Annotated in this window: 52 protein-coding genes (1 of these 52 running past the window's edge); 31 read left to right on the plus strand and 21 right to left on the minus strand. The window is 48.6% G+C overall.

Features of this window, described 5'->3' with window-relative positions; translation table 11 throughout:
• Positions 1 to 5: 5 nt before the first annotated feature.
• The 5 genes from BTJ40_RS09625 to BTJ40_RS09645 form a co-directional block, all read right to left on the minus strand.
• Positions 6 to 2,030: an acetyl-CoA carboxylase biotin carboxylase subunit gene (locus BTJ40_RS09625; protein ID WP_108732884.1), complete on the minus strand. Its 2,025-nt coding sequence runs from the start codon at positions 2,028 to 2,030 to the stop codon at positions 6 to 8.
• Positions 2,030 to 2,833, minus strand: a complete 804-nt coding sequence (locus BTJ40_RS09630) for an enoyl-CoA hydratase/isomerase family protein (RefSeq protein WP_108732885.1) — start codon at positions 2,831 to 2,833, stop codon at positions 2,030 to 2,032. Before BTJ40_RS09630 ends, BTJ40_RS09625 begins: the two co-directional genes overlap by 1 nt.
• A gap of 9 nt (positions 2,834 to 2,842) precedes the next feature.
• Positions 2,843 to 4,009: an acyl-CoA dehydrogenase family protein gene (locus BTJ40_RS09635; protein WP_108732886.1), complete on the minus strand. Its 1,167-nt coding sequence runs from the start codon at positions 4,007 to 4,009 to the stop codon at positions 2,843 to 2,845.
• Positions 4,010 to 4,090: 81 nt separating this feature from the next.
• Complete coding sequence (locus BTJ40_RS09640) at positions 4,091 to 5,698, minus strand: acyl-CoA carboxylase subunit beta (protein WP_108732887.1); 1,608 nt, start codon at positions 5,696 to 5,698, stop codon at positions 4,091 to 4,093.
• Positions 5,698 to 6,591 (minus strand): SDR family oxidoreductase, encoded by an 894-nt coding sequence (locus BTJ40_RS09645; protein ID WP_108732888.1) that lies wholly within the window; start codon positions 6,589 to 6,591, stop codon positions 5,698 to 5,700. Before BTJ40_RS09645 ends, BTJ40_RS09640 begins: the two co-directional genes overlap by 1 nt.
• 202 nt (positions 6,592 to 6,793) lie before the next feature.
• Between BTJ40_RS09645 and BTJ40_RS09650 the strand changes: the two genes are divergently transcribed.
• Both BTJ40_RS09650 and BTJ40_RS09655 read left to right on the plus strand, forming a co-directional pair.
• Positions 6,794 to 7,438 carry a TetR/AcrR family transcriptional regulator gene (locus BTJ40_RS09650; protein ID WP_108732889.1) on the plus strand — a complete coding sequence of 215 codons (645 nt, stop codon included), beginning with the start codon at positions 6,794 to 6,796 and terminating at the stop codon, positions 7,436 to 7,438.
• A gap of 183 nt (positions 7,439 to 7,621) precedes the next feature.
• A complete protein-coding gene (locus BTJ40_RS09655) occupies positions 7,622 to 10,159 on the plus strand; it encodes a hypothetical protein (RefSeq protein WP_108732890.1) in 2,538 nt (845 codons plus the stop codon).
• Here BTJ40_RS09655 and yciH read toward each other — a convergent pair.
• Positions 10,156 to 10,479, minus strand: a complete 324-nt coding sequence (gene yciH, locus BTJ40_RS09660) for a stress response translation initiation inhibitor YciH (protein ID WP_108732891.1) — start codon at positions 10,477 to 10,479, stop codon at positions 10,156 to 10,158. The genes BTJ40_RS09655 and yciH overlap by 4 nt on opposite strands.
• Positions 10,480 to 10,645: 166 nt before the next feature.
• Between yciH and BTJ40_RS09665 the strand changes: the two genes are divergently transcribed.
• The gene (locus BTJ40_RS09665; RefSeq protein WP_108732892.1) at positions 10,646 to 11,479 is read left to right on the plus strand and encodes an ion transporter; all 834 of its coding nucleotides are present in this window, start codon (positions 10,646 to 10,648) and stop codon (positions 11,477 to 11,479) included.
• A 63-nt stretch (positions 11,480 to 11,542) separates the two neighbouring features.
• Here the strand turns inward: BTJ40_RS09665 and BTJ40_RS09670 are convergent, their stop codons facing one another.
• On the minus strand, positions 11,543 to 12,007 hold the full coding sequence (locus tag BTJ40_RS09670) for a PaaI family thioesterase (protein ID WP_108732893.1): 465 nt from the start codon (positions 12,005 to 12,007) through the stop codon (positions 11,543 to 11,545).
• Between the two features lie 110 nt (positions 12,008 to 12,117).
• Here BTJ40_RS09670 and BTJ40_RS09675 point away from each other — a divergent pair, with 110 nt between their 5' ends.
• From BTJ40_RS09675 to BTJ40_RS09730, 11 genes are all read left to right on the plus strand, one after another.
• On the plus strand, positions 12,118 to 13,260 hold the full coding sequence (locus tag BTJ40_RS09675) for a serine hydrolase domain-containing protein (protein ID WP_108732894.1): 1,143 nt from the start codon (positions 12,118 to 12,120) through the stop codon (positions 13,258 to 13,260).
• Complete coding sequence (locus BTJ40_RS09680; protein ID WP_108732895.1) at positions 13,260 to 13,487, plus strand: SlyX family protein; 228 nt, start codon at positions 13,260 to 13,262, stop codon at positions 13,485 to 13,487. The genes BTJ40_RS09675 and BTJ40_RS09680 overlap by 1 nt, the downstream gene beginning before the upstream one ends.
• Positions 13,488 to 14,116: 629 nt before the next feature.
• Positions 14,117 to 14,764, plus strand: a complete 648-nt coding sequence (locus BTJ40_RS09685; protein WP_108732896.1) for an OmpA family protein — start codon at positions 14,117 to 14,119, stop codon at positions 14,762 to 14,764.
• A 2,150-nt stretch (positions 14,765 to 16,914) separates the two neighbouring features.
• Positions 16,915 to 17,928, plus strand: a complete 1,014-nt coding sequence (locus BTJ40_RS09690) for a GlxA family transcriptional regulator (RefSeq protein WP_192879398.1) — start codon at positions 16,915 to 16,917, stop codon at positions 17,926 to 17,928.
• A 150-nt stretch (positions 17,929 to 18,078) separates the two neighbouring features.
• A complete protein-coding gene (locus tag BTJ40_RS09695; RefSeq protein WP_108732898.1) occupies positions 18,079 to 19,164 on the plus strand; it encodes a sorbosone dehydrogenase family protein in 1,086 nt (361 codons plus the stop codon).
• Between the two features lie 245 nt (positions 19,165 to 19,409).
• A complete protein-coding gene (locus BTJ40_RS09700; protein WP_108732899.1) occupies positions 19,410 to 19,874 on the plus strand; it encodes a hypothetical protein in 465 nt (154 codons plus the stop codon).
• A gap of 307 nt (positions 19,875 to 20,181) precedes the next feature.
• Positions 20,182 to 20,727, plus strand: coding sequence for a hypothetical protein (locus BTJ40_RS09705; protein ID WP_108732900.1), 546 nt, complete (start codon positions 20,182 to 20,184; stop codon positions 20,725 to 20,727).
• 71 nt (positions 20,728 to 20,798) lie between these two features.
• On the plus strand, positions 20,799 to 21,167 hold the full coding sequence (locus BTJ40_RS09710; RefSeq protein WP_108735231.1) for an STAS/SEC14 domain-containing protein: 369 nt from the start codon (positions 20,799 to 20,801) through the stop codon (positions 21,165 to 21,167).
• Between the two features lie 36 nt (positions 21,168 to 21,203).
• Complete coding sequence (locus BTJ40_RS09715; protein ID WP_108732901.1) at positions 21,204 to 22,007, plus strand: class I SAM-dependent methyltransferase; 804 nt, start codon at positions 21,204 to 21,206, stop codon at positions 22,005 to 22,007.
• Between the two features lie 231 nt (positions 22,008 to 22,238).
• On the plus strand, positions 22,239 to 23,759 hold the full coding sequence (locus tag BTJ40_RS09725; RefSeq protein WP_238152181.1) for an amino acid permease: 1,521 nt from the start codon (positions 22,239 to 22,241) through the stop codon (positions 23,757 to 23,759).
• A 14-nt stretch (positions 23,760 to 23,773) separates the two neighbouring features.
• Positions 23,774 to 25,147, plus strand: coding sequence for a glutamate decarboxylase (locus BTJ40_RS09730; RefSeq protein ID WP_108732904.1), 1,374 nt, complete (start codon positions 23,774 to 23,776; stop codon positions 25,145 to 25,147).
• Between the two features lie 55 nt (positions 25,148 to 25,202).
• On the opposite strand, the gene BTJ40_RS09735 is transcribed toward BTJ40_RS09730, so the two are convergent.
• The 3 genes from BTJ40_RS09735 to BTJ40_RS09745 all read right to left on the minus strand — a co-directional run bounded on the left by BTJ40_RS09735 (position 25,203) and on the right by BTJ40_RS09745 (position 28,852).
• A complete protein-coding gene (locus BTJ40_RS09735) occupies positions 25,203 to 26,771 on the minus strand; it encodes a multicopper oxidase family protein (protein ID WP_108732905.1) in 1,569 nt (522 codons plus the stop codon).
• Between the two features lie 126 nt (positions 26,772 to 26,897).
• A complete protein-coding gene (locus BTJ40_RS09740) occupies positions 26,898 to 27,368 on the minus strand; it encodes a hypothetical protein (RefSeq protein WP_157953986.1) in 471 nt (156 codons plus the stop codon).
• A gap of 473 nt (positions 27,369 to 27,841) precedes the next feature.
• On the minus strand, positions 27,842 to 28,852 hold the full coding sequence (locus BTJ40_RS09745) for an ELM1/GtrOC1 family putative glycosyltransferase (RefSeq protein ID WP_108732907.1): 1,011 nt from the start codon (positions 28,850 to 28,852) through the stop codon (positions 27,842 to 27,844).
• A 724-nt stretch (positions 28,853 to 29,576) separates the two neighbouring features.
• On the opposite strand from BTJ40_RS09745, the gene BTJ40_RS09750 reads away from it, so the two are divergent.
• On the plus strand, positions 29,577 to 30,326 hold the full coding sequence (locus BTJ40_RS09750) for a sporulation protein (protein ID WP_238152182.1): 750 nt from the start codon (positions 29,577 to 29,579) through the stop codon (positions 30,324 to 30,326).
• 181 nt (positions 30,327 to 30,507) lie between these two features.
• Here the strand turns inward: BTJ40_RS09750 and BTJ40_RS09755 are convergent, their stop codons facing one another.
• Complete coding sequence (locus tag BTJ40_RS09755) at positions 30,508 to 31,242, minus strand: SDR family oxidoreductase (protein ID WP_108735233.1); 735 nt, start codon at positions 31,240 to 31,242, stop codon at positions 30,508 to 30,510.
• 107 nt (positions 31,243 to 31,349) lie between these two features.
• Between BTJ40_RS09755 and BTJ40_RS09760 the strand changes: the two genes are divergently transcribed.
• Complete coding sequence (locus BTJ40_RS09760; RefSeq protein ID WP_108732908.1) at positions 31,350 to 31,952, plus strand: TetR/AcrR family transcriptional regulator; 603 nt, start codon at positions 31,350 to 31,352, stop codon at positions 31,950 to 31,952.
• A 52-nt stretch (positions 31,953 to 32,004) separates the two neighbouring features.
• Here the strand turns inward: BTJ40_RS09760 and BTJ40_RS09765 are convergent, their stop codons facing one another.
• Together BTJ40_RS09765 and BTJ40_RS09770 are read right to left on the minus strand one after the other, a co-directional pair.
• Positions 32,005 to 32,553 (minus strand): DUF934 domain-containing protein, encoded by a 549-nt coding sequence (locus BTJ40_RS09765; protein ID WP_108732909.1) that lies wholly within the window; start codon positions 32,551 to 32,553, stop codon positions 32,005 to 32,007.
• Positions 32,537 to 34,198, minus strand: coding sequence for a nitrite/sulfite reductase (locus BTJ40_RS09770; RefSeq protein WP_108732910.1), 1,662 nt, complete (start codon positions 34,196 to 34,198; stop codon positions 32,537 to 32,539). The genes BTJ40_RS09765 and BTJ40_RS09770 overlap by 17 nt, the downstream gene beginning before the upstream one ends.
• A 431-nt stretch (positions 34,199 to 34,629) precedes the next feature.
• Between BTJ40_RS09770 and BTJ40_RS09775 the strand changes: the two genes are divergently transcribed.
• Positions 34,630 to 35,442, plus strand: a complete 813-nt coding sequence (locus BTJ40_RS09775; protein ID WP_108732911.1) for a hypothetical protein — start codon at positions 34,630 to 34,632, stop codon at positions 35,440 to 35,442.
• 389 nt (positions 35,443 to 35,831) lie between these two features.
• Here BTJ40_RS09775 and BTJ40_RS09780 read toward each other — a convergent pair whose 3' ends face one another.
• Together BTJ40_RS09780 and metH are read right to left on the minus strand one after the other, a co-directional pair.
• Positions 35,832 to 36,050 (minus strand): DUF2970 domain-containing protein, encoded by a 219-nt coding sequence (locus BTJ40_RS09780; RefSeq protein WP_238152183.1) that lies wholly within the window; start codon positions 36,048 to 36,050, stop codon positions 35,832 to 35,834.
• Positions 36,051 to 36,054: 4 nt separating this feature from the next.
• The gene (gene metH, locus BTJ40_RS09785) at positions 36,055 to 39,750 is read right to left on the minus strand and encodes a methionine synthase (protein WP_108732913.1); all 3,696 of its coding nucleotides are present in this window, start codon (positions 39,748 to 39,750) and stop codon (positions 36,055 to 36,057) included.
• A 220-nt stretch (positions 39,751 to 39,970) separates the two neighbouring features.
• Between metH and BTJ40_RS09790 the strand changes: the two genes are divergently transcribed.
• From BTJ40_RS09790 to BTJ40_RS09825, 8 genes are all read left to right on the plus strand, one after another.
• Positions 39,971 to 40,561 carry a TetR/AcrR family transcriptional regulator gene (locus BTJ40_RS09790; protein ID WP_108732914.1) on the plus strand — a complete coding sequence of 197 codons (591 nt, stop codon included), beginning with the start codon at positions 39,971 to 39,973 and terminating at the stop codon, positions 40,559 to 40,561.
• Between the two features lie 119 nt (positions 40,562 to 40,680).
• The gene (locus BTJ40_RS09795; RefSeq protein WP_108732915.1) at positions 40,681 to 41,712 is read left to right on the plus strand and encodes an NADP-dependent oxidoreductase; all 1,032 of its coding nucleotides are present in this window, start codon (positions 40,681 to 40,683) and stop codon (positions 41,710 to 41,712) included.
• Positions 41,713 to 41,745: 33 nt separating this feature from the next.
• The gene (locus tag BTJ40_RS09800) at positions 41,746 to 42,426 is read left to right on the plus strand and encodes a type 1 glutamine amidotransferase domain-containing protein (protein ID WP_108732916.1); all 681 of its coding nucleotides are present in this window, start codon (positions 41,746 to 41,748) and stop codon (positions 42,424 to 42,426) included.
• A gap of 108 nt (positions 42,427 to 42,534) precedes the next feature.
• Positions 42,535 to 43,125, plus strand: a complete 591-nt coding sequence (nfuA, locus tag BTJ40_RS09805) for a Fe-S biogenesis protein NfuA (RefSeq protein ID WP_108732917.1) — start codon at positions 42,535 to 42,537, stop codon at positions 43,123 to 43,125.
• A gap of 257 nt (positions 43,126 to 43,382) precedes the next feature.
• Entirely contained in the window at positions 43,383 to 44,255 is an 873-nt protein-coding gene (locus BTJ40_RS09810; protein ID WP_108732918.1) for a patatin-like phospholipase family protein, read from the plus strand.
• 292 nt (positions 44,256 to 44,547) lie between these two features.
• Positions 44,548 to 45,417 carry a patatin-like phospholipase family protein gene (locus tag BTJ40_RS09815; RefSeq protein WP_108732919.1) on the plus strand — a complete coding sequence of 290 codons (870 nt, stop codon included), beginning with the start codon at positions 44,548 to 44,550 and terminating at the stop codon, positions 45,415 to 45,417.
• Positions 45,418 to 45,913: 496 nt separating this feature from the next.
• Positions 45,914 to 46,789 (plus strand): patatin-like phospholipase family protein, encoded by an 876-nt coding sequence (locus BTJ40_RS09820; RefSeq protein ID WP_108732920.1) that lies wholly within the window; start codon positions 45,914 to 45,916, stop codon positions 46,787 to 46,789.
• Positions 46,773 to 47,207 carry a nuclear transport factor 2 family protein gene (locus BTJ40_RS09825; protein ID WP_108732921.1) on the plus strand — a complete coding sequence of 145 codons (435 nt, stop codon included), beginning with the start codon at positions 46,773 to 46,775 and terminating at the stop codon, positions 47,205 to 47,207. The genes BTJ40_RS09820 and BTJ40_RS09825 overlap by 17 nt, the downstream gene beginning before the upstream one ends.
• A gap of 118 nt (positions 47,208 to 47,325) precedes the next feature.
• On the opposite strand, the gene BTJ40_RS09830 is transcribed toward BTJ40_RS09825, so the two are convergent.
• From BTJ40_RS09830 to hrpB, 4 genes are all read right to left on the minus strand, one after another.
• Entirely contained in the window at positions 47,326 to 47,625 is a 300-nt protein-coding gene (locus BTJ40_RS09830; RefSeq protein ID WP_108732922.1) for a hypothetical protein, read from the minus strand.
• 152 nt (positions 47,626 to 47,777) lie between these two features.
• Positions 47,778 to 48,128 carry a hypothetical protein gene (locus tag BTJ40_RS09835; RefSeq protein WP_108732923.1) on the minus strand — a complete coding sequence of 117 codons (351 nt, stop codon included), beginning with the start codon at positions 48,126 to 48,128 and terminating at the stop codon, positions 47,778 to 47,780.
• 270 nt (positions 48,129 to 48,398) lie between these two features.
• Positions 48,399 to 49,394 carry an endo alpha-1,4 polygalactosaminidase gene (locus BTJ40_RS09840; RefSeq protein ID WP_108732924.1) on the minus strand — a complete coding sequence of 332 codons (996 nt, stop codon included), beginning with the start codon at positions 49,392 to 49,394 and terminating at the stop codon, positions 48,399 to 48,401.
• A gap of 204 nt (positions 49,395 to 49,598) precedes the next feature.
• Complete coding sequence (gene hrpB, locus BTJ40_RS09845) at positions 49,599 to 52,163, minus strand: ATP-dependent helicase HrpB (protein WP_108732925.1); 2,565 nt, start codon at positions 52,161 to 52,163, stop codon at positions 49,599 to 49,601.
• Between the two features lie 255 nt (positions 52,164 to 52,418).
• Between hrpB and BTJ40_RS09850 the strand changes: the two genes are divergently transcribed.
• From BTJ40_RS09850 to BTJ40_RS09870, 5 genes are all read left to right on the plus strand, one after another.
• Positions 52,419 to 52,883: a cupin domain-containing protein gene (locus BTJ40_RS09850; RefSeq protein WP_108732926.1), complete on the plus strand. Its 465-nt coding sequence runs from the start codon at positions 52,419 to 52,421 to the stop codon at positions 52,881 to 52,883.
• A gap of 151 nt (positions 52,884 to 53,034) precedes the next feature.
• Positions 53,035 to 53,364, plus strand: a complete 330-nt coding sequence (locus tag BTJ40_RS09855) for a multidrug efflux SMR transporter (protein ID WP_108732927.1) — start codon at positions 53,035 to 53,037, stop codon at positions 53,362 to 53,364.
• 365 nt (positions 53,365 to 53,729) lie between these two features.
• Positions 53,730 to 54,170, plus strand: a complete 441-nt coding sequence (locus BTJ40_RS09860) for a cupin domain-containing protein (RefSeq protein WP_108732928.1) — start codon at positions 53,730 to 53,732, stop codon at positions 54,168 to 54,170.
• Positions 54,171 to 54,510: 340 nt separating this feature from the next.
• The gene (locus BTJ40_RS23150) at positions 54,511 to 54,939 is read left to right on the plus strand and encodes a putative adhesin (protein ID WP_108732929.1); all 429 of its coding nucleotides are present in this window, start codon (positions 54,511 to 54,513) and stop codon (positions 54,937 to 54,939) included.
• 373 nt (positions 54,940 to 55,312) lie between these two features.
• Entirely contained in the window at positions 55,313 to 55,825 is a 513-nt protein-coding gene (locus BTJ40_RS09870; protein WP_108732930.1) for a DUF2059 domain-containing protein, read from the plus strand.
• Positions 55,826 to 55,947: 122 nt separating this feature from the next.
• Here the strand turns inward: BTJ40_RS09870 and pcp are convergent, their stop codons facing one another.
• Complete coding sequence (pcp, locus tag BTJ40_RS09875) at positions 55,948 to 56,616, minus strand: pyroglutamyl-peptidase I (RefSeq protein ID WP_108732931.1); 669 nt, start codon at positions 56,614 to 56,616, stop codon at positions 55,948 to 55,950.
• An 87-nt stretch (positions 56,617 to 56,703) separates the two neighbouring features.
• Positions 56,704 to 57,123: an ester cyclase gene (locus BTJ40_RS09880; protein ID WP_157953987.1), complete on the minus strand. Its 420-nt coding sequence runs from the start codon at positions 57,121 to 57,123 to the stop codon at positions 56,704 to 56,706.
• 294 nt (positions 57,124 to 57,417) lie between these two features.
• On the opposite strand from BTJ40_RS09880, the gene BTJ40_RS09885 reads away from it, so the two are divergent.
• A protein-coding gene (locus BTJ40_RS09885; protein WP_157953988.1) for an efflux RND transporter periplasmic adaptor subunit crosses the window boundary here: on the plus strand, positions 57,418 to 57,671 show its 5' portion. The gene runs 1,114 nt beyond the window's last position; only the first 254 of its 1,368 coding nucleotides appear in the window; it begins with the start codon at positions 57,418 to 57,420; the stop codon falls past the right edge of the window.

Here is a 57,671-nt window from a genome sequence, read left to right on the forward strand (position 1 = left end):
CTCCTTTAGGAAGTAGCGTCGCTGGGGATTTTGGCGGTTTCCGTGGGAGCGGCTTCGATCTGAACTAACAGCTGGCCACCGCGTACCTGGTCTCCTTCACAGGCGCCCAGTTTAATTACGGTACCGTCGCGGTCTGCGCGCAGGGCGTGCTCCATTTTCATGGCTTCCATTAAGGCGATAGTGTCTCCCCGCTGAACTCTTTGATTGGGCTCAACCAATACCTGCACCAGGCAACCGTCCATAGGAGCCGTGATGCGGCCACTGCCTTCGTTAAGGCTCGATTTGGCGGGGGCGTGGGTGATATCGACAAAATGAAATTGCCTGCCGTCTAACAGGAGGTGCAGATTGCTTTGGTTGGCTAGAAACAGTCTCTTTTGGCTAACGCCATCCAGCAGAAGTTCAGCGCTATAAACTCCAGTTTCTTTTTGTGATTTCTCAAAATGGACCCACTGAATCAGGAACTGCTGGTCGCCTACTGAGATTTGATAAGAATTATCTACTAACGCCAGCAGCTCACAGTTTAGGGTTTGTCCTGCAATTTCCAGTCGGTAGTTGATCGGCACGCTGTTGTCACCACTGCGCCAATCACTGCGGCCGCTACGCCGATCCTGAGGGTTGGCTTGGTGCAAGTGATTAAGTAATGTGGCTTGGGCTGCGATTACTGCTGGAACTGGTTCTGCGGATGTCAGCGTGCTGTTTTGGTCGAGAAAGCTGGTATCGGCATCGCCAGCGATAAACTGTGATTCGGCCAGGATCTTCTGCAGGAAATGGATATTGTTTTTGGGGCCGATAAATTCCAGCCGGGTCAGGGCCTGAGTTAGCTTGCGCCGAGCTTTTTCTCGATCCTGCCCCCAAGCAATTAATTTGCCGAGCATGGGGTCGTAAAATGGCGTAATTTCGCAACCATTTTTCAAAGCGTGGTCGATACGGATTCCTTGCCCCTTTGGCGCTACCCAGTGGAGTACTTTTCCGGCCTGGGGCAGGAATTGTTGTTCCGGGTCTTCGGCATACAGGCGGACTTCAATGGCGTGCCCCTGCTGGGAGACTTGCTGCTGGGAAACGCATAGGGCTTCGCCGCGTGCTACTGCCAGTTGCCAAGCTACCAGGTCAAAACCGGTTACCATTTCTGTTACCGGGTGCTCTACTTGCAACCGGGTGTTCATTTCCAGGAAATAGAATTCGCCGTTGGGGCAGAGTAGAAACTCTACGGTGCCCGCGCCTAGATAACCGCAGGCTCGCGCGGCGTCGACTGCGGCTTGCCCCATTCTTTCCCGCAGCTGGGTGTCGACCGCTGGGGAAGGGCACTCTTCGACCACTTTTTGATGGCGTCGCTGTACGGAGCAATCCCGCTCCCCCAGGTGAATACAGTTGCCATGACGATCCGCAAATACCTGGATTTCGATATGGCGAGCGTTGACCAGTGCCTTTTCCAGAATTAACTCGTCGCTGCCGAATGCACTCATGGATTCACTGCGGGCGGCGCGCAACTGGGAGGCCAGCTCGTTGTCTCCGTGAGCCAGGCGCATGCCGCGCCCACCACCGCCTGCGGCAGCTTTGATCATTAACGGGAAGCCAATGCGCCGCGCCTCGGCGACCAGGGTGTCGTCGTCCTGGGCACCCTGGAAGCCGGGAATACAGGGTACGCCGGCAGCGGCAACAAACTCCTTGGCTTTGCGTTTGTTGCCCATCAATTCTATGACTTCGGCACTCGGGCCAACAAAACTCAGTCCATTCTCTTCGCAAGCGCTGGCAAATTCCGCATTCTCAGCGAGAAAGCCGTAGCCAGGGTGGACGGCAGTGGCTCCGGATTTTTTAGCTGCGGCGAGAATTTTTTGGATATCCAGATAGGACCCCGCCGAAGTCTGCCCGCCAATGGCTACGGCGATATCGGCAGTCTGTGCGTGAAGTGCATCGCAGTCCGCTTCGCTGTAGACGGCGACTGTGCGATAGCCTTCCGCCCGAGCAGTTCGCATAATTCGCAGTGCGATCTCGCCTCGATTGGCGATTAACAGGGTCTCTGTTGTCGACATCAGTACTGCCACTCCGGTGATCGTTTTTCCAGAAATGCACGGGCGCCTTCGCGCCCTTCATGGCCTTGAATTGCACGGGAAAACTGTTGCGCAGCGCCGTCGAGCAGTTGGCCGAGGGCAGTCTCATCGCTCACCCGTGCAGCATCCAGCAAGATCTGCTTGGTCGTTGCCAGGGCGCCGGGAGCGCAGGCATTGATAGCGCCCAGGTGTTCCAGCAGCGCGCCTTCGAGGGCTTCGGAATTATCGAGCAACTGGTGGATTAACCCAATTTCCAAGGCCTGCTGTGCATTGACTTTTGCTCCGCTGAGGGCCAGGCGCCGGGCCTGGGAGAGGCCGACCCGTGCCACGACAAAGGGAGCAATTTGTGCAGGCGGTAAACCCAGGCGGGTTTCCGGAAGGGCAAAGCGGCAACTGCGATCGGCAATGGCAATATCGGCACTGCAAGCGAGCCCAAAACCACCGCCCATTACGGCACCTTCCAATACGGCAATGACTATTAAAGGAGTGCGATTAAATCGTTCCATCAATTCACCGAAACGACGGTTTAGGTGAAAAAATACATCACTATTTCCATCGCTCGCGCCCTGTTGCGCATTGAGCATATCGGCAATATCGCCACCGGCGCAGAAGTTGTGTTCTGCACCCCGCAGTACCAACGCTCGCACCTGCGGATCTTCTTCTGCTTCTGCGAGCTTTTGCAGAAGCTCATCCACCATTTGCAAACTGATGGCGTTGCGCTGTTGTGGCCGGTTTAGGGTGAGATGGCAGGCGATGCCGATGGTCTCATTAATAATTGTCTGCATAGCCTGACCTTATGCGTTGGGTTTACGCTTGCCGGGCAGTATGCCCATCAACTTACAGATAATGCCGAGCATTACTTCATCTGCGCCGCCGCCGATAGCGGTGAGACGGCTATCCCGGTAAGCGCGGTTGATTACAGTTTCCTCGATATAGCCCATGCCACCCCAGAACTGCAGGCACTGATCGGGAATAGAGCGGGACAGGCGACCAGCCTTGAGCTTGGCCATAGAGGCGAGGGTAGTGACATCTTCACCGGCTACATAGGCTTCCACCGCGCGCCAGGTTAGAGAGCGCAGGCATTCCACTTCGGTCTGCATTTCTGCGAGGGCAAAGTGGATAGTTTGATTGTCGATCAATGGTGCTTTAAAGGCATGGCGTTCGCGCACATAGTCGATGGTGCTGGTTACACAGTGCTCCAGGCCTTTTAAGTTCAGCGCGGCGCCGGCGAGGCGTTCTTCCTGGAACTGAAGCATCTGCAATAGGAATCCGGCACCTTCATCGCCGATACGGAAATGTTTGGGCACCCGTACATTGTCAAAAAAGATGGGAGCGGTTTCCGATGAGCGCATACCTAATTTGTCGAGTTTTTCGCCGATGCGTACACCAGGCGTTTTCGCCGGAATAATGACCAGGGATTTGTTGTTGTGAGCTTTGCCCTCACTGGTATTGACCAGGGTGCAGAAAAAATCGGCGCAGGGGGCGTTGGTGATCCACATCTTGCTGCCGTTAATCACATAGTCGTCGCCATCGCTCTTGGCAGTGGTTTTAATCGAAGCAACATCGGAACCGGCGCCGGGTTCGGAAACGGCAATTGCACCGATCATCTCGCCACTCACAGCGGGAATCAGGAACTGCTCTTTCAAATCCTGGCTGCCAAAATTAGCCAGAGCCGGGGTGCACATGGAGGTTTGCACTGAAATTGACAGGGGTACGCCGCCACAGTGGGCGCTGCCCAGCTCTTCCAGGAAAACGGTTTCGTAACTGAAGTCGAGGCCCAGACCACCGAAGTCCGTGGACTTGCTGATGCCCAGCAGGCCCAGGTTGGCCAGTTGTTGGAAAATTTCGTGGATAGGAAAGCGGCCGGCCTTTTCCCATTCCGCCACATTGGGATTGATTTCCTGCTGTACAAAGTTTTGTACAGTGCGCTGCAGTTCCCGGTGTTGATCGCTAAATATCATTATTGTTTTCCCTGCCTTGAAGTGTGAACCCGGTGATTGTGTTAATGAGCAACCGCACTTCCTTGTTGCCCCGGTTTTTCATTAGAACCTAGCTACGCCAAAGGTATTTTTATTGAGTTTTCTCTGCTCGGCCTCATTGCAAATTTCTAGCAACATGCCTAAAAGTTTGCGTGTATCGCGGGGATCGATAATGCCGTCATCCCAGAGGCGTGCACTGCAGGCGAGAGCATCGGAATTGCCATGCATAAATGCGCTGGTGTCATTTTCCAATTTGTCCAATACCGTCTCATCCACATTGCCACTGCGTTGCATTTTTTGTTGTGTGACGATGCGCATTACCTTGCCGGCCTGGGCTGCTCCCATAACTGCGGTGCGGGAATTGGGCCAGGCAAAAATAAAGCGGGGATCGAATCCGCGACCGCACATGGCGTAGTTGCCGGCCCCATAGGAACCGCCCACGACAATACTGAGTTTTGGTACGCTGGCATTGGCCACGGCCTGAATCATTTTGGCCCCGTGCTTGATGATGCCGTTGCGCTCCACTTCGGTACCCACCATAAAGCCGGTGGTGTTATGTAAAAACAGCAGTGGAGTGCCACTCTGTTCGCACAACTGAATAAACTGCGCGGCCTTGTTGGCCCCCTTGGGGGTGATCGGGCCGTTATTCCCAATAATTCCTACAGGAAAGCCTTCAATACGAATATGGCCACATACGGTTTGTCGATCGAATTCCGGCTTGAAATCCAACATGGCAGAGCCGTCGGCTACACGAGCGAGAATTTCGCGTACGTCGTAGGGCTTTTTACTGTCTGCTGGAATCAGGCCGAGCAGGTCGTCGATAGGATGCAATGGGTCTCGGTAGTCTTTTTGTACTGAGCTTTTAATGGGTGAGGGTAGGGTGGCAATAATTTCCCTTGCTATGCGGATACCATCGGCGTCGTTCTCAGCTAAGTAATCGCCACTGCCGGATTCGGTACAGTGCATTTCCGCTCCACCGAGGCTTTCCGCATCGGCAATTTCACCGGTGGCTGCTTTCAGTAGCGGCGGCCCAGCCAGATACATACCGGTTTGCCCGCGTACCATGACCACATAATCTGACAGGCCTGGCTGGTAAGCACCGCCAGCAGTAGCGCCGCCATGTACCACGGTTACTTGCGGAATACCGGCAGCGGACATTCGAGCCTGGTTAGCAAATCCGCGTCCACCGGGAGCGAAAGTGTCGCTGGCATACATCAGGTTGGCACCACCACTTTGTGCCAGGGCGACAATCGGCAAATGATTCTCCAGAGCGATCCTCTGCATTCGCAGGGCTTTATCCATCCCGGCTGGTGAGATGGTGCCACCTTTTACGGCATAGTTATCTACCCGAACCATGCAACGTTGTCCGCTGACCTGGCCAATGCCACAAATGGCTCCGCCACCCGCACCGGTACCATCCTGGTCGTCAAAAAGTTTATAGCCGGCAAGGGAGCACAGCTCAACAAAAGGTGCGCCGGGGTCGAGCAATAAATTAAGGCGCTCCCTTGGCAGCAGCCAGCCCCGATCACGATAACGGGACGCCTTACTTTTTTCAGCTTGAACCGGGCGTTGCTCAGCTTCACGAAACTGGTTGATCTGTTCCAGCATGGCAGCTTGGTTGTCATTGAACTCTGCCGAGCGGTTGTCGAGCTGGGAATCAATCGGCTGCATTAGAGCTTGCCCTCCGCTTCCAATTCTTCCACTACCTGCGGCCGGCGTTTTCGATGGAATCCGTTGAAGCGTTTAGAGTTACTGGCCGCCTGTGGCTGCCAAAGGGGAGAGTGATGTTTGAGGCTCGAGCCACCATCGATACGCAGCGTTTGTCCGGTGATATAGCTGGCGGCATCGGAAAGTAGGAAGCACACGGCCCCACTAACTTCCGCTTCTTCTCCCAATCGGTAGAGGGGAATACTGTCTCGGAAGCCCGGTAGTAGCTCGCGCAGGAATTTGGGATCGTAAGTATCAAAGCCGCTGGAGAGAATATAGCCTGGCGCCACGGCGTTAACTCGAACCCCAAAAGGCGCCCACTCTAAGGCGGAGGTTTCGGTAATATTTTCCATGCCTGCTCGAGCGGCACCGGAATGTCCCATCATTGGCATGCCGCCGGCGTTATCTGCGGTGATATTTACGATACTGCCGCCGTGCTGTTTCATAGATTGAACAAAAACTTCTCGGGACATTAAAAAGCCACCGAGCAGGTTACTGCGTACAACAGCATCGAACCCTTTTGTGTTGATCTGCTCAAGGGGTGAGGGGAACTGGCCACCGGCATTGTTCACTAATCCGTGAATTTGGCCCCGGGCCTGGACTATTTGCCCCACTGTCTCCTGCACTCCTTCTTCATCGCGAATGTCCAGGCTGAATAAGCTGCACTCGCCAGCATCGTTGTTGATCTCGCCGGCAACCCTTTCCAGCTTGTCCAGTTTGCGCCCGATCAATACTACATGGGCGCCAAGGCTGGCCAGTTCGTGGGCGATGCAGCGTCCAATACCGCTGCCGCCGCCGGTGACGATATAGGTTTGCTCGCTAAAGCTGCCGGAGCGCAGCTGGCTTTGATAGCGCATGAAAGTTTCCTTTTTTACGGCCTTACGGCTTATTCAGTTTTTATTGTTCTTGTCGGCGCTTGCGCCTGCGTGTGGGAAAACGCAGAATGGCTTAACGCTACCAAGCAAGCGCTTGGTGTTCAATACTTGGCGCCTATTTGATTAAAAATTCTCAAGGCCGTTAAGATGTTTGACTCAAATTGATCAATACGGGGAGTGGTTCGTGATTGAAAGTGGGCAGGATTTCGTGGAGGTTCCCGAAGAGTTATCGCCACAGCAGCTGGTAGGTGCTTTGGTGGCAGAGGGAGTGCTAACAGATCCTGAATCTGCCCGTGGACGTTTGCTGAATGCTGCAGCGCGGTTGTTTGAGCAAAAAGGGTTTGCCCGCACGACAGTGCGGGATCTCGCTGCGGAAGTGGGTATTTTATCTGGAAGTATTTTTCATCATTTCTCCAGTAAGGAGCAGATTCTCTGTGAAGTAATGCGGGAGGTGACGATATTTGCCGGTGCGCGAATGCGAACCGCAGCGGAACAGAGTCGAACACCACAAGAGAGGCTTCAGGCCTGTATTCAGTGCGAATTAGAGGCTATTCATGGATTGGCAGTACCGGGTTTTTCTATCCTGGTGGTGGAATGGAGGAGCCTATCCGAAGAGAGCCAGCAGGAGGTTTTACGCTTGCGGGAAGAATATGAGCAGATATGGCTGGACGCTATTGAGGCCGCCGAGTGTCCTGGTGGTGATCCCGCTCTGGTAAGGCGTTTACTGGTCGGTGCATTGAGCCACACATACAGTTGGTTCAGGCCGAGAGATAAGGGGCTGTCCATTCCTGATCTGGCGGCGCGTGTTTTAACAATATTCACTCCCTGAATTCTTCCTAAATTGGCAAAGCGTGCCAGAAAAACTGTGAACTTTGCCTTCTTTCCTGCCATTTTTGTTTTTGAACTGGCTTGGTGAGAACTGGTGCGCAACTGATTTTCTCTGAATCTTTTACTCTCCGCGCAAGACGTAATGAATGTGACATTTTGCGTCACTTGGTGACAGGAGAGGGAGATGGCGGGCCAGGATTTATACCAGGTGGTATCCACTGGAAGGACACTTCACGCCAAAGAACCGGGTCCGGTTATCCGGGATGTGGCTAAATTGTTCTCCATCTCGGAGCCCCAGGCGCGCAGGCTGCTACTAAAAGGCTGGGTGATTAAGGATCAGCTGGTTTCTGACCAGGCGTTGGAGTTTCGCACCAGTTTGCAGAAAATTGGTCTGCGGGTAGAGGTTTGCCCGGCGGGACGCTTTGATAACCGCGAGTTGATTGCAAAAATAAAAGTTGCTCAGCGGCGTAAGGCGCAAGTGAGTGCTGCCTCGGCTTCAGAAAAACCGCGAGCCGGCACAGACCCTTTTGTGGCTGCAGGCCAGGAATCCCCTGGAGTGGGTCAAGCTCGGGTTTCAACTTCACCCACTACAGTCACTGACCAACCAGCTGTGCAGCCGCAAGGCTCACCCAGTTCAGTTGAACAGATTTTATCTGAAGCCAGCCGTTTACAAACCGATACTGTCACCAGTCAGGGAAAGGCCCTGTGGGGAGTGGTTAAGGCCACAATTGTTCCGTCAGTATTCTTGTCGATCCTATCCGCCTGTGTATTTTTTAGTGGTTATGCCCTATGGCAAATTCCCCTGGCTGCCTGGCAGGGGGAGTTGACCGGAGTAGTGGTGACGTTGAGCCTGATATCGGTGCTTCTCGCTTTGTTTATTGGCTTGTTATTGGCCTGGCCATTTTTCTGCTTTTCCCCTCGCTTGCGAGATCAATCGGGACCACGCCAGCTATTGCCTGCTGATGGCAAACAGGCCCTTCAATTAATCGAGTTAATGGCCGATAAATTAGGCTTGCCGAAGATCAGCCAGGTCTTTGTCAGTGCGGACTCCCAAATTGTGTCACAACCGAGTTTTTTTCAGGTTCTTCAGCAACGTCTACCACTTACACTGGGACTTGCAAGTGTTGCCTCCATGGAAGGTAGAGAGGTTCTGGCGCTCGTGGGCAGGGGGCTCGCCGTTTATCGCGGTCGTTTGCTGGGTACTCTAGGTTGGTTAACTTACGGTGCAATGCAACGATTGGAGTTGATGCAGTGGGCCTTTGAAAATGAGCGCAGCGCGGTCAGCCCGAATAACACTCCTGGAATTTTGGTAAAACCTTTTCACCGTATGCTTGTGACCGGGGGCTATATTTTTCTTCCTCTCCTGCAGCGCCTGGAGGCGCTGCATTGCCGCCTGACAGCTGGCAGTGCCGTGTTTCTTCAGCAGGGGGCTGATAGTGTCGCAGCGCAGATAATAGGTAGCAATGCTTTGGCTGACTTTGCCAGGAAGTGGCACAAACTGGTACATGCAGACCTCCTGGTAACAGAGATTAACCGCGAGGCCCAAGCTATGGGCCGTAGCTGTGTGAATACTCCCGAAGCGGTGCGCTGGGTGCAGGAGAATCTGGATGCTGATACTTGCGATGCGGTTGATGCCGCTATGGCACAAGCGAGAGATCCCTGGGATATTCAGCAAGCTATCGATAGTGAATGCGTGGTTGAGTTAATTGAACGGGGCTTTCCCGGCCAGATCAGGTCTGCGGTGCCCCTGCAATCAATGTTTGTAGACTTTGCCGGCCTTGCGATCGCTGTGACAGCAGAGGTTGCTGGCCAGGACTGCGAGATGGTTGAAAATCGGCTTTTACTCAGTTCGAGTAAGGAGTCAGAGGAATCTGCGGAGGTGCTTGAAGAGTATTTCAATCGTTTGGTCCCCCTGACTATGATGCCATTGCGTAGGCCCGCCTCTACGGAAATGCAGGCGATGGACCTGCAGGGCACCATTGACTGGCTGCGCAGTAAACTGGTGGAACTGCGTGATTTACGCGGGCGCCGGGAGGACCTGCAGATCAGGGTTTTTGCTATGCAGCTGGGTGCGGCCCTGATACGCGGTAAAGTCCGTATAACTGCGGATGACTTTTGTTTACAGGGCTCCAGTCTTGCCGCTGCACAAGAGCGGATCGCGGTTAAGCGCACTGAACTGGAGGAGTCTCACAAGCAGCTGCAACAGATTTATGGTGTTTTCTACCAGCGGCTGTGCCTGGCACTTGTGACTATGCCGGCCGATCAACGCCAGGTGGCCAGGAATCAGCTTCGTCATTTGGCAGCTTACGATAACTTGGCACCCCATTTGGATCGGCTCGCCGGTTACAGCCATTCATTTGCAATGTTTTCTCGGCATTTATCCCCCGAGTTGAATGAAAGAGAGCTGGTGCAGAAATATATGGCGCTATCGGTGCGGGAGATAGATGCCATAGTGGCTGCAGTGCAGGGTTCAGAGCTGTTGAAAGAGCAGGGGCTGGCTGCAGCTCTGGACTTGAAGGCTCAACGGGAGTCACCTAAGAAACTGCCTCAAGGGCATCAGGAGGCCCTGGATGTACTGCAGGTATTGGAGTCGCGTTGCAAACAGATCCGTGCTGCGATACTGGAACACTATCAGATCCAGCTTGCTACGCTGGTAAGGCAGTGTCTGGAGAGGGAAAAGCAGTTGCAGTTAAACCCACTGCGACTGCTCAAGGTCGGTTAACCGCCAGCCAATTTTACCGTGTGATTGCGTGACTCCAGGAATGCTTTGATCTCTGTGCGTTTGTCGCCCTGGATTTCAATCACCCCCTCTTTGAGGGCGCCACCGCAACCGCAGCGCTTCTTGAGTTCTGCCAGCAGAAGCTTGAGTTCGCTGTCGGTGCCTGGCAATCCTCGTACGCAAGTTACTCCTTTCCCTTTGCGACCCTTGGTCTCTCTCTGGATTCTAACTATGCCGTCTCCATCGCGGCGCTTCTCAGCCTTGGGCTCTTCTTTAATGCGACCGCGATCAGTTGAATAAACGAGACGATTCTCCTTGGCCATGGTTGGGGTTACTCCGTTGGTATTTGCTGGAAATTCCTGGCGATTGTGCCCGAGGTGGGCAGGATGTCAAAGTCACTGCAGGCGATGTTGAAAATGGGCGACCTCCGGTGCTTGAGAGGTTAGAATTTTGCCGCAATATAAAACAGCAGCGTAGTTGAGGTGATAGATGGCGTTGGCAGGACGTCGAAAACTGCTTAATGAGGTAATTTTCGGAACCGAGACCCGGGCAGGGCGAAATTTTGATGTTTTTTTGATCTGGGCGATCCTGATCAGCGTGGGTTTGGTGCTCCTGACCTCCATAGGTACGGTGCGCGACCGCTATGAGCACTTACTCATCGGCCTGGAATGGGTATTTACTGGTCTCTTTACCATTGAATACATCGCTCGGATATATTGCACGGTGAATCGGCGCAAATATATCTTCAGTTTCTATGGGATTGTGGACCTTCTCGCAATTCTCCCCAGCTACCTGGCCCTTCTCTATACCGGAGCCACTTACCTGTTGGTGATTCGCCTGTTGCGGGTATTGCGGATTTTCCGAATCCTGAAATTGGTGCGCTACTTGCGTGATGCCAATGTATTGCTGCGGGCCCTAGGGCTGGCCCGGCGTAAAATTCTGGTGTTTTACTCCAGTGTTTTGGTTATGTGCATTATTTTTGGCTCCTTGATGTTTGTTGTGGAGGGGCCGGGCCATGGGTTCACCAGTATTCCCACCAGTGTGTATTGGGCCATTGTGACTATTACAACTGTTGGTTATGGCGATATCTCTCCGCAAACTCCTTTGGGGCAGGGCATTGCTGCAATGACCATGCTGATTGGTTACTCAATTATTGCAGTGCCTACCGGTATTCTAACGGCGGAGTTGGCTGGAGAAATGCATCGGGAGCGAGTACAACAGCGCTGTGATAACTGCAGCCGTAGTGCCCATGACCCAGATGCGGAATACTGCAAATTCTGCGGCCATCGCCTGGAGGATATGGAAGAGAGCGAAACGCTGTAAGATATTCACATTTTGTCACTGTCGGCCAAAACAGGGCCGGCAGCCACTTATCAGCTTATGGTTTTACCACTCATCCGGGACGCGGACTGCTATGACTTCTGCCTTGGCGCAGAGGCGTCTATTGCTGGTGAGATTGCAGTGCAGAACGGTTTTCTTGGCGGAGCGCTGAACAATAGTTGCTTCGAGAATGACCGGTTTATCGATGGCAGCCGGTGCCAGATAGCTAATATCCAGTTTGCCGGTGGCATACCAGATCTTGTCACCAGTGCCGACAGCTCGTCCGGCTTGCAGGTAACCATCGGCGATGGCTGTGCATACGGTATGGCAGTCGATAACCGTAGCGATGATTCCACCGTTTAAATATTGTGCAGGTCCAGCATTGTGATGGGAGCTGGGAAGGAACTCGCAGCGGGTTTGATCCTTCTCGGTCCAGTAGCTTTTAATACGCAGGCCCTGGTCATTGTCTGGGCCACAACCGAAGCAATGGTTACCCTGGATCTGATCTTGAATTGCGCTTTCCTGAGTCATATTTGTCCCTCGCTATGAGCGCGCCATAGTACCGATTTGCACCGCAGAGTGGAAGAAACTACCCTTGCGGGCTTGCAGCAGAGTTACCCGAATTATCTGGACGTAAATACATGGAAATATACGGCTTTTGTGCCCCTGGTCTTGAGGCTCTTTACGATGCTTTTGCCAGAAATTTTCGCGAGTGTGGTGATACAGGAGCGGCTTTTGCCGTGCGCCAGCATGGAGAATTAATCTGTTCCCTGTGGGCAGGAAGTGCAGACCGGGGAGCGGAGAGGCCATTTACCGAAGACACACTGGCCAATGTTTTCTCCTCTTCCAAAGGCATCCTTGCGGTGTTGGCGATGCAGCAGGTTGCGGCGGGGAAGCTGGATCTGGATCGTCCGGTAGCGGCTTACTGGCCAGAATTTGCCCCGGGCAAATCGGCTGTCACCGCGCGCCAATTGTTGTGCCATCGCAGTGGTCTCGTCGCTTTTCGGGAGCGGGTAAAAGACAGTTTGATTTACGATTGGCAGGCGGCCTGTGATCAGGTTGCTGGTACAGAGCCCTGGTGGGCCCCCGGCAGTGCTCAGGGATACGCACCATTTCTATATGGCTGGAGCCTGGGTGGATTGATTGAGCGGGTCGCTGAAAAACCGCTGTTGGAACTTTATCGGGAATTGTTAGCCAAACCCCTCAACCTTGATGGAGGCTTCGGTGCGAACGGTCATCGCTCGCAGAGAATTGCCGATGTCAGCCCGCTGAAACAGCCATTGCCGGAACTGCGTGAAAATGCAATTGGACGAGCCATAAAAGAAGATCGCAAAGGGCCGGTTGCTATGGCATTTAGTAATCCGATGAGTTTGATGATGGGTACCAATAGCCCCGAGTGGCGCGGTGCCCTGATTCCCGCAGCCAATGGTCATTTTAGTGCAAGAGATCTGGCTGCGGTTTACGGTGAACTCTCTTGTGACGAGCCGACTATTTTACCCAGGCCGTTGATAGATGAGGCGGCAAAGGAGCAGAGTCATGGTCGCGATAAAGTATTGCAGGCGGAGGTAAGCTTTGGCTGCGGGTTTATTCGCAGCAGTACTGCTGCTGACCTGCGCTTTGGTGGTAACCATGGGTTTGGGCACCCGGGAGCTGGCGGTAGTGTCGGCTTTGCTGATCCGGAAAAAGGGTTGGGCCTGGGTTATGTCACTACTCGTTTGGGGCAGAGCCTCTTTATGGATCGCCGAGCGGTGGGCCTGGTCGATGTTCTTTATGGGTTGTTGTAATGACTGAAGAAATACAGGCCTTGGTTGAGCGGATTGATGAGCTGGAGAGCCGCTTGGCTTTCCAGGAGGACACTATAAGCCAGTTGAACGATGTGATCGCTCGCCAGGATACGGATATCCGCTCTTTGCTCGCTCACATGCGTGAGCTGGGAGAAAAGTATCGCACCATTGCCTTTGAAATGCAGGGAGGGGGCAAGCTGCTGGATGAAAAGCCACCGCACTACTAGTCGGACTCCAGCTAATAATGGTTTTCAGTGGAGTTTTTAGAGATGTCCACAGGCTTGGCGTACAAATAGATTTTGTCTCTAAATGACAGGTTAAGTGGTATTTGCTGCCTCTTGGATGACGCTTTAAAAACAAAAGCGTCTAAAAAAATCACTTCAAAGTGGGGCAGGGCTATTGACAAACTTTTCCACATTCCTGGATGGTAAAAATTGGTCTTAATGGAAGAGATATCCACCGCTGTATGCTGTCTTGGCAAATTTATAACTTGTTGTTTTTACAAAGAAAACTGAAGAGTTTAAAAAATGTGCAAAACGCTGCAGGCGAGGGCTCACGCCGCCTGGCGTGGAGCACCGCTGATTAATGCACAGTTTTATCCACAGAAGTTGTGGAAGACCGGGGGTTGAATGCTTCTTGCTCGATGCTCTGCCCACTATTGGTACTCATTTATGAGCGGTCGGTACTTAATGGGGACTAGTCAGTAGAACTGACAATCAATTCGCCTTAATCTAAGGAAAAATTCATTGGGTTGGTTCAGCCGCCAGTCAGTTAGCGTGTTGAACAATATTGAGATTGCGCAGGATCTTGTGCAGCTGAATGCCCGTTACTTAAAAATGCGTTAGGAGAGCCAATAATGAAATATTGGGTAGCAGCCCTGGCAATGGGTTCAATGGTCGGTTGTTCCACATTGGACCCATATACAGGTGAAAGTAAAACCAGTAATGCAGCCAAGGGGGCTGGAATTGGAGCTGTGACTGGAGCGATCGTAGGTGTCGCTACTGCCAGTAAAAAAGACCGCGGAAAAGGTGCCCTGACAGGAGCCCTGGGTGGCGCGGCGATCGGTGGTGGTATTGGTTACTATATGGATCGCCAGGAAATGCTGCTGCGTCAGCGATTAGAAGGCACTGGTGTGCGTGTCGAGCGTGAAGGAGACAATATTCGCTTGATTATGCCTGGCAATATTACTTTCGGCACTAACCGTGCAGATATTCGCACAGATTTCTATGACACCCTGGAATCGGTCACTATTGTCCTGCAAGAATTTGACAAGACGGCCATTCGGGTAAGCGGCCATACCGATAGCACGGGCTCAGATGTTTACAACCAGAGCCTGAGTGAGCAGCGCGCTAATTCTGTAGCCAGTTTCTTCAGCGGTCAGGGCGTCTCTTCAGGTCGTGTCCAAGCAGTAGGTTACGGTGAGCGTTATCCTATTGCCAGTAATGACTCTGAAGCTGGGCGCCAGGCAAATCGCCGGGTTGAGTTGGAACTGCTGCCGTTATAACGATTAGGTCAGGTATTTTCTACCTTTAGTCGTTTTGTCATTGGTGCTCAAGTTGATCGACTTGAGCACTATACCGCTTCACTAATTCCCAATATTATTCTGTTTAATTTATTAATTTTTCTTGATTAATGCCTGTCTGAGTAAGCTATTTGTTTTTCCTGACAAAGAGCTCTCGAATTTAATCTCAAGTTGCCCGATCGATAACGTATTGAGAAAGAATTCTCTCATTTACCCCATTGCCATCTTTAGAACCCTTTTACGGTGTTTTTTCGGTTGCCACCTAAGCCACTTCTTTCAACTCAGAGCTTATTGTTAGTCTTTCATGTTGCTCTGTTTTCAAGTAAATCTAGCTAATCCAAAGCTTACCACTATTTTTATTCCATTAAATTTTCAGAGAATGTTTTGTGGGTCAATCGAGGGTGGTCAGTTATTCTTTGAAATCTCATCCTGCCCGACAGTCAAAAAAATCGAAATGCCAGAATGTGTATTAAAAAATAATTTGCTAATCATGTTTTTTATGTGTGAAAAATAATATCTGTTTTTTGCTTGGGTGTGCAGTACTACCTATATTCTGATTTTACTTCCTTCATGATTTTTAGCGTGTTGGCAGTCAAGTAAGCAGGAAAGTCCTAAAATTAAGTTGTCTGGGGTTGGCCTGGCACTAATAATATCTTCGTGGTTTTTTCGGTTTTTGGATATGTACTTTATATTTTGTCCATTAAGGTGGTTGGTACGATAGTGTTAATTAAAGTGATGCGAGTCAAAAATATATATTGTTTTTGCGGCTGGGGGTGCGCTGGATATTTTTATGAGTGCGGTGAGTAGAGTTAGGTTGGCCGTTAAAGGTTTACTGCTTTCCTGATGTCAATCGAGTTTGCTCATAAATAGTATTTTCTTATAAATATTTTTTGCGGATTTTAGGTGAGGCTGGGTAGATGTTCATGTCTATCTTGCCCGATATTTAATTCGGTACAGTGAGTTGGTTAGGTATTTATCTGAGTATTATTGTTCATGTTTTTACCCCGGTGAGCAACTGCCATGGATGCTGAAGAAATATAATAATTGTAGTTGTGAACTTGACTGAGTTTTAGAGACCATAAGGTGAAATGTTGCAGGAAGCTTGTCCTTTTGGTTGAAAAAGATAAGTTCTAAGATGTAGGGCAATGATGATTGTCAATCTTCATTGCTTAAATGTTTCGTGAGATTTACGTTGATGTCGTTTTCAGTATTTCACTTGAAGAAATTATCGAGAGGATGGAAAGGCTCTTTCCCTAAGTTTAGATGGTAATTTTATAAGGGTTATAGGTGGTTCTTGTAGGAGGTGTTGGCTAAAAGGAGATTCTGAAAAGCCTACTCAATGAGTACTTAACTTAAATAAAACCTTGACTCTTCCCTTAAGAGGAGGCTTTAGAATTTTAATAGCTCCAGTGAAGGCAGGGTGTTCACTTAATATACTGGTAGATGTAGTGGCTACACTTAATTGTTGAATTGATCGTTAAGTAAATAGTTTATGGTTTAAGCGGTAGTATGGCGGCCTTGGTTAATATTTTTAGATGGGAAAATTGTTTCACACTTGATGGAATATTTTATGAAATGCAGACTTAAATGTATAAATTTCAAGTCTATTTGTTCTTTTAAAATTTATAGCTTGGAATTATTTCTTGTTATTTGTTGGGGTTGATTATTTGCCTCTTTCAGGTTGATTTTATTGGGTAATGTAGACGGGTTGAGGCAGTACTGCAGGTCTCTAATTAGTGCTTAATTTAGATGTATCGAAAAGTGACCTTCAATTACCTGCTGGTTTACAAGCAAAAAGTGTCAGATTTTCCTGGGTGGAAAATAATGTTTATTGGTGTTTGAGCGAGATAATTAATGGTTCGTTGGTACCATTTAAGGTTGTAAATTTTACTGGTGCGGCTTGTAGATACAAGTGGGATGAAATTTAGTCAGTTAAAAGGTCCCAAATTTTAGGTGACTCGTTATTCCTTAAAGTAATAATAATATCACTTTACAGAATATGAGTGGTTGGTACATCCTAATGCAAAGTCACTTAATTCCAATGAGTTATTTTGCCTTTTTGCGCCAAGTTAGATTTGCGAGAAAACATAAAGAATCCTTCAGGATTGACAAGTTAGTTGTAGGTGTTTGCCGTGAAAAGTAGTATCCCATCACCATACCTGGGTCTCAAAGCAAGTAAAAAGAGAACGATATCGATCGTTATTTGTTCTGGTGCCCAATGCCTGGATATCGCAGGCCCAGCTGAGGTGTTTTCGTTTGCTAATAAACAAATGGCCGATTTTGGGTATGGCGAAAATCAGCTATATAACATTGAATTTTTGGCTGCTAGCAAAGAGCCCAGACAAGTCACTGCGGGCCTGAAAGTGCATCCAGATAAGTGTTTCTACGAGGCGGATTCGATCCATACACTTTTGGTTGGTGGTGGTACCGCGAAAAGTTGCCTTGATTTAACAGATGACAGTCAGTTTCTTGATTGGTTGAAAGCTAAGGCAAAAGAAGTTGAGAGAATCGGGGTAAGCGGAAGTGGTACATTGGTACTTGCCGAGGCTGGAATTTTATCAGGACATAGGGCTACAACTCATGAAAAATACATTGGTGATCTAAAAAAATATGAAAATATTGAAGTAGATGAAAAAGCAATTTTTGTGAAAGATAAGAAAATCTACAGTTCAGTAGGGAGAAGTGCAGGGATAGACTTGGCCTTAGCTATGGTTGAGGAGGACTTTGGTCGAAAGCTGGCACTTTTAGTTGCTCGAGAAATGATTTTGTATCTGAAGCGTGATGGTGATCAGAGTCAGTACAGTAGCTATTTGCAGGCGCAATTAAAAAACAATAGGTTTTCTCCGTTGTTGGAATGGATAAATCTAAATTTAGAGAAGTCTCTCAGCGTTGACTTTTTGGCTAAAAAGCAAGCAATGAGCCCCCGAAACTTTTCTCGTTGCTTCACAAGTGAGATAGGTGTAACTCCGGCTCGATATTTAGAGCAGGTTAGAGTTGAGAAAGCCTGTCAGTTAATCTTGGAGGCAGGGATTAGTCAGGATGTAGTGGCAACTCAGTGCGGCTTTTCATCTCAGGAGCAAATGAGAAGGGCATTTCTTCGGCAGAAGGGTATTCTTCCAAGTAAATACCGCAAACAATTCGCTTAAAAACGCTTGATTCAGATACTTTTTCGGTTATCTTCCAGGTGGGAAGGGGGATTTTCAGTGTTAGAGCTGAATGCTCAATTGAATCTAGACGTCTGAGTTGATCAATATCTTTACTTTTAGTTAATATTTATATTTTGCAAGAATATAAATATGAAATACATACTTTTGGCCGGTTTATTATTTGCATCTTCTGCAAATGCTGAGATAGCTCTTGATTACCTCAAGGTACCCGAGGGCTTTAAGCTCAGCTACTTTGCGGAAGATGTTGAGACAGCTCGTCAATTGGCGCGCTCTGAGTCGGGTACAGTATTTTCAGGTTCTTTCAGTGCGAAGAAGGTCTATGCATTCAAAGATACGGATAATGATGGTATAGCTGATCAACGTTGGCTATTGATGGATGGTTTAAAGGCGCCGACAGGTATCGCTTACAAAGATGGCGATCTATATGTGGCTGATGTCAATAAGATCATTCGTTTTCCTCAAATTGACAAAAACCTTGATAAACCGAAGTCAGAGGTTATTTACGATCAGTTTCCAACGGACAGGCATCATGGTTGGAAGTTTTTACGTTTTGATAGTGAGGGACAGCTGATAGTGCCTGTCGGCGCGCCCTGTAATATCTGTGATGCCAACGAAAATTACTCAAAAATATTCTCTCTGGATTTGCTAACTAAAAAAACAAAAGTGATTGCTAATGGAGTGAGAAACTCCGTTGGTTTTGATTTCCATCCGCAAACTAATGAATTATGGTTTTCAGACAATGGTCGGGACATGATGGGTGATGATATCCCGCCCTGTGAAATCAACAAGGTAAGCTTTTCAGGAGAGCATTTTGGCTACCCCTATTTTCACGGTGACGATATTGCAGATCCGGAATTTGGTCAGGGCAAGAAAGCCACTGACTATTCCAGGCCGGTATTAAATCTAGATGCCCATGTGGCGCCTCTAGGAATTCACTTTTATCGCGGTGAACAATTCCCTAAGGGCTATCAACAGAATCTTTTGGTTGCCGAACATGGTTCCTGGAACCGGAGTAAAAAATCTGGTTATCGGGTGATGTTGGCAACTGTTGAAAGTGGTGAGATTACTGATTACAAACCGCTGATTACTGGCTTTATGCAGGATGAAATTACCTATGGTCGTCCCGTTGCATTCCTGGAGATGCCAGATGGCAGTGTGTTAATTTCCGATGATTTCGCCCATAAAATTTACCGCTTAAGCTATAGCAGTCTTTGATCGATAGGTTTTCGAGTTGCCAGGGCTGCCAATTGGCTAGCCCGTGTCGAAAAGTGTCTCAGAATCACAGCTACATAAGGCGGATTCCTGCAGGGGCTTAAATCAGCAATATGGATACCGTTCTAAATGACCTGCCAAATCTACCCAACTACTGGTTTCTGCACAGGATTTAATAAAAAGAGTAAGCCGATCTTCGCTGCTTGTGCTATGTCTACTTCGGCAAGGATACAAGTAAGGAGAGAGTTGTGGCGCAAAAATTCCCCTGTGAAATATTTCCCCGAATAACGATTTATGTTTTTTCTCTTCTTTTGAGTGGCTGGGTATACGCAGCTGAGGACATGGCTGCATCAGCCACTGCGCACTTGGAGCTTCGTTTTGCTCAGGCTGAGATTGTGGCGCAAGTTGAGGTGATTGATGTCCACCGTGATGTAGATAGTGCCCTTTCTGAAGATGGGGTTACAGCGGTCTCAGGATATGTCTACTCCGCCGTTCCCAGCCAGGTATGGAAGGGGCCCATGGGGGGGGAGATTACTTTCCGCCTGGGATTTGAGTCTTGTGATAGAAAACTGGAGCAAGGTGAAAATTATCTGATTTTTGCCAATTTGGATAGCTACGGAAGGTTGCACCTGAGAAGCTGCGAAGCCGTTATTGCTGAGTCAGATGCTTCCGCGATACTCGCCCAGCTCAGTAAGTTTGTTAAGCAGGGCTAGGGATTGCTCTTCTGAAGCTCCATTAGAACTTTCAGTTTTAACCGCTTCTTTCTTTACAGCAATCGAAACTGCTGTGAAAAGGCTCTCTTCCTTGAAGAACCCCAAAGGAGGGTTATTCTTATCAGTATTGGCGCGACCTTCTTTTACTGACGCTGCGTCTCAATCGACCGCGCACCGTTGTAAACAGGCTGGAGTGTCAGGGTTTGGGATTGTCATCGAAAACGCATACCGACCAGATCTTAGTAACCGGCTCCGTTTTATGATGAATGTCTTCTTTTGAATTTGCCTGGGGTCGAGAGGTCCAGATATGAAGAAGTTACTAATTCCCCTGATCATTTTGCTACTGATCATCGGTTACTTTATGTCCCGTAGCGGCGAGCATAAGGCGAGGGAAGCCTACAACTCCATGGAGCAGAAAAGTGAGCAGATGAGGGATTCCTCTACTCCCTCAAGTGGGGGTAGCGGTAGTGACTCAATGGCTCCGTCAGACAACTCCAATCCCCCCGATGGTATGGGTAACCCCAATAATCAGATGCCTCAGGACTCAGATCAGACCGATCCGGCCGCTCCCGGATCTACTGATACCGGGGACTCATCTGATTCCACCATGTCCGGGTCAGACAATATGGGCTCGGGTAACAACATGGGTACGGATAGTAACGACTCTGCCACCATGCCAGGAAACGACAACGGTTCGATGAACGGAACTGACCAGCAGGCCGATGAAGCTGCTGAAGACGCTTCTAAGGAGGCTCAGGAGGGCATGAATAACGACATGAACTCCTCATCCGATGAGGCGGGATCTGATACGGGTACTGATGAGGGTATGGAGAACAATAACGATCAGCAGTGATGACCCAGTTACACCGGATCAAGAGAAAGCCAGGGTCGCACAGGAGTGCGGCCTTACCTCATTCTGAAAATATGATTGGATATGTTTGGCATCAGGAAGATCGAATACTGGAGGTTAGTCCTGTTGGAAAGCTTACCGCTGAGGATTTCCAGCTATTGGCCGCACAAATTGATCCTATCATCAGAAAGCAGGGGAGAATTGTAGGCTTACTGGTAAATGCGACAGATTTCGTTGGTTGGGAGAGCCTTGTTGCAATGATCTCTCATTTCCGTTTTATTCGGGATCACCAGCGGCACATTCGGCGAATTGCCGTAATCTCTGATAGCCCCATTCTTCGTTTTATGCCCAGTCTCGCCTGCCACTTTATCAGTGCTGAGGTGCGCCCTTTTCCCGTGGGGGAGTCCGCACAGGCTCTGGAATGGTTGGAAAAACCGGGTTAGCATCGCCTCCCTTTTTCACTGTTACCTGGAGGGCAGGTGAGTCCATCGTTGGCCATTGTCGCTGCGGCGCCAGAATATATTCCCGCTGCGGAAGAACTTTCCGCTCAGTTAGATTGCCCCCTCCTCGGAGCTATCCCTCCCGCTGATGTAATCGATTTTCCACAAGTGCTGTGCTTCGGGGAGCAGTTGCAGCTGTGTGCGACTGGGCGCAAAGCTGCGGGGCCTGTATGGGTGGATTTTGTTGCCGGAACACTTGCCCATCGCCGCAAATATGGTGGCGGTAAAACCCAACCTGTAGCGAAAGCTGTGGGGCTTCGCTCGGGCTTCCACCCCAAAGTCCTCGATGCTACTGCCGGATTGGGAAGAGATGCCTTTGTCTTGGCAGCGCTGGGGTGTGAGGTACAAATGTTGGAGCGCAATCCGGTTGTTTTCCAGCTGCTCCAGGATGGAGTACGTCGGCTTAGGCAAGCATCTATGGGCGATGCTGAATTGGCTGCGATTTCAGAGCGATTAAGCCTGGTAGATTCTTGTATAGCCGCTTCGAAGTGGTTAGTTCAGCAGCCGGAAGAATCCATTCCCGTTGTCTATTTGGACCCGATGTTTCCTGCGCGGGGAAAGGCTGCCAAGGTTAAAAAGGAAATGGTTGCTTTTCACCATTTGGTGGGAGCTGATGAGGATGCCGATAGCCTACTGGCTCCCGCCTTTGCCGCCTGTTATTACCGGACAGTTGTAAAACGCCCAAAGCTTGCCCCCTATCTGGCAGATAAGAAACCCAACTTCTCTTTGGAGGGGAAATCCGGTCGCTTTGATCTCTATACCAAGCATGGAGTTCCAGGCTGACTTCCAGTTACCGGTGTCCGCGTTTCTGATAGTTGTACTTTTTATGCCTGACGAGGAGGAGAGGGCATCAGCTGGCGATGAGATTTATGTTTCAGCGAGCCCTTTCTTAAAAGGGCGGGCTATTCTTTACCAGCGGCACCTCAACTATCTCATCTTTCCCGTTGCAGCCAACGATAGGCTTTGCTTCTTGGTACCGCCGCAAAAAATATTGCAACCCAGGGAGTTCTATCAGTGCGACCACACGGGAGCAGTACAACTAATACACCTGATATTGCCAACAGGAAGATGTTTTCTGTGGCGGCGCTGGGGATTCTAACGGCCGCAACGGTTGTTACCAGCCTGCGCACATTGCCTATGATGGCGCAGGAAGAGTTGACGATGTTTTTCTATATCGGCTTCGCGGCTCTGCTGTTTTTGGTGCCCGCAGGGTTGGTTTCGGCAGAACTCGGCAGCGCTTTCTCAGAGCGCACTGGTGGTGTTTACACCTGGGTGGGGGAGGCATTCACACCGAAGATGGGGTTTGTCGCGATCTGGTTGCAATGGATCGAATGCATTGTTTGGTATCCCACTGAACTGGGCTTTGCCGCAGCGGCGGTAGCCTATGCAGTGGGCGACAATACTATCGCCCATAACACTTACTATATTGGCGGCTTTTGTATTCTGGCCTACTTGCTAGCCACCCTGATCGCACTTACTGGAACGAGCTTTCTGGTAAAGGTCGCTCAATTCGGTTTCCTGGTGGGCATCATATTTCCCTGCGTGATTTTGATTATCCTGGCTGTGTGGTGGGTAGTGAGCGGCAATCCTATCGGCTGGGAGACGCTGACGGACCCCGAAGTCGCAGTGCGCCGAGATGGCTTTGAGCATCCCCGCTGGTTTCCCCATATTAATGGTTTGGGGGCGATTGCATTTCTCGGTGGTATTTTACTCGCCTTTGCCGGGGTGGAGGCGCAGGCCACTCACGTGTCAGAACTGCGTGATACCCGCCGAGGTTACCCAGCGGTAATTGCTATTGCAGCTGTTATTTCCATTCTTGTTTTTACTCTTGGGGCACTCTCAATTGCAGCAATATTGCCCTACAAGGAGATCTCTGTAGAGACTGGCTTGTTTACGGCCTACGAGAGAGCTTTCGAGCAACTACTTGGGATTCAGTGGCCCGTACAGGCACTTTCCTGGCTGATTGGTTACGGCGCATTAAGTGGAGCCCTGGCATGGCTGGCTGGCCCCAGTCGAGGGTTACTTGCCACTGCTCAGGATGGGATGCTGCCACCATGGTTCCAGAGAGAAAACCGGGTGGGTGTACAAAAAAATATTCTTTATGCACAGTTTGCGGTAGTAGCAGCAATCTCGTCCATCTACATCCTGATGGATAACGTCTCTACAGCTTTTGTCCTGATTTCAGTAATGGCAATTAGCTTATACATCATTATGTACATCATGATGTTTGCTGCGGTTATTCGATTGCGCATTAAGAAGCCGGACCTGCCGCGAAGTTTCCGTATCCCTGGCGGGCTGCCAGGGGTTTGTATTATAGCGGGGATAGGTTTGGTCTCGGTTACATTTGCCCTGGTTGTTTCATTTTTCCCGCCGGAACAATTGACCATAAAAAGTCCGATGACTTATGTGGCATTAAACTTGGGGGGTATTGCTTTGGCGATCACTGTCCCCCTGTTGATTTTCTATTTTCACAAGCCCTCCTGGCGAGGAGAGGGCGGTCATCAACAGCAATCCTTTTCTGACATTGATCAGTGAGCCGGAGGGCGGCAGTGAAAGAGCAGTCTCCATTTGACAGATTCTATGATGAATACAATGAAGACATCCCTGAAGCACACTTCCCCAGGGGGAGTATTTCAGCAAAAGCTGCAGAAGCCATAGTGACCAGTGAAACCTGGGCTGATGCAAAGCCCGCTATGAATCTGTCTTCGTTCGTTACAACATTTACTGAATCAGAAGCCTTCGAGGTCGCGAAGAAGCACTATCTAAAGAACTATATCGATCATGATATGTATCCACAGTTGTTTGCAATGGAAGCGCGTATGGTGCGCTGGTTGCATGAGTTGTGGAATGGGCCCGCGGGGGTAGAGCCGTATGGTGCAGCGACGATAGGCTCGTCAGAGGCCTGTATGTTGGCTGGTTTGGCGCACAAGTGGAATTGGCGTAAGAAAAGGGAGCAAGCTGGCAAAGATAGCTCCAGGCCTAACCTGGTTACCGGTGCCAATGTGCAGATTGTCTGGGAAAAATTTATGCGCTACTTCGATGTAGAGCCTCGTATAGCGCCATTAAAACCGGGGCACTATCGTTTTACCAGTGAGCATCTGGACAAGTTGGTGGATGAAAATACCATCGCTGTTGTCGCCATCGCCGGGCAGACCTTTACAGGAGAGGATGATGCATTCAGGGCGATTCACAACTGGCTGGATGGGTATCACGCGAGAACTGGGCACGATATTCCCATGCATATCGACGGCGCTTCTGGCGGATTTGTAAACCCTTTCCTCTATCCAGAATATAAGTGGGATTTTCGTCTGCCGAGAGTTAAATCCATTAATGCCTCTGGACATAAATTTGGTTTGGTACCCCCTGGATTAGGTTGGATAATTTTTCGTGAAAGAGCGGTCTTCGATGAAGACCTGATGTTCTATGTGAATTACCTGGGCGGGGAAATGCCTACAGCGACATTGAACTTCAGCCGAAACGCGTCAACGGTTGCCTACCAGTACTATAATTTTATTCGTCTTGGCTATAAAGGTTATCGGGATATTATGCAGCACACCCTGGAAAATGCACAGACGCTTCGCCAGCGTTTGGTAGCCAGTGGCTATTTTGAAATTATGAATAAAACCCAAAGAATCCCCGTTGTTTCCATGACTTTGAATAAGAAATATAAAAATTTTAATGAGTATGATATTTCTAATAAGGTGCGTGAGCGAGGCTGGGTACTTTCTGCCTATTCGATGCCGCCAAATGCACAGTCGGTAAATTCCCTGAGAATTGTGGTCCGCCCTCATCTTAACCAAAATGCAATCAATGGCCTGGCTGATGATATTATTCATGCTTGTGATTGGTTAAGTAAGCACTGTGGCAACGCAACTCCGCCCAAACTGCATGATCCACAGAAGGTGGCGCCCAGTAAGTGTTGATTTTTATCGGGCTGTCTTAGTCCTGGATTTTACCTGGCTGGGGAGGGTAATTGACTTACTTCGGTATTTCAGAGGCATCTTTGACCACTCTTACATGCTGCATCATGCCACCGTCCTCATGGTAAAGTAAATGGCAGTGCAGAGGATACTTACCGGTAAAATCTTTGAATCGAGTACGGAATTTCACATGCCCATGGGGAGGCACTTGAAAAGTGTCACACCAAAAAGGCAGCTTCAGTGTGTGGTGCATGGGATCTTCACCAACCACTTCGATAACATAATATGGGTTGACATGAATATGTATTGGGTGAGGGAATTCACTCTCATTTACTAAGGTCCACTCCTCTACTGCATCCAGCTCCACGTAATGATTGACCACTTCACATCCCTCGAATGGTGTATGATCAATACTTACATTCAGACCTCGAAAGTATTTGTCAGGATCATCAAGGGTATTAGCCTGGAGTGTGAGGCGACGTGTATTAGTAATCTCGTCATCTGTGATAGGTTTCAGTAGGTCTACCTTAAAACTGCTGGGAAAAGGTGGAGGTACACAGCGGGCCGGCGGTTTACTGGGCGCATAGATAGCAGTTCCGATTTCCTCTCCCTGGGCAATAGCTATTACAAAAAGTGGACTGTTATTATGGTACTTATAATGCGGCATTTGCTGGAATTCAATCGCATTGTTGTAAACGTAAAAATGTGCTCCTGGTGTAGCGGCTTCACTGATCTTTAAAAATAATGAGGCGCGATTGGCAGGGCCCAGGCTTACACCATCTTGCAGGCGATAGTCATCAGTCGGGTTTCCATCGAATCCATAGATATACATTTGCGCAAACCAGGGGCAATCGATATCAATTGAGGTCCGAGTAGTGGCATTCAATAACCGCAGATTAAGAAGCTCACCAACTGTTGCATGGATGATCGGGCAGTACTGACCATTAACTGTAATGCAATATTCGCTGTCTGGAAATTTTGCGACTTGATGCTGATCTTCTACTTTGCCATGCTCGTTTACGGCAATATTTTGGAAGACAAGAATATGTTCCTTGACTCCCATTGCTTCCAGTTCATCATCAAATTCATTTCTGACAATTAGGGCCCCGGCCATTCCGCTGCCGACTTGTATGGCAACAGAGCCGTGTTTATGCGGGTGATACCAATAGAGCCCTGGGGGATGATCCTTGGGGATATCATATTCATAAGTAAAACTCTCCCCTGGTTTTATCTTCATACACACATTGTCGGCGGGAGATTCCGGAGAGACGTGGAGACCATGAGTATGCAAGTTATAGGTATTGAACTCATGGGGAAAGTTTATTGTGGCGGGAGCATTTGGAGGTTCTTCCTGAGGCAGTCGATTGTTTGTTTGGATGGTTAGGTGGCTATTAGATCTAATTTCAATAGTGGGGCCTGTAAGGGTGAAGCCCGCTTCCTGTGTAATTGATGAAGAGAATACTCGTGTCCAGGTTGGCGTGTTATGTATTTTGTAAAAGCTAAAAATATTATTCTTTTCATACTGTACATCCAGGGTTAATTGCAACTTTCTTTTTTCTTTATCCATTGAGTAAGTGGGCGGATTTTTTATTGGCTCTAGAAAGGAAATATGCTCTCTATTGCTCACTTTTAACTCCAGGATATATGGGGATTGTGTGGGCCAGTTAATGAATAGATCTGAGTTTAGATTCAAGGACTGGATTGATTGTAGATTTCTTCGCCATATCACTTCGGGTTAAGTGATCTTGCAGGGCTATAGCAACTCTTCCATAGCATTTTCAATCATTTTTGCGACCTTTTCTGGGTTGGCCTGGGCAATAAAGTGCCCACCTGGGATATTAGTAACTTTGAGATTAACGTATATCCTGGATATTTCGGTGATAGCCTTTTCTTTTATAAGTCGATCTTTGTTTGGGCGAATATAGGTGGCAGCTATTTCCAGTTTATGGGTGGGTGAGGAAATCGAAGCTATGTTACGAAGCCTTTGTTTGAGTTTTCTTCTATTGGTTTTTAATAGAGAGCTATAGACCCTATTAATCAGAGCGTCACTTCCCTCACCATTGAAACCAAAGAAATTTAGAGTAACCTTGGTTGAAAAGGAATTGTCGATGAGGAAGGTTGGAGCCAAAGCCGCTGCTTTGGATAGCAGCGAAGGTGATGATATAAAGCTGGCGATAAAGGTTATGCCAGACAATCTGGCTGGGGAATAACAGAGATAATTCATAAGCGATTCGGCCTGAATAGGACTCTGCAACGATATAGGTCCTCTGTTTGAGATAAGTCTTGGCGATTGACTGGGCTTGTTGAAGGTAAGTCTCTCCGGGTAGTTCAGAAAGAGAAACTATCTCTGTATTCCAACTTTTGGTTAGCACTTTAATCAAGTCTGAAAACAGTGCTCCTGTTCCATCGAGGCCGGGGAGAAGTAAAATTTTCAATTCTGGCTGGTCTTTCTTTGGGTTGCTGCGTTTAAGCAGCTTAACATGACTTTGGTGCTGGTCATATAACTCTGGGTTGGCTAGTTGGTGTTCAAGTGTAGAAGACAATCACATTCCATAATAAATAATTATATATAAATTTAGTTTATAAATCCTATGGATTTTATAATAAGGGCGACTTCCTGGCTCCTAAGGGTAGTAACTCACCTGTTCGAGCCTTGGTCTATAGTGTGATTGTGATACTCGCCCCGGCAGTCAAAGATTATTCATCCGCACTCAAGCTAAGTGCTGAGATAATTTCTTGGTACCTTGCCTTAGAGTGAAGTGAGTAATCTAAATTAAAACTGTCTGATAAAGAATCCCCAAGGTAAGACGATAAATCTACAATTTTTACCCTTTCTATATAGTTGTCACTGTGCAGTCTTTCAATTAGGTTTTTATGTGCCCCATATATATTTTTTGAGTTTGGAGATAGGGTATATATGGGCTTTGAAAGGGCGAGGGCTTCAGAAATCATTGATGAGCTGTCTTCTGTGATGAAAACTTTCTCGCATGCGCCCATTATTTCTTCAAGGCTGGTATGAGGTTGGTGATAATCGATCAGGCTGAAACATGTATCAAAGGGCATATTGCTTTCAATCAACTCAGCTACATAGCTCGGCGTGCGTCTTGATGTACTAATTAGCCAAGAGATATTGTGAGAAACTGCTATTTTTTTGAGTTCTTCTACTAAGTCTGTGTAATCCTTATGAGCATATTTGTAACCACTTCCATCACCTCCAATAAGTAAAGTATAAAATGGTTTCTTATGTTTTTTCTTTAGATGTTTTCCTAGTGCGTCACAAATATGCACATCCAAGCGGCTAAGTGGAAGTTGGCAGCTATCTTTTTTGGTATGATTTTTTGTAGATAAAGCCAGCGAGAAATCGCTTGCTTTAAAGTTGTAGGTATTACCTATCGCAATATTCATACACTGTATTTTTTTGGTTAATGCAATGTTGGTAGCAATGCTATTCCCACCAAAAGAAACAATTAAGTCTGGCTTTACTTTGAAGGTGGGGTTTCTGTAAAACATCATGATTAACCTATAACATTTTTTTGCAAAATATCTGGTTAGCAGTCTTGTTGGTCTATTGAAAATTTTTAAAATGGGTTTGCTAACAGTTATTTCATAGGTGTGCCTATCTTTGGAGTGATGGGAGAGTAGTTGATATAATCCCAGTGAGGAGCTAAGGTGGCCTGGTTTTCCATCATATATAATTAAAATATGCATAACTTAATTCGAAAATATAAGTGGGGTGCTAAGGGTTTTCTTGGTTGCTGGAAGTGCCTTACTGGATAAGAAATTTAAATTACCGGAGAGCAAAATCCTTGTACGTAATATGTGAAATTCACGATTTTAAAAACAGGCTAATATCTTACCTTTTCATGGGGGTCTGGACCTCAGGTTGCTCTTAACTTCTAGTGTTGCTGTAGTTGGATCCGTCTTTACATCCTGGCAGGTGCAGAGGGAAATTTGGCTTTGAGATTAATGCTGATCATATTTTACTTCTTTAATCTAAATAAGATTTAGTCACTATCGTACCGTTAGGTTTTGGGTAATAACAGTTAGATTTTTGCCTATATTCCGACAGAAAATGACATGCTCGATGGTGGAGGTAGAGATTGTTTTACTGTATGTTGATTGGCGCTCGTAGAAAATTACTGGAATTGATTAAGAAGTTGCTTTTAGAGAGACCTGGAAACAGGCAAAGTACTTTAGAGAGTATTAATGTTGTATTGTTTCAAAATCTAATTCGACCCCATTAATGTGTTTGCTGAAACTTAGGTGGACATCAGCTATGCATATTGAAAACACAGTTGTTGGTGAGCAGACCTGGTCTGGTACTACTCAATAAAGAATTATGCTAGTGTTTGTCACTGTTTATTGGGGCTAAAGATTAGATTGAAATCTGAGTTTCATAATCAGGTTATTTGGTTTAGTGGGTATCCTAAGTATGTCTATGTTTCAAAAATTAAAAGCATCAATAGGTATTGGTGCTGCTAAAGTTGACACCGTTTTACAAAATCCTGAGTTGGTTCAGGGTGGGGTTATCGAGGGGGTTATCCAAATCCATGGTGGCAATGTTGATCAGCAAATCGATGCAATAAGCTTGAGGCTGTGCACAGAGGTAAAGGTGGAGAGCGATGAAGGAGTAAGTTATGAGCGTTCTGTGCTGAGCGAGCTACAGGTGCAGGACCCTTTGATTATCGGTGCTGGGGAAAATCATGAAGTGCCTTTTGAGTTTGTACTGAATGAAGAAACGCCGATCACAGTTTTAAATGCACGCAAAAACAAGAGTTACGTGTGGCTGGAAACTTCCTTGGATATCGATTTTGCTTTGGACCCGAAAGATAGGGACCCCCTGCAGATAAGGCCTTTGCCGGTTGTGGAGAAGGTACTCTCCATGATAGAGGAAAATGGTTTCAATATGGTAAAGGCTGATGTTGAAAAGGGGCATCTGCGTGGAAGTAACTTTGCCTCCCGGTCTGGCTGTTATCAGGAGATCGAATTTAAGAGCAGTGGTTTGTTGACTTCTAAAGAGGTTGAGCTTTCCTTTATTGTCGATGGTGATCAGGTACACTGCCTGGCAGAGATTGATCGCAAGTTTGGCTTGCGTGGCGATGAGTATCGTTCGTTTTCGCTGGCGCGTCATGCAAGCGATAGTGAGATTGCTGTAGCTGTTCAATCTATCTTATCTCGATAGTTGCGCTTACTTTAGGAGTCTGGCCTGTGCTGTCAGGCTCTTAAGGGGTTCCTACCAGCTGCTAGCCCACTTCCTAAGTGGATCAAGGGTTTCCATCGAGCCTGTTAATGGGGTCTTGATGTCAACAGGCTCAAGAATTGTCTGTGTGCTCTCTAGATTTCTCTGGTAATTAATAATCGAATCACTTGCTTAAGTCTGCTGTGATTACTGAATCTGAGAAACTCTGGTAAGCCGATTCAAAAGTTTTCGACATAGCATCCGGGAAAAGATGGAAATCCCCATTTTTTAGTGCGGTAACAATTCCCTCAGCGACTGCGCTGGGAGATTCTCCATCCTCCAGCCCCGCTTGTTTGGCCATATCTGTATTGATTGGACCAGGGTGAACACTCAGCACCTGTACGCCGCGCTCCTGAAAGGTTTCACGAAGTGCCTGGGTAATCGCGTAGCTGGCGGCTTTGGATGCGGAGTAGGTACTTACATGGGGGAAAGTGCGCAGTGATACCACTGAATTCATTTGCACCAGGGCACCTTTATTCCTCTCCAGTTGCGGGGCGAATGCCTTGGCAACACGAACAAGCCCAAAGGTATTAACTTCCAGTTCCTGCTTTAGTGAGTCCTCTACATGATCGCTAAGTGGGTCTGCCGGTGCCAATACTCCGGCATTGTTCACCAGAATATCCAGGTCCTGTATTGCCTCTGCGGCTGCCTCTATGCTTTGGGCCTGTGTCACATCAATTTTCAGCGCGATTACTTTCTCGCCATATTTTTCAGCCAGCTCTGTTGTGGTCTCTGTGTTGCGAACAGCCAGGTAGACCTTTTTTGCTCCGCCCGTGATAAAGCGCTCTACGATTGCCTTGCCAATACCACGGTTTGCTCCAGTTACCAGGGCAACTTTGCCTTCGATTGAAATGCTCAATTCCATTCTCCTGCAGATGGTGGGGTTAATTTGTACCGATCGGTACGATTTGAGCTTAGTCTTACCGATCGGTACAATATTGTCAAAACCTTTTTGAGATATTACTTATGGCGGGACGCAAGCCGGAGTTTGATAGGGTGCAGGCGCTGGAATCGGCAACCCAGGTCTTTTGGAAGAAGGGCTATGTGGGCGCTTCTATGGCGGACCTGACTAAAGCAATGGGTATCAATAAGCCGAGTCTGTATTCTTCCTTTGGCAATAAGGAGAAACTATTTGTTCTTTCATTGGAGCAATACCTGGATATATATGCCAAAGATCGCTTGAGGTTCTTGTTGGAAGAGGGGGTGCCGTTGCGGCAGCGACTACATAGATTTCTGCTGGCTACCGTTAAAGGGCAGTCGGGGGAGGGGACTCCCCGGGGATGTTACCTGGCGTTTGGGTTGTCAGAAGCTGCCGGGGAAGCTCTGCCTCCTGCAGCCATTGAGGCTTTAAAAGCCGCTGATGCGGAAGCGGTAGGCCAATTGACGGACTTGTTTCGCTTTGATGAGGAGTCTCAAGCTGTGGGGTTGGACCAACGGGCAGGTGATTACGCTTTGTACCTGATCACCTTGTTGCATGGTACGGCATCGGTGCTGAGGTCAGGGCGTGATCTAAAGGAAATAGAAGCTTGCCTGGATTTTGCGCTGGATGGCTTGGGCTTGGAGGCGTGAGAGAAAGTTGAGATTCAGGCCCCTGTGAGTAGTCAAGGGCCTGAATCTGGTTTTAGAAGCGGCGGCGGAACATGGGGAGTGGCTGGTCCACTCCTGTCTGGTAGCTGTCACCAAAATCGCTCATAGAATCTTTAAGGCTTGCCAGAGGTTGCTCGCCTTCAAACGCATAGGCATTGAAGCCACAGCGTTGTAAATAGGTCAGCTGGTCGCGCATAAACCCGCCCACTGCGCGTAACTCGCCGGTAAAACCGTAGCGCTGGCGCAACATGCGACCGGCAGTAAAGCCTCGGCCGTCGGCAAATGCCGGAAAGTGCACGGCGATTACCGGCATTTTGGGGGCTTCTTCGGCAATCAGCTCCGCACCTTCTTCACTGTCCAGCCACACACCCACTTCGCCACTGCGGGATGAAAGCGTATCGCTATGCTCCCGCCACTGGCGCAGAGGCAGGATGATTTTGCCGGAGGGCAGCGTGCTGAGATCCAAAGTTTCTCCCGCTTCTACCTGGGGTATCAGCTGCCACTCGTTAGCTTTCACTTCGCCATCAATGATCAGTTCTGCGGGGTTGCCCGGCTGTGGGCCCAGTTTAGCTGGCTTTGGCATAAACTCTCTCCTTGAAGGGCTGTAGGCCGATGCGGTTGTAGGTATCGATAAAGGGCTCTTCTGTCTGGCGCAGCTCTACATAAAGGTCGAGGATTTTGCCTATCACTTCTGGCACTTCAGCGCGGGAGAAGCTGGGGCCCAATACTTTGGCCAGGCTGGCATCGTTGGACGCGCTACCACCCAGTTGAATCTGGTAAAACTCTTCGCCTTTTTTGTCGACGCCGAGGATGCCGATATGTCCTACATGGTGGTGGCCACAGGCATTCATACAGCCAGAGATATTGAGGTTGAGATCACCCAGGTCGTACAGGTAGTCCATATCGTCAAAGCGGCGCTGGATGGCTTCCGCTACCGGGATGGACTTGGCGTTGGCCAGGGAGCAGTAGTCACCGCCGGGGCAGCAAATCATGTCGGTTAGGGTGCCGATATTGGGTGTGGCGAAGCCATGCTTACGAGCCTGTTCCCAGAGCTCAAACAGCTTTTCCTGCTCAACGTCTGCGAGCACCACATTCTGGTCGTGAGTAACCCGGGCTTCACCAAAGCTGAAGGTGTCGGCGAGATCGGCAATAGCCTCCAGTTGGGCATCGGTTACATCACCTGGGGGTACACCAGTGGGTTTGGTGGACAACTTGATCGCGCGATAACCGGGTACCCGGTGCGGGTAGGTGTTGCGTTCAAGCCAGCGGGCAAAGGCTTTGTCGCTGTCAGCTTGTTTTTGCAGTGAGGCCTCAGCAGCTGATCCGTCAAACTCGCGATATTCCGGGGCTGTGAAGAAGGATTTAGCCCAATCCAATGCTTCCTGGGTTAACTTTTCAGCGCCGTCTTTAATATGTTGCCACTCTTCTTCCACGCGGCGGCCGAACTCTTCCGGGCCAAGTGCTTTGACCAGAATTTTAATGCGCGCTTTGTACTTGTTGTCGCGGCGACCCAGCTGGTTGTAAACGCGGACAATCGCTTCAAGGTAAGAGAGCAGGTCTTCTTCCGGCAGGAAGTCGCGGATGGTCTCGGCAATAACCGGTGTGCGGCCCTGACCGCCACCTACCAATACCTGGAAGCCAATCTCTTCACCGCGCTTGACGATTTGTACACCGATATCGTGTACGCGGATGGCCGCGCGGTCCTGCTCTGAACCACTGACGGCGATCTTGAACTTGCGCGGCAAGAAAGCGAATTCCGGGTGGAATGTAGACCACTGGCGAATCAGCTCGCAGTAGGGGCGCGGGTCGGCAATCTCGTCGAGCGCAATGCCGGCGTAGGGGTCCGAGGTGGTATTTCGGATACAGTTGCCGCTGGTTTGTACCGCATGCATTTCCACTTCCGCCAGTTCATCGAGAATAGCGGGTACATCTTCCAGCTGCGGCCAGTTGTACTGGAGGTTCTGGCGCGTAGTGAAGTGGGCGTAGCCTTTATCGTAGTCGCGGCTTACGCGAGCGAGACGGCGTAACTGGGCACTGTTGAGCAGGCCGTAGGGAACGGCAATACGCAACATGGGGGCCAGTCGCTGAATATAGAGGCCATTTTGCAGGCGCAGCGGCAGGAATTGTTCCTCGCTCAACTCGCCGGCAAGGTAACGTTCCGTCTGGCCGCGGAACTGGGCTACGCGATCGTTGATGATGGCGCGGTCCCGGTCGTCGTATCGATACATAACAGCTTGATTCCATTGCCTTTGTGCGCTGATGGTGGAGAAAGGGGCAGGCCCCGGACGATTCTCCGCTGGCGCATAACATACCAGCGCTCTTATGCAATAAATAACAATATTTTCCGCTATATCTGTAACCAACAGTTATAAGAGGGATTAATCAACATTCTGCTTAGTTGCTTTTGCAGACTCGAGGAGCGTTGGAGTAATAGCTATCGATGGCGTCCTGTACGTTTTTTAGCCGCGACTTTACCTGTTGAGTGTAGTGACTTCACTTCAAGCTTGGCATGTTGAAGCTAATTCGGTTAGCTGTGAATTGGCGCCACCTTTAAGTTTGCTTGCGGTGATATAAAGTGCGAATAGTCAGTCATGCATCAGGCGGTTCGGTAGATGAGTCAGTGACTGAATTCCGAAAACAATTATAAGAGGCAAGTGGGATGGCTAAAGATATCCTTGCGGCGATGATTGAATTTGATGATTCATCAAAGTTCAATGGCGTGAGTAACACTAACTTCGATGTGTTTGAGGGGGCATTGGCTCGCGCTAAAGCCATGATGCAGGAGTACTCCGACGATAAATATATCAAGATGCTGGTTGCGCCAGAGTATTATTTTTCGGGGTATGCCTCTAAAGCAAAAACTAATCATATTGACTCTTTAAGTAAGGGCTCCAAGAGTGATATTTATTCCGGCCTGCGCAGAGCCTCCCGTCAGTACCCGAATATTCTGATTGTTGCAGGGACTATTGCTTACACAAAAGGTGGTGGATGTTTTTCCTCAGCATCTTACTTGAGCATTGCTCCTATCCTTGCCGGTGGCAATTTCCTGTTGAAGAAATATAAAGTCGGCAATGATAAGTATCAAACTGATGATGCTTTTTCGTCCAAGGCAAGTGACAGTACCTTCTTGTATAAGGGTTTAACTTTCGGTATTGATATTTGCCTGGATCACCACAATCGAGTTCTAAAAAACTCATTGGGTGATAAAACTGTAGATGTACATATTCTGATTTCCGATGGTTCAAGCCCGAGTCCGGGCTCCCTGGCAACCAACAAGAGTGGCGGTGGAGCAGTGGTATTTTGCAATATGACGAGTATTAACAAAGGCAAAGGTGTTAATGGAATTATGTCAGTCTCCCCAAATAAGTGGGGCAACCTGAATGTCGATTTTGATAGTCGCACACAGGTTGCCAAGACTGGCCAGGCTCTCACTGGAGGGTTTCACATAGCCCTTTATTCTGGGCAGGCTTAAACTACTAATTAGGCTGGCTGGCTGGATTCCCGGTCTGACCTTGCAACTGATAACTCAATTTGCTCTACTTTAGTGGCCGTTTCCGACGGCCCAACTACTTTAAATAACAATAAAGAACGATCGGAGAGATTCGATGAATGATGAAGTAGCTGTTGTTTCTGAAGACGATAACGTAGTAGATGCGATTGCCGCTATAGCCCTGGTAGCTATTTTTGTAGCCACCTGTGTTTTCTGGGTGGCTACACGCTAGTTTCCCTTCTGGCCCGGAGTTGCGCGGTCCCGGGCAAAATAGCTTGGTACTCTCCCGGCAATGGAATAGATGCTGGTAAGTTCAAATCATTGCTGGTCGTATACGAAGGCTGGTCGTATACGAAGGGAGCTTTGTATAGCTAACCCATATTACCGAGTACAATTCTTACAATAAGTGCTAAGCCGATCACAAAAATTGCGGTAAAAATAACGCCAGCAATAACGTACGTCATAATGCTGCCACTTTGAAAATCCCTCTCACGATTTTTGTCATTCTGCACGCCAATTGCGGCGGCCAGGGTGCTGACTACCACCTGGCCGAAATTGGGCTTTTTCGCTTTCTTATTATTATCTTCCACAGGCTCACTCCTCGAGGTTGGGACGTAGCCAGCGCTCCAATTCCGGTTCGCTGACCCCTTTTCGTTTAGCCAGGCTTTGCAGCTGATCCCTGCCGATCTTGCCCACATTGAAGTACTTTGCCTGGGGGTGGGCGAAGTACCAACCGCTCACCGCAGCTGCGGGCATCATGGCAAAGTGTTCGGTAAGGCTGACGCCTGCATTTTGCTCCGCTTGTAGCAATTTGAACAGGGTAGCTTTTTCCGAATGATCGGGACAGGCGGGATAGCCCGGGGCTGGGCGGATGCCTTGGTAGGCTTCCTTGATCAGCTCCTCATTACTGAGAGTTTCGTCTTCGGCATAGCCCCAATATTCTTTTCGCACCAAACGGTGCAGTGTCTCAGCAAAGGACTCTGCCATACGGTCGGCCAGGGCTTTTACCATAATGGCGTTGTAATCGTCGTGTTTGGCTTCGTAGGTGTCTGCCAACTCGTCTGCGCCGATGCCCGTAGTTACCGCGAAGCCGCCCACATAGTCTATTTGGCCGGACTCCAATGGCGCGACGAAATCTGCCAGGGAGCGGCAAAGGCCATCGCCACCGCGTTTCTGTACCTGTTGGCGCATATGGTGAAGGCGAGCCAGCTCCTCACTGCGGCTTTCATCCTTGTAGACGATGATATCGTCGCCGACGCTATTAGCTGGCCATAGGCCGAATACGGCCCGTGCGCGCAATAGCTTTTTATCGATAATCTCTTTCAACATGCGCTGGGCGTTGTCGTAGAGATCGGTAGCGGCTTCTCCCACGATTTCGTCTTCAAGGATTGCCGGGAATTTCCCCGCCAAATCCCAGGAAATAAAGAAAGGCGTCCAGTCCATAGTGTCGAGCAGTTTCTCCAAGGGGAAATTGTCGATCACGGTGAGGCCCAGCTTGTTGGGTCGTGCTGGCTGGTAGTTTTTCCAATCAAATTCCGGGGCAGTATCCCGCGCTTCCTCGTAGGTTAAGCGGGTGTCATTGCGCTTGCGGTTGGCGGTGCGGGTGCGCACCTTGTCATACTCTGCCTGGATTTTTTCCACAAAGGCTGGGCGCAGCTCATTGGAAATCAGGCTGCTGGCCACGCCTACGGCGCGGGATGCATCGGCTACATACACCACCTGGTTGCGGTGGAATTGGGGATCAATTTTTACGGCGGTATGGGCTTTGGAGGTGGTGGCTCCGCCGATCAGTAGGGGGATATCAAACCCCTGGCGCTCCATCTCGGCGGCTACGTGGACCATTTCATCCAGGGATGGGGTGATCAGACCGGACAGGCCAATAATGTCACATTCCTTTTCCTTTGCTGTTTGCAGAATGGTTTCTGCTGGCACCATCACGCCGAGGTCGATCACTTCATAATTGTTACAGGCCAGTACTACGCCCACGATATTTTTGCCGATATCGTGCACATCCCCTTTAACAGTGGCCATCAGGATACGGCCGTTGGAGCGGCTGTCTTCGGTTTTTTCCGCTTCAATATAGGGCTGCAGGTAGGCTACCGCCTGTTTCATAACCCGGGCGGATTTCACTACCTGGGGCAAGAACATTTTCCCTTCGCCAAACAGGTCGCCGACGATGTTCATGCCGTCCATCAATGGACCTTCGATCACATCCAGTGGGCGTGAGGAGCTTGCGCGGGCCTCTTCGGTATCTTCCTCGATATAGTTATTAATGCCTTTCACAAGGGAGTGTGCCAAGCGTTCGTTCACTGGCAATTGGCGCCAGCTCAGGTCCTCTTTGCGCGCGGCACCACCGCCGTCCCCTTGGTATTTGGGGGCAATTTCCAGCAGGGCTTCAGTGGCATCCGGGCTGCGGTTGAGGATCACATCCTCAACTTTTTCCCGCAGCTCCTCTGGGAGTTCGTCGTAAACCGCCAGCTGCCCGGCGTTGACGATACCCATATTCAGGCCGGCTTTAATGGCGTGAAACAGGAATACAGAGTGAATGGCTTCACGTACCGGATTGTTGCCCCGGAAGGAGAAGGAAACATTGGAGACGCCGCCACTGATCTGGGCACCGGGCAGGTTTGCGCGAATCCAGCGACAGGCCTCGATAAAGTCCACCGCGTAATTATTGTGTTCCTCAATACCGGTGGCGACAGCGAAAATATTCGGGTCGAAAATAATATCGGTGGGGTCGAAGCCGACTTCATCGACCAGCACATCGTAGCTGCGCTTGCAGATCTCAATTTTGCGCTCGAAAGTATCCGCCTGGCCATCTTCATCAAAAGCCATCACTACCACAGCCGCACCGTAGCGCAGGCACAGTTGGGCCTTTTCGATAAACTCCTCTTTGCCTTCCTTGAGGCTGATGGAGTTCACAATGGGCTTGCCCTGGATGCATTGCAGGCCGGCCTCGATCACCTCCCACTTGGAGGAGTCCACCATAAATGGCACCTTGGCGATATCCGGTTCGGTAGCGGCAAGGTTAAGGAAGCGGCGCATAGCGGCGAGTGCATCCAGCATCGCCTCATCCATATTGAAGTCGATTACCTGCGCACCATCTTCCACCTGGGCGGCAGCCACTTGTAGGGCGGTGTCGTAGTCCTCTTCAAGTATCAGGCGCTTAAATCGGGCGGAGCCAGTGACGTTGCAGCGCTCGCCCACATTGACGAACAGGGCGTTTTCATCGGCGACAAATGGCTCCAGGCCGGACAGGCGTAGAGCAGGTTTAATTTCCGGCAATTGTCTCGGCGTCATATCGGCCACCGCATCGGCAATTGCACGAATATGGTCGGGGGTGGTGCCACAGCAGCCGCCGAGGATATTAATAAATCCACTGCGGGCAAATTCCGCTACGATCGCAGCGGTTTGCTCCGGGGTTTCGTCGTATTCGCCAAATTCGTTGGGTAGTCCCGCATTAGGGTGCGCGGAGACATAGGAGGCGCATACGCCAGAGAGGGCTTCTACGTAAGGGCGTAACTCGGTGGCTCCCAGTGCGCAGTTAAGCCCCACAGAAATTGGTTTTGCATGGGCAACAGAATAGTAAAAAGCTTCGGTCGTTTGGCCGGAAAGGGTGCGGCCGGAGGCATCGGTAATGGTGCCGGAAATCATAATCGGCAGTTCGAAACCCAGCTCCTCAAAGAGCTGCTGCATGGCATAGATAGCGGCCTTGGCATTGAGGGTGTCAAAAATGGTTTCGATTAAGATCAGGTCGCTGCCGCCTTCGACCAAAGCGCGGCCCGCTTCTACATAGTTTTCTACCAGCTCATCGAAAGTGACATTGCGTGCCCCTGGATCATTGACGTCTGGTGAAATACTGGCGGTGCGGGAAGTGGGGCCGATGACCCCGGCTACCCAGCGCGGGCGCTCTGGGGTAGAGAGTGCATCTGCTGCACGGCGCGCGATCTCTGCGGAGGCCCGGTTGATCTCTACCACCAGGTGTTCCATATCGTAATCAGATTGGGACAGCTGGGTTGCGTTAAAAGTATTGGTTTCGATAATGTCCGCGCCCGCCTCAAGGTACTCCCGGTGAATCTTTTCGATCAGCTCCGGGCGGGTCAGGCTCAGCAGGTCGTTATTGCCTTTCAAGTCGCGAGGGAAGTCGGCGAAGCGCTCACCGCAGTAATCGGCCTCTTCCAGCTTCTCCCTCTGGATCATCGTCCCCATAGCGCCATCCAGGATCAGGATACGCTGCGCAAGCGCGGCATTAATTTGCTCGAGACGTTGGTCGCGGGACTGCTGGGACATTTACCAATCCTTATATTGTCGATCTTTTGCCGATGGTGGGAATGGCGCCAATCTTAGCACAGTCACGTCCACTCACTGGCTGCGACTTACGCCTTTTTGGTTGTTCCACCACAATAACAGAGCAGTTTTGATTAAAGTTGAGCAATTTATAGGTACTTCACAGCGCCTGATCACTATAAATCCCTAGACGACCGGTCTAGTTTTGCGTAGAGTGCTAGGCATGAAAAGCAGCTATGAAGATACTCGCCAACATTTGTTGGATACCGGTTATACCGTGATGGCGGTAAAAGGTTTCTCCGGTGTGGGTTTGAGTGAAATTCTCAAAACCGCTGGTGTGCCAAAGGGGTCCTTTTATCACTACTTTAAGTCCAAGGAGCAATTTGGCGAGGCTCTGCTGGAAGATTATTTTCGCAGCTACCTGGAACTGATGGACGCTGGCTTTTCCTCCAGGGATCAATCTGCCGCCGATAATTTATTGGCCTATTTTGATGCTTGGCAGAAGAGTAGTGGGGAGCGTTACGATGCTCACCGCTGCCTGGTGGTTAAGCTTAGCGCTGAGGTGGCAGACCTGTCTGAATCGATGCGGATTATCCTCAGAGATGGAACTGAGCATATTATTCAGAAGCTTCAGGACTGCATCGAGCTGGCAGGGGAAGACGGTTCTCTGCCAGCCACTCTAAATGCCCGTGCCACCGCAGCTTCCCTGTACCAGCTGTGGCTGGGGGCCAGCCTGTTGGCCAAGCTAAATCGCAACGATATGCCAATGGCAGAGGCGATGCTGGCGACCCAGGAGATACTGGGAAAACACTGAGTTTTTAACTGAGCCCGCGAGGGGGAAACCGTTGCGGGTATTTTTATGGCGCCTTTATAGACGACCGGTCTAATTTGGCGACTTTGACTTCCATTTTACGAAGTTATGGAGAATAGAGAATGCAATCGAGCGATATAAACCGCCGTCTGGTATTGGCATCCCGCCCTGAAGGTTCCCCGACGACAGATAACTTCCGCTTAGAGCATGCCCCTGTGGCAAAGCCGGAAGCCGGTGAAGTGTTGTTGCGCACGGTATACCTCTCACTCGACCCTTATATGAGAGGGCGAATGAGTGATGCGAAGTCCTACGCCGAGCCAGTAGCACTGGGCGATACCATGGTGGGTGGAACAGTGAGCCGTGTAGTTGAATCCCAATTGGAAGGGTTTGAGGAAGGGGACTGGGTATTGAGTTATAGCGGTTGGCAGGACTATGCCATCTCTGATGGCACCGGTCTGATTAACCTGGGTAAGCATCCGGATTACCCCTCTTTTTCACTGGGTGTATTGGGCATGCCGGGAATTACCGCCTATTTTGGTTTGCTGGAAATTGGTGAACCCAAAGAGGGAGAGACACTGGTGGTGGCAGCGGCTACCGGCCCAGTGGGTGCCACGGTTGGACAAATCGGAAAGTTGCAGGGGTGCCGGGTAATCGGTGTGGCGGGTGGCGAGGAAAAATGTCGATATGCCGTCGAAGAATTGGGATTTGACCTCTGTTTGGACCACCGTGCCGAAGATTTTGCCGAGCAGCTGGCAGCGGCTTGTCCAGAAGGAATCGATATCTACTTTGAAAGTGTCGGTGGCAAAGTGTTTGATTCTGTGCAGCCGCTATTAAATGACTTCGCACGGATTCCGGTATGCGGGCTTATCTCCCAATACAACGCGACATCACTGCCGCAAGGCCCGGATCGCACCAGCCTGCTAATGAGGGATGTGCTGACCAAGCGCTTAAAAATACAGGGCTTTATTATTTTCGATTACTACGAGCGCTTCCATGAAGCCGTGCGCACATTGAGTCAGTGGGTTGCTGAAGGCAGTGTCAAATATCTTGAGGATATGGTTGAGGGCTTGGAGGAAACGCCGAGCGCCTTTATCGGACTGCTGGAAGGCCAGAACTTCGGCAAGTTAGTTGTGCGTGTTGGGAATGATGATTGAAGCAAAGCTGACAAAGTTTATAGGGACAGAAATATGAAAATACTGATGGTTCTAACTTCCCACGATGAGCTGGGTAATACCGGTAAGAAAACGGGTTTTTGGCTGGAGGAGTTTGCTGCACCTTATTACATCTTCAAGGATGCTGGCGCTGAAGTGACCCTGGCTTCCCCCAAAGGTGGGCAGCCACCTCTAGACCCTAAGAGTGATGAGCCGGACTTTCAGACGGAGGCGACTCATCGCTTCCAGTCCGATGTTGATGCTCAACAGCTTTTGGCTAATACCCACAAGCTGTCTGACATGAACGCAGCTGACTTTGATGCAGTCTTCTATCCAGGCGGACATGGTCCACTGTGGGATTTAGCTGAGGACCCTAACTCCATTGCCCTGATTGAGCACTTTTTCGCGGCAGATAAGCCGATCGGCGCCGTTTGCCATGCGCCGGGCATTTTCCGCCACACACGTCGTCAAGATGGTGCCTATTTGGTGAAAGGGAAAGGAGTGACGGGGTTCACCAACTCAGAAGAGGCGGCAGTAGAGCTGGTGGATGTGGTGCCGTTTCTGGTTGAGGATATGCTCAAACAGAATGGCGGAATCTACTCGAAAGGAGATGATTGGGCTCCTCATGTAGCTGTAGACGGCAAGCTGGTCACTGGTCAGAATCCGGCATCCTCAGCGGAAACTGCCCAGACTCTTATGGGGTTTATCCCCGCATAGAGCAGTGGTGAGGCCGGTTGGTCAAACAGCTTCTAACTCACCGGTTTCCCTTGAGTCTTTCTGAGAGTAGAATACCCGACAAAGAAGCTTGGTTATTTGAGAGCCTATATGTCTGATTTGAATGTCACTATTACCGAACCCGCTCAGGAATACCTGAAGGAGCTGCTGGCTAAACAGGACTGCGAGGGTATTGCTATTCGCATGTTTGTTTCCAGTCCCGGCACACCCAATGCCGAGACCTGCATCGCCTACTGCCGCCCGGGAGAGGAGGAAGAAGGTGATGTGATGTTGGAAATGAACGGTCTCAAAGCTTACTTCGAAGGTCGCAGTGTTCCCTATCTGGATGATGCTCGGGTCGATTACTCCTCGGATAAGATGGGTGGGCAGCTGACTATCCGCGCCCCCAATTCCCGGATGCCCAAAATCACCGATGACAGTCCCATTCAGGATCGCATCAACTACGTTTTGTATAACGATGTAAATCCCGGGCTGGCTTCACACGGAGGTCAGGTAAGCCTGGTAGAAGTGACCGAGGATATGTTTGCTGTGCTGAAGTTTGGTGGCGGCTGCCAGGGCTGTGGCATGGTGGATATGACCTTGAAAGAGGGCGTGGAAAAGACTCTCAAAGAGAAAATCCCCGAATTGGCAGGTGTGAAAGATATTACTGACCACACCGACAAGTCCCAGGCATACTACTGAGTTCCTGTGATTATCTTGAGTCGGCCAAGTGACTCAAAAGAAAAAGGCGAACGCAAAGTTCGCCTTTTTTATTGCCGCGGTCCTCTCAGGTTAGATCCCGCGTAAGCCTTCCTACGAACTGCTCCCTGACTGTATATATTTGAAATATTGCTCAATGTTTTTCGAGGCATCGGGGAAAAGTAAAGTGCCGGTGCGGCAATCCAGGGATTGGTCATACTTGTGATTGCTTTTGCGCCAGCTCCAGGGAAGAACAATCTATGTTTGACCAAGTGGTGTTTGCCGGTGGCGGCGTGCGCTGTACCTGGCAGATCGGCTTTTGGGAGTCGGTTGCAAAGGAAATTGATCTGGCACCCAGGGTTGTCAGCGCAGTATCCGCCGGTGCTTTGGTGGCCAGCCTGATTCTGATGGGTAGATCGCTCGACGGAGTGGATTACTTTGTGTCAGCATTTAAAGCCAATGGAAAAAATGTCCATTGGGGCAATATGTTTAGCAAAGACCCGGTATTCCCCCACTATACAATTTATCGCCGGGCATTAAGTGATTTATTTTCCGGTGGCTTTGATCAGCTGAGAGAGGCTTCTGACTTACGTATCGGGGTTAGTACTTCGCCCAAGTGGTTGCCCGGTCCGGTCGCGTTAATGATCGGAGCTGCGATTGATTATTCAGATACTTACCTTTTTCCGAATCTCCATCCCACTACCGCATTGAAACTGGGCTTTCGCCAGTCCTTCTATAAGGTACGCCATTGCTCTGAGCCGTCTCAGGTAGAAAAGCTGGTTATTACCTCATCTTGTACACCACCGCTGACGCCACGCTTAAAGCAGGGAGGGGCAGAGGTGTTGGATGGGGGCGTTGTCGATAGTGTGCCAATAGGTGGATTGGATACCACTGAAGGAAAGGTGCTCATATTATTAACCCGGCGTTTTCCCCAGCTGCCCAACCATTTTACGGTACAAAAATTCAATCAAGAGTGGACATACGTTCAACCCTCTGGACAGGTACCGCTTAATGTCTGGGATTTTGCCAGCCCGGAAGAGGTAAAAGACACTTTCCGTATGGGGGTTGCCGACGGTCGCGCTTTTTTGGCGGCTCTCAGTGGTGAGGGGCGACTTATTGAGAGTCGCTCGTAATTTGAATATTACTACTACTCAATACCTATTCAAATTTTGGCACCCTAGAATAAATAAAGAAAAGCTGAGCAGGTTATCAGTGGGCCTAAATCTTTCTCGAAGATTATTTATGGAAGGGTCATGAAGTGCTGTAGCCCGGTGAATAAAAGTGGTAACTGTTCCACGTTGCCCCGCTGTAAAAGAGGGGGAAAGCAGTACGGCTTTTGTTTTTTTCCTTCTTTCCAAAATTCTCCTCTGGCAAATTTGAACAGCTATTTTACAGGCTCAAAATTCCTAGCGGGAGCAATCCTGCATGTTTAATCAAATGGTGTTTGGTGGCGGAGGAAGTCGCTGTATCTGGCAGCTCGGTTTTTTGTTGTCTTTAAGTCGCGATCTACCGATCCGGCCGAAAGTTGTATGTGCTGCATCCGGTGGCAGTATGGTGGCTGCGCTCATGCTAACTGATCGCTGTCGGGAGGGGATTGATTACTTCCATTCTGTCTGCAAAAAAAATGAAAGAAATTTCTATTGGAATAACTCATTTCGCAAGGAACCAATATTTCCACATTTTGATATTTATCGGAGAGGCGTGCACGAGTTGTTTCACGATAGTCTTGAGTCTCTGCGCCAATCTGCAGATCTCAGGATTGCAGTTACCTATCCGCCGGAATGGTTACCTGTGCCTCTTGCACTGACATTGGGGCTCGCGATTTTTTACTCCAATAAGCATATTTTTCACGATCTTCACCCAAATACAGCTTTACATTTAGGGTTTCGACAACTGTTTCACCAGGTGGGCAAGTGCAAAGACGGTAATGAACTTGAGCAGCTTATCTTGGGTTCCTGCTGTGCTCCGCCCATTTCTCCTAGATTATCGCTCTATGGTGCAGAGGTTCTGGATGGCGCTCTGGTGGGGAATGCGCCGGTAGCCGGATTGGCCCCTATCAAAGGGCGGGTTCTGATTCTTGATACGGGAAAATTTCCCCATCTGCCGAACAGTTTCAGCGTGCAAAGAGGTAATCAGGTTTGGACCTATGTACAGCCCTCCCAACCCTTGCCCATGGGAATGTGGAATTTTGCCAACCCCAGTGCGATGAAGCACACCCTGAAGATTGGTGTTGCAGATGGCCGAGCCTTTCTCGATGTACTTTTGTCCGGTAAGGAGCGCCTGGTGCACATTTAGGGAGCCACCGAATAATTCCGTAATATCTCTGCAGGCCTTGGAGGCTGAAAATGTTAGGCGCAGCTCGTCGCGAATGAGCTTAGTCCTTTGCAAAAGCTGCAACGCAGCAGCTGTGGCCTTCAAGGCTCGCCCCCGTAGGGCGAGCGATTCACACTCAGCGCTGCAACTTCTTGAAAGGTCTAGGCATTCCTGCGAAGCCGCGCCTTGATTGTAAACCGCTCTGACAGCCAGAGACATCATGGAATTAGCCAATGGCCCCTTTGGAATCCCAGGTTCACTAGTATCAGTTGCACAATGTTCACGATTCGATTAGGTTATGCAATTAGTTGCATATGGTGGTCGTCATCACCATGTCATCCTGGAAGCTGAAACTAATTGGTCATAAGTTGAGTGCTGCGATTCTTAGAGCGGCCTGCGGTTGAGGTTTAAAAGGTTGTAAAACGCAGAATGGACTCTGGATTGTTTAACCGTGTGGTTGTAACAGGGAAACAAATTTATGTTTGACCAAGTTGTTTTTGCTGGTGGTGGCGGGCGGTGCACCTGGCAGATTGGGTTTTGGGAGTCGATAGCCGGCGCCATCAACCTCTCCCCTAAAGTGGTTACTGCAGTCTCTGCAGGGGGCTTAATGTCGAGTCTTGTGCTGATGGGCAAGACGGAGGAGGCGCGAGAGCATTTTTGGTCTGCGTTTGAAGCCAATCCAAAAAATGCTTATTGGGGTAATCTCTTTGGAAAAGAGCCAGTATTTCCGCAGTACGGTATCTATCGCAATGCGATGTTAGAGTTGTTTCGCGATGGCTTAGAGGCCCTTCAGCGGGGGGCCGAGTTGCGTATTGCGGTGGTGCATCCTCCCAAAGGGCTATCTGGTGGTTTGGCATTTGGAGTGGGGGCAATGGCCTACTATGCGGATAAACACTTTATGCGCAGCCTCCACCCTAAGATTGCCCTGAGATTAGGTTTTAAACAGCAATTTTATCGAGCGCGGGACTGCTCCACTATAGAGGAACTGGTGGACTTGATTCTGTGTTCCTCCTGTACCCCTCCATTTACCCCGCGACTAAAGTTGCGCGGTAAAACAGCACTTGATGGTGGGGTAGTAGACAATATCCCTGTGGCGGGGTTGGATGATGGAAAGGGAAGAGTACTGGTGTTACTGACTCGGCGTTACGAGCAGTATCCGGATAGATTTACGCAGCGCAAAGGCAATCAGACCTGGACTTATGTTCAGCCTTCAAAGCCACCATTTATCAGTGTTTGGGATTACACAAGCCCCGAGCTGGCTCAAAAAACTTACGAGTTGGGCTGTGCCGATGGGCAGGAATTTTTACAAAAGCATGCGAATGAACGGGAGATTTTCAATGAACAATTCCAATAAAAAAATTGCGGAATCCATAGAGCTTTGGCATGAGATGGTTGCCGCGCAGGATTTGAGTCGCTTGCCTGAGATCGTTGCGGAAGATGCCGTTTTCCGTTCGCCGGCATTCTTTAAGCCCTACCACAGCTCCGCGGCTGTGTGTCTTATTCTCAATACTGTAATGCAGGTGTTTGAGAGCTTTGAGTACGACCGCAAATTTACTACTGAATCAGGGCATGACCTGGCTCTTGAGTTTATAGCCAGTATCGGTGATAAGAGCTTAAAGGGGCTAGATATTATCCGCTTTGATGATGAGGGCAAGATTATCGAATTTGAAGTGATGATACGCCCGCTTAATGCGCTGCAGAAACTGGCTGAGGAAATGTCCGGGCGGCTTTCTCAGTATGTGACTCAGTATAAGGATACTCAGCAGGCCTGACTTCCAGCTATCAAACACCCTACAAGTCTTTCTATTAGCTGGCTTCAACTCAGATGACATTATTAAACTGCCATCATTTTATGAATGGCAGTTTAATTAACATTGATAAACCAAAGAGCTAGCTAGTGGATTTTTGCCCAAAGCTTGATATTTCACAGCTTGCAGAGTCTGATTCTACATAACGAACAAACATCCTTGAATTGGATGCTTTGGCCGCTAAGACGGTTGACCAGAATCGATTTTTACTTTCGGTTGTAGCAGACTCCATATGGAAGGATGTGCAAACGTTATTGGTATCATCTGCGACATTGAAGACCTTTATAGTTCCGTTATCTGTATAGTTTTCAAGTTTCCAGTCTGCCGGTATTACGTCTACTTCTCCTGCAAGTGCGGTAGATGAAAAAATAATTGTAGCCATTATGGAACTAAGTATATTTTTATGTATTAGTGCTTCCTTAAATTATTGATCAATTTAGGTGTGAGATTAAAATAAGATAAATTTTGAGGTGATCTGGCCGGGACTTTTTTAGTCAATCAGTCGCAGCCAGATATAAGTGATCTTTAATTGAGCTAGCGGATGTCAATCATATGAGGAGTTGTCGCACTTTCCCAAGTTGGAATCGTGCTGCAAGTGACACCATCTGGGTATTGGACTCTAACAATAGTCTGAGAAAGTTTGGCTGATAGTATAATACTTAACCATGCATTACATGTGCTAGTGCCAACACCAGTCTCTCCTCCTTCTACGGAGCAGATTTTTCTCCCTTTATCATCCCCCCAAATTTCTTCGGAAGTAACCTGTAAGGTCCCTTCTGCGTTTACTTGAAAATTTGTAACAACACCGTCGCAGTTAACATAGGCATTCGCATTTCCTGCTAACAAAAGGCTTGTAAGTATTACGCTCTGTATCGTTCTAATCATAAACTGTTTCCTCTTTATACTCACCTGAAGGACGATGAACATTACATAAATGGTTAAGTGAAATCAATGAGAGAATAGATTCCTGACGGAGGTGCAGTTTATCAAGTCTTAGTGCAAAGGCTTTATTTGACTACCTCGAATTGAAATGCCATTTTTTACGGATGCTTATTAACTATTTGCTTGGTTGAATGATCCTTGAATAAATAGAGCTATCTTTGATTGATAGCTCTGTAAATCGTTTGTTTTGAATTTCAAATCTTGTTTGGAGGGTTAATCATTACTCGAATCAAAGTATTCAAACGCATCAATTCCGTCCATATAGGCCCCATCGAATCCCGCATCTACGATCATGAAAATGTAAGAGTCATCGTTGCCGAATATAATTTCCTGCCAGCCCTGTTGCCAGTACTCCACGTAGTAGTTCCCCGGTTCTCCGGGTACTTCCCCCAAAAGCCAGCTGGGTGGGTTGCTGTACCAAAATGATCTCCAATAGTAGCGATCGTCTTGTGCCTCGCCAATATTGACGTAGGCAAGTACTAGACGTCGCCCACCATTTTCTTTTTCTTTGAGCTGTTCAATTTGCTCTTCGGTGTAAGGTTCCCCATTAAAGAAAAAGTCGATAATCAATATATCGTAATTGGTTTCACTCAGGGCATCGACGAAAGCTTGAGGTGTTGAGTAGTCACGCGGGTCGGTGATATTAATAAAGTTACTGGCTTCGTTTAAACCGTCAATATCTCTGGAATTGACATTGAAGGGCTCGTCGGGATACTCGGGTATATCGTCTAGGGTTACCTGCTCTGCGGCAAAAGAAATATACCCAGCCTGTTCGTTGTTCTCATATGACTCATCAATATCCAGCACAATATTGGTGAAATCAGTGATTAGGATTGTATCACCTTCATCCTTGGCCAGATCCAGGTAAGTTTGCAGGCGCTCGGTTTCAGATTCGCTGGTCGGTTCGTTAACAACACCGTTTGCGCCAAAGAACAAGGCCTCTTGCGCGATTCCGTCTGTCGCGTACACATAGTCTTCGTCAACGGGGCCAGTAGTGGTAGTTGTCGTGGTAATCAACTCGATCCCATTTTGAGGAACAATGAGAAAATATCGGTTAATGCCTTTTGCATAGGCGCTTATATCCTCTACGAGATAGCGCATCTCCTCATCATAATCGCGGCTCGAACGATTAAAGTCATCGGGAAGGTCATCAAGGCTACAGCCAAATATCAACAGTGGACTGAGAGCTGCTAAAAATGTCCGGCGCAAAATACATCTCCATTGCTAAAAAGTGAGAGTTTGTTCTGGTCTTGGGGTTTCGCTACGGGCCAAAGTACTTGAGATAAGTCTCATCAGCACAAGTTCCTCTCCCTTGCGGTTGAGTAACTTATCCAGTCGATGCTGAATGTTAACGTAACCGCCATCCAGATAAATCAATTTGCTGCCACAAAGGCAGGGAGTTTGAAGGTGGGGCTATCGTCCCATATCCATTCTCTTCTTTGTTTTCGTAGTGGCCACGGCTGTCAGGGGGTCATCGGGCCAGTAGTGCTTCTGGTACTTGATTCGTAACTCCTTCTTAACCTCCTGATATGTGTTGGCCCAAAAGTTCGCAAGATCGCGGGTGATCTGCACAGGCCGCTGAGCTGGTGAGAGCAAGTGGATCATCAGCGGGTAGCGCTTACTTAAAATTGTAGGCGTTTGCGCCAGGCCGAACAGTTCCTGTAGTCGCACAGCCAAAATCGGTGGTGTTTCCCGATAGTCGATGCGGATTCGGGAGCCGCTGGGAACCAGATAGTGGCTGGGAGCCAGTTCATCGAGCTTTTGTTGGAAGTTCCAATCCAACTGACCGCGCAGGATGTTAATCAGGTCTAATTGTGCGAGTTGCTCAAGCTTGTGAAGTCCCTGCAAGTGGGGTAACAACCAGTCCTGCATAGTTTCTAGAAGAACGTCATCGCTCCAATCTGGTACTGGAGTATCGGCGAGCAAATCCTCACAGCCCTGGCTCTGGCGCAAAAATTCGACTCGAGAGCATAATTGCTTGGCTTCCGGACTCCAGGGAAGTGAAGACAAGCCTCTCTCGCGAATAGCTTTGAGCAGTGCGAGACTTAATGCCTCTGCAGGAACTTCTTTTGTCGATTGCTGGTGAAGAATCAGTGACCCCAATCGGCTTTGCTGAAGAGCTTCGGCGCGCCCCGAGGCGTTATCCCAGCCTACCGTTATCTCGTCTTTTATGAGAGGGGCAAAGGCTGCCTTCAGAGCCTCTAGGGAAAGCTCAGCTGCCAGCTGGATACGGGCATCGCGACCCTGGCCGTCGAGATCTGCGATCACCAGGTATTCACTCAAGGCGAGAGCGTCATCGTGGGAGAAATGTGCGCCACGACCACTGGAGAGAAGAAATCGGCGAGCAGAGTCCCCGCGAGTCTTGGCAATTCGATCGGGGTAGGCCAGTCCCAATAAGACGCCAATTTCATCTGAGCTATCGAGAACTTGCTGAGGTTTATCGGTACTTGGCGTAAATTCTATCAACTGAGACAGCCAGGTCTTGGCTTGTTGGCGGATTCTGTGAATTGCGTTGCGATCTCCCCTGTGATCATTGCCTTGAGATTTCAGCAGCTGGATGCGCTTTCCGATATCCCGGTCCCATCGGGCCTCCCCCCGGAAAATATCCCGCTCTGACAATAAAGCTGCCAGCAAGCAGGCTTGTTGTTGCAATCCCCAGTCAACACTTGTGACCAGCATATGGGCAAGGCGGGGGTGGGCACCAAAAGTGAGCATGCTGGTACCGTGAGGGGTAATACGGAGCTTCTCATCAATAGCGCCCAGCTGCTGCAATAGCTGCTGGGCCTGAGCCATAGGTCCGGGTGGTGGTGTGTCGAGCCAGTATAGCTCGCTGACATCGTTTACTCCCCACTTTGCCAGCTCCAGAGCCAGCGGAGCTAAGTCACTGCGATTGATTTCCGGAGTGTTTTTAGAATTCAGTGACCGCTGGCGACCCTCACTCCATAGCCGCAAGCAGTAGCCGGCACTGAGGCGCCCGGCCCGGCCTGTACGCTGGGTGGCTGAAGCTTGTGAAATATTGCTTGTTACCAATTGGTTCATGCCAGAGTTGGGATTGAAGCGCGTTTCACGCATGAGTCCGGAATCGATGACAATTCGAACTCCCTCAATAGTCAGGCTGGTTTCGGCCACATTGGTAGCTAAAACTATTTTACGTACTCCTTCTGCAGGGGGAGATATGGCCTGATCCTGCTGTTCGCGACTCAAATCCCCGAACAGTGGGGCGATGACAATATTCTGGTGGTTGTTATCCTCATTTAGTCGTTCCGTGAGCAAGGTTTCCACCTGCTTGATCTCCGCCACCCCAGGCAGGAAAGCCAGAATACTGCCTTCCTCCCTACGCAAAGATTGCACGATCTTGCTTGCCATTAATGATGGCACCTGGCGCGGACCCTCAGGTTCTTCCCGTTGGTCAAGGTATTCAATATCTACAGGGAAGTTTCGCCCTTCACTGGTGATGGTTGGGGCGTTGTTTAGTAGTGAGGAGATAGCATCGGTATCCAGAGTGGCCGACATCACCAGTAATTTAAGGTCGTCTCGCAGGTACTCCTGAGACTGGAGACACAGGGCGAGGGAGAGGTCCGCTTGCAGGCTGCGCTCGTGGAATTCATCGAATATAACCAGGGCGCTTGATACCAGCTCTGGGTCTGCTTGTAGAAGACGTGTGAGAATGCCTTCAGTTACAACTAGAATACGGGTCCTTCTACTTGACTTCCGCTCCCCTCGCACCTGAAACCCAACGGTTTCACCAACTCTCTCACCCAGTTGGGAAGCCATTCGCGCTGCCGCAGTTCGTGCGGCTAAGCGGCGTGGCTCCAACATAATAATATTCTTTCCGTTTAGCCATGGTTCATTCAGTAATGCCAGTGGTACGGCGGTAGTTTTACCAGCTCCGGGTGGTGCCTGGAGTACGACATTACTATGTCCACTCATGGTCTGGAGGAGTTTGGGGAGGATACTTTGAATCGGTAAATCAGACATGGGCGCGATTATAGTGATTTCGCAACATGGGTGATACCAGTATCGAATGGGCTTTTTTGAGTTATTGGAATGCGATGACAACCTTAGGAGGCCCTAGAATTTAACAGATCCGTATCAGTTAAAGTGATGAAAGTGGTCTAAAGCCAAATATTAAGGGAGATGAGAGCATTCGCGAGGGGATTAACTCCGGGTTTATTTAGTGCGGGCTAAACTATAGTCCCTTATGACTACATGATTTGTACATAGGAGAGTTCAATGAGTGTAAACGTTCGTCGCGTAGTAACGGGACATGACTCAGAGGGTAAACCGGTGGTTCTTATGGATGATAGGGGCCTGCACACCAGTAGTTGGCGGCCGCAAATGAATCAACAGCAATTATGGACTACCCAGGACCTACCCGTGGACCTGTGTGAGGATGGCAAGGACAAAGGTGGGCGAAGTGTTGCTGGCACCACTATTCCGGGTGGCTCAGTTTTTAAGATAGTAGAGTTTGGGCCGGGAGTGACTCCGCGCTCTCATCAAACCGATAGTATCGATTATGCCGTGGTGATTTCCGGCGATATTGAGATGGAACTGGGGGATGATGTCGTTGTTAAATTATCTGCTGGAGATACATTGGTTCAGCGAGGGACAGTACACAATTGGGTTAATAGAGGTGATAAGCCCTGCTTGATAGCTTTTGTATTGATTAGCTCTACGGGTAATACAGCATTTGGATAATTATTATTTCAGCGGTAGCTTCTCATTTGGAAAAATATAATATTGGTGGGGTGTTGTATCGGCATGTTATTGTTTGCTCTTCCAATATGATTTAAGTTGATGAGTTCTTAGATATATAAAATGTAATTATAAAATTCTAATGGAGTAGATTTTGTCGTATTTATTTTTAACTTTTGCAATCATCGCCGAGGTTACTGCAACATTGCTTCTTAAGGCATCTAGTGGCTGGGAGAAATGGTGGCTGGGTATGGCCTCTATATTCTTTTACTCACTGGCCAGCTTGTTTCTAGCTTTGGTCTTGAAAACTATGAATGTAGGTATGACCTACGCTATTTGGTCTGGAGTAGGAATAGCACTTGTTTGTGCAGCATCTGTATTTATTTGGCAGCAAAAGTTTGACATCTATGCCACTTGCGGAATTGCATTGATATTTACGGGTACAGCCCTGATCACAGTTAAATCCAATGTGTTTGTGCAATAGTATTCAGAGGTAAACTCTGCCTATCTAAATATTTTCATTGGATATAGCCATCCATGCTTTCAAATCCAGCGTAAACAACTGAATAACTCCGTCGGGCCTTTCAGGCCCGCCTCGTGAAGTCCAAAGAGTGATATCGCTCTAGATTGCGGCTTATTGAATATCTGCAAAGCTAAAAAAGGGCTCTGAACAGCTCAGAAGGTCTTTGGTACTACGAAATAAGGAAGTAAAACTCATCTATAATAAAATTTCTCAGTAGTTGAGGGGAGAGGCTGGAAAGATAAATGCTTCAAGGGTAATTCCAATTTGGTTGCGGCAGTTTTGTTTGGCGTTTAATGGCTTAATTTACAGCCTTTTGGTGAGTTGCTATGCAAAAAGAAGCGTTGATCAGTCAGAAGTTTTATCACCTTTGGTGCGACAAAGGTAGTGGGTCAAGAACTACTGTGGGATATTTTTCGGATTTTGAGTTGATACAATACTCCAATCCAGTGCCTGAGTATCACTTTCGGGATTTACCTAAAGTCAACCGTACTGAGTTTGCAATTTTGCCTCCCGGGTGGGAAAGTGATTTTCATTCTACACCGAGCCCCCAGTGGGTTATCACATTGGCGGGGCAATGGCGTACAACAACACGAGATGGAGTAGTGGTGACATACAAACCTGGGGATGTTCATTTTGGTGGAGATGTTCCTACAAAAGAGATGGCCGTAAATCAGCAGGGGCACTGTACGATTAACCCCTCTGAAAAAGAACCGGCAAAGCTGCTTATATTAGGGGTTGATTCATTGCTGTCTGTTCCTGAGGGTTGAAGTTATAGTCGTTTGCCTGTTAATTTTTAGCCATATTTCCTATGGCTATTGATTCCTTTTTTTGATTTATAAATAGCATATTTGTATTTATTTGCTTCCCTGGCTTGATAGGATACGATTTTTATTAATATATTTTAAATTGTAGTTTTAGTTTAACAGCTAGGGAGGGGGTATGTCTGCAAAGCAGTTTTTTTAAAATTCTATAAGTGCCATAAAAGATTATTTTGGTAATAAGGCGACAGCACTTTGGCATACATTTGATGATTCTGAGGTAGCAGCGGCAGGAAATTACCAGTGTGTTGACCTTGATGAGCGCGCCTGGTTATGGACTCCTCGGGGAATGACAACTAATCGGTTAATCATAACTGCCCACGGGCATCGCAGAACCACATCCACCTTTAAGATAAAGTACAACGTCAACCTGCACTTTTATTCTCGGGATAAATTCAGTGTGAATGATCCGGGCCTCGGCCAATTTTATACCAGGGGAGCCAATTCTGTTGAAGATTGGGGGCTAAATGATAATTGTTTTAACTATATTTTGACAAAATACACGAGCAGCTCGACAAATAAGCATAATACGAACAATGAAACCTATGCTTCCATTAATGCAGTTATGAACCATAACAATAGCGACAACCGTAGACGTAGAATACAGAATGCCAACAATATCGGAATGATTGCACAGGCAAATAGTATTCAGTCCTTTCAGCCTCCCAGTATTTTAACGATCAGAAACAGACAGTTTATGACAGGAGTGAACTTGTAGTGGGTATTGGATACTTTAGATAAGAAGGGTCATCACTTTAATGATATTGATTGTCTTTTCTGCCGGAATACATTGTGGACAGGTACTGTAGCTGTAATGTCGGGGTTATCTGGAGGAGATAAATATAGTGATGATGTTGCGTTAAATTAGTATCGATAAATTTGAGGTTTCAATCATCCTGTTTGCGTAGAGCATAGTTGACATTAAAAGTATATTAAACAACCTATTTGGTACATTAAGTTCGCTTTGCTTGCGTCCTTATTCTGTTATAGCTTTTGTTGATTGCATAAAAAATGTCGATGGTGATAATAAGCCCTGGCTTCCTATTTAAAAATTAGGCTTTCACTTTAAGAAGCATGTTGGGGAAATATCAATGAAGCAGTTGTTGTTAGGGGTTGTCTTAAGTGTGTTGTCCTTTGGGGCAATTGCAGGAGAGAGTAAACGAGAGAGTGTCGAGGAGCTACTGGAAGTATCGAATGCTGAGGCCATGCTCGATACCATCTATGCGCAAATGGATCAGATGTTATCAGGTATGTCTGGGCAGCTGGGGGTAAGACCTTCGGAACAGAAACTTTTTGACCAGCATATGAAGGAAGTTATCGCTCTAATGAAGGAGGAGATGAATTGGCAGAAGATAAAGGAGCCAATGATTGAGGTTTACCTAAAGCATTACTCTGAAGAGGAAGTTCAGGATATGCTGACTTTCTTCCGTACTGAAACCGGTCAATCCATGCTAGTCAAAATGCCTGCGGTAATGAATGACTCAATGGTTATTTCGCAACAAATGGTCCAAGGTTTTATGCCCAAGCTAAGAGAGATATCCCTGGCCTTTAAAGCGGATTTGGAAGAGCAAAGAAAGTCTACCAGTGAGACGGCACAAAATTAATAGCAGTTTTTCCTTGAGCGTTTTGTAAGAATCAATCTTTCATGGTATTTGTGAGGGGATTTTCCCTCACTTTGCTTTTCCTAACAAGCTTAGTCAACGTCTTATACGAAGACTTCGATTGCCTAGATTTGTAAGTGCGATGGAATGACTTGGTCACTATCCTGTGGGTTGGCTAGTGCGGCCTCAATGGCTACTTGAACCCCCAGGGCAGAGGTCTCCACGGACATACTGGGATTACCGATGTATTCGGGCGTAGCGGCAACTTGAGGTAGCTGGGGGAGGTGAATCCAGCCGGCCGGGATATCCAGTTGATTAGTTGCGATATAGTGAAGTGCTCCGTACATCAGGTGATTGCAGCAAAAAGTACCAGCAGTATCAGATATATCTGCAGGAACGCCAGCATTGCGCATGGCCATTACCATTGCGCGGATAGGTAGCGTGCTGTGATAAGCCACGGGGCCATTTTCTACGGTTGACTCTCCCTGTATTTCAACGCCTCGATTATCTTTCAGGTTGTATCTAGTGGAGTCATTATAATTTTGTGCAATTCTCTCGGTTGTAATAGTTGCCCGGCCACTGTACTCACCAAGCATCACAACTAATTGCGGTTGAATCTTCTCAATGGCATCTGTGACAACATCAATACTTTCGAAGAAGTTATTGGGTACCAAAAGACCGCTAATATCACCATTAGCTATTCGTGTGCCATCCAGCATACGCATAACTGATTCAGCAGGATTTATTGGCGTGTTACCAAATGGCTCGAAACCTGTTACCAAGACTGTTGGCATTGTGACTTTTCGCTGCAGGTTGTTTGATCGCAGTTTTATGAGGGTCACCAAGGGCAATTGTGTAACCTTTGATGACCTTGTCGCAGGTTAATTCAATATTCCCAGCTTTTCCATAAACGTAAACTTGTCCCAGTCGACCCAGCTTTCTACCATTTTTCCATCCTTAAATCGGTCGGTATGGACACCGGTCCAGCTGGTGGTTTTTCCTGTAGCTTTATATTGTTTAAATTTTCCAGTATGAGTTGCAGTTATCCTCCAGCGAGTGCAAACATAGTCTCCCTCTGTAACTTGAAGTAGCAATTCCATTTTTACGTCGGAAAACCCTTTATGGAACTCACTGACAAGCTCCTGCCATCCCTGCAGGGATAATACTGAGGTATCACCACCGACATAGGGCATTTGATGGTTTTTATAGTCGGGAGCGAGATAGTCTGTGGCTTTATGTGGTGTATTGTCACCCCATAGTTCCATTAGAGATTTTGAAATTTCTTTGTGCTTGTTAGCCATTTTAGTCCCATTGTCAGTTAGGTCGTAGTTGGGTAGCCCAAGCATAGTTCAGGACCGGATACTAACAGGATAAAACTGCAATCTGGTTGATAACTGAGAAATCTATTTGGCGCAAATCTACAGGAGTCAAAAGGGCAGGGGCTATTTTTATTGGTCCAATTCGCTTACCAAACTATTGTTGATAAGTATTGCAGGGGTATTTAACAACTATTGTATGACACTTAAGTCATTGCCGCCAATTTTCTCTTGATCAATGTTCATTCTCAACTTTGCTAACCCCTCTGGGGAAATTATATGAAAAGTAATGAACTAAAGGCCTTGCTGAAACGTCGGAGGATGCTACCAATTTTGGTCTTTAGTGGAATTATAATAGCTTCATCATTAGTCACTAGCCGGCAAAAACCACAAAGGTATGAAGGGCAGATTCCAGCGATACCGGTTCAGGTCATTGAAGTGGAAAGGGTGCCTGTTAGGGCCGAAACGATCACTTTTGGTGAAGTAATGCCGAGCCATATCCTAAAGGCTAATTCAGAAGTAAGTGGTCGTGT

The organism is Microbulbifer sp. A4B17, assembly GCF_003076275.1.
Lineage (GTDB): Bacteria > Pseudomonadota > Gammaproteobacteria > Pseudomonadales > Cellvibrionaceae > Microbulbifer.

Coding starts and splice junctions, on each gene's coding strand:
- hrpB (WP_108732925.1), bottom strand. CDS start 52,163: ATGTCTGATTTACCGATTCAAAGTATCCTCCCCAAACTCCTCCAGACC.
- metH (WP_108732913.1), bottom strand. CDS start 39,750: ATGTCCCAGCAGTCCCGCGACCAACGTCTCGAGCAAATTAATGCCGCG.
- BTJ40_RS09765 (WP_108732909.1), bottom strand. CDS start 32,553: ATGCCAAAGCCAGCTAAACTGGGCCCACAGCCGGGCAACCCCGCAGAA.
- BTJ40_RS09640 (WP_108732887.1), bottom strand. CDS start 5,698: ATGCAGCCGATTGATTCCCAGCTCGACAACCGCTCGGCAGAGTTCAAT.
- BTJ40_RS09795 (WP_108732915.1), top strand. CDS start 40,681: ATGCAATCGAGCGATATAAACCGCCGTCTGGTATTGGCATCCCGCCCT.
- BTJ40_RS09685 (WP_108732896.1), top strand. CDS start 14,117: ATGAAATATTGGGTAGCAGCCCTGGCAATGGGTTCAATGGTCGGTTGT.
- BTJ40_RS09815 (WP_108732919.1), top strand. CDS start 44,548: ATGTTTAATCAAATGGTGTTTGGTGGCGGAGGAAGTCGCTGTATCTGG.
- BTJ40_RS09800 (WP_108732916.1), top strand. CDS start 41,746: ATGAAAATACTGATGGTTCTAACTTCCCACGATGAGCTGGGTAATACC.
- BTJ40_RS09670 (WP_108732893.1), bottom strand. CDS start 12,007: ATGACTCAGGAAAGCGCAATTCAAGATCAGATCCAGGGTAACCATTGC.
- BTJ40_RS09775 (WP_108732911.1), top strand. CDS start 34,630: ATGGCTAAAGATATCCTTGCGGCGATGATTGAATTTGATGATTCATCA.
- BTJ40_RS09630 (WP_108732885.1), bottom strand. CDS start 2,833: ATGCAGACAATTATTAATGAGACCATCGGCATCGCCTGCCATCTCACC.
- BTJ40_RS09645 (WP_108732888.1), bottom strand. CDS start 6,591: ATGCGCTATCAAAGCCAGCTGCGCTCCGGCAGCTTTAGCGAGCAAACC.
- BTJ40_RS09810 (WP_108732918.1), top strand. CDS start 43,383: ATGTTTGACCAAGTGGTGTTTGCCGGTGGCGGCGTGCGCTGTACCTGG.
- BTJ40_RS09680 (WP_108732895.1), top strand. CDS start 13,260: ATGACTGAAGAAATACAGGCCTTGGTTGAGCGGATTGATGAGCTGGAG.
- BTJ40_RS09850 (WP_108732926.1), top strand. CDS start 52,419: ATGAGTGTAAACGTTCGTCGCGTAGTAACGGGACATGACTCAGAGGGT.
- BTJ40_RS09710 (WP_108735231.1), top strand. CDS start 20,799: ATGATTGGATATGTTTGGCATCAGGAAGATCGAATACTGGAGGTTAGT.
- BTJ40_RS09625 (WP_108732884.1), bottom strand. CDS start 2,030: ATGTCGACAACAGAGACCCTGTTAATCGCCAATCGAGGCGAGATCGCA.
- BTJ40_RS09655 (WP_108732890.1), top strand. CDS start 7,622: ATGGCGGGCCAGGATTTATACCAGGTGGTATCCACTGGAAGGACACTT.
- BTJ40_RS09740 (WP_157953986.1), bottom strand. CDS start 27,368: ATGAATTATCTCTGTTATTCCCCAGCCAGATTGTCTGGCATAACCTTT.
- BTJ40_RS09870 (WP_108732930.1), top strand. CDS start 55,313: ATGAAGCAGTTGTTGTTAGGGGTTGTCTTAAGTGTGTTGTCCTTTGGG.
- nfuA (WP_108732917.1), top strand. CDS start 42,535: ATGTCTGATTTGAATGTCACTATTACCGAACCCGCTCAGGAATACCTG.
- BTJ40_RS09880 (WP_157953987.1), bottom strand. CDS start 57,123: ATGGCTAACAAGCACAAAGAAATTTCAAAATCTCTAATGGAACTATGG.
- BTJ40_RS09750 (WP_238152182.1), top strand. CDS start 29,577: ATGTCTATGTTTCAAAAATTAAAAGCATCAATAGGTATTGGTGCTGCT.
- BTJ40_RS09825 (WP_108732921.1), top strand. CDS start 46,773: ATGAACAATTCCAATAAAAAAATTGCGGAATCCATAGAGCTTTGGCAT.
- BTJ40_RS09665 (WP_108732892.1), top strand. CDS start 10,646: ATGGCGTTGGCAGGACGTCGAAAACTGCTTAATGAGGTAATTTTCGGA.
- BTJ40_RS09705 (WP_108732900.1), top strand. CDS start 20,182: ATGAAGAAGTTACTAATTCCCCTGATCATTTTGCTACTGATCATCGGT.
- pcp (WP_108732931.1), bottom strand. CDS start 56,616: ATGCCAACAGTCTTGGTAACAGGTTTCGAGCCATTTGGTAACACGCCA.
- BTJ40_RS09820 (WP_108732920.1), top strand. CDS start 45,914: ATGTTTGACCAAGTTGTTTTTGCTGGTGGTGGCGGGCGGTGCACCTGG.
- BTJ40_RS09745 (WP_108732907.1), bottom strand. CDS start 28,852: ATGCATATTTTAATTATATATGATGGAAAACCAGGCCACCTTAGCTCC.
- BTJ40_RS09635 (WP_108732886.1), bottom strand. CDS start 4,009: ATGATATTTAGCGATCAACACCGGGAACTGCAGCGCACTGTACAAAAC.
- yciH (WP_108732891.1), bottom strand. CDS start 10,479: ATGGCCAAGGAGAATCGTCTCGTTTATTCAACTGATCGCGGTCGCATT.
- BTJ40_RS09695 (WP_108732898.1), top strand. CDS start 18,079: ATGAAATACATACTTTTGGCCGGTTTATTATTTGCATCTTCTGCAAAT.
- BTJ40_RS09675 (WP_108732894.1), top strand. CDS start 12,118: ATGGAAATATACGGCTTTTGTGCCCCTGGTCTTGAGGCTCTTTACGAT.
- BTJ40_RS23150 (WP_108732929.1), top strand. CDS start 54,511: ATGACAACTAATCGGTTAATCATAACTGCCCACGGGCATCGCAGAACC.
- BTJ40_RS09830 (WP_108732922.1), bottom strand. CDS start 47,625: ATGGCTACAATTATTTTTTCATCTACCGCACTTGCAGGAGAAGTAGAC.
- BTJ40_RS09760 (WP_108732908.1), top strand. CDS start 31,350: ATGGCGGGACGCAAGCCGGAGTTTGATAGGGTGCAGGCGCTGGAATCG.
- BTJ40_RS09770 (WP_108732910.1), bottom strand. CDS start 34,198: ATGTATCGATACGACGACCGGGACCGCGCCATCATCAACGATCGCGTA.
- BTJ40_RS09860 (WP_108732928.1), top strand. CDS start 53,730: ATGCAAAAAGAAGCGTTGATCAGTCAGAAGTTTTATCACCTTTGGTGC.
- BTJ40_RS09790 (WP_108732914.1), top strand. CDS start 39,971: ATGAAAAGCAGCTATGAAGATACTCGCCAACATTTGTTGGATACCGGT.
- BTJ40_RS09835 (WP_108732923.1), bottom strand. CDS start 48,128: ATGATTAGAACGATACAGAGCGTAATACTTACAAGCCTTTTGTTAGCA.